Consider the following 57,671-nt stretch of genomic DNA (forward strand, 5'->3'; position numbering starts at 1 on the left):
CTGAGGATCAGAAAGCTTGTTTGAATCGATGTATTTCATCCGCAGATTATGCACGAATGCTAAGAAATCCGGAGTGCAAATATTAACCAAAAAGAAGATCGTTTTTTGATTTATGAAAGAGATCTAAATCATAATCTTATATAAATTTATCCTAGAATTCAGTACACTAGAGCAGTCTTTATCTGAATGTTCACTCAATTTGCTTACCTTGTCAGAATTTTCAAAATCATTCTTTAGTGGCAATAAACAAAGGCTCTTCCCTAAGCCTCCATCTTATTAAACTTTCTTTGCTTGCATCACCTTAAACAGTACAAACAGCAATAAAATCCATACGGGCTGCATCAGCACCGACAACATAAAACCCTGATTCCACATGATGTACAAAATCATCAGCATGAACACTAAGACAAAGTAGTTGGTGAACGGCGCAAATAAAGCAGGAAATTTAGTTTGAATAGCCTGCTGCTGCATCGCTTTTCTAAACTTCAAATGAATCAAGCTGATCAGCATCCAATTCAGCACTGCAGCACTCACCACGATATAAATCAAATAACTCAATGCTTTTTCAGGCAAGAAATAATTCAGGAGCACACAGCCAAAAATCAGCAAAGCTGAAAATAAAACCGCAGCAATCGGTGTCCCGTGCTTATTCACCTGTTTAAAGGCTTTTGGCGCATTGCCCTGTTCTGCCAAACCAAGCAGCATGCGGCTATTGGCATACATGCCGCTATTACAGACCGAAACGGAGGCTGTCAAAATAATAAAATTCAGCAAATGCGCCGCCCAATCAATCCCCATCTGATTAAAAATCATCACAAAAGGACTGCGATCTAAACCACCAAGTTTCAACTGGTTCCACGGCACCAGCGACAGCAATACAGCCAAAGAACAGATATAAAATAAGAACACGCGGATTACGGTCTGATTCACCGCTTTCGGGATATTTTGATCAGGATTTTCAGTTTCAGCCGCCGCCATGCTGATTAATTCAATGCCGCCAAAAGCAAACATCATAAAGGCTAGCATGTAGAATAAGCCTTCAAAACCGTGCGGGAAGAAGCCGCCATGTACCCATAAATTACTAATCGAAGCGGTAGAGTCTGCGCCTGCTGTAAGTAGCAGATATATACCAAAAATAATCATGGCAACAATCGCCACAACTTTAATCATCGACAGCCAAAATTCAGATTCTGCATACAGTTTGACATTGGCTAAATTGGCTAGCGTAATCACAGCAAAAAACACCAAAACTGAAACCCAAGCAGGCACATGCGGCCACCAGTAATTGATATATTTGCCTATCGCGGTCAGCTCGGTCATCACTACTAAAATATACAGAATCCAGTAGTTCCAGCCCGTTAAAAAGCCCGCAAACTTGCCCCAATACTTAAAAGCAAAATGACTGAATGAACCTGTGACTGGCTCTTGTACAATCATCTCGCCCAACTGGCGCATAATCAGAAAAGCAATCAAACCACCAATCAAATAGCCCAGAATTATCGATGGTCCAGCCGACTCAATAATATGCGCAGAGCCTAAAAATAGCCCTGTCCCGATTGCGCCACCCATTGCAATCAGCTGAATATGACGGTTCTTTAATCGGCGCTGCAGTTGAGGCATTTCGCTGCTCACAACACGTTCTCATCTTATAAAAAAGTGGATTGTAGCCTGTGCAGCTCTTTGCAGCCAAATATTCGCAGATCATTTCTGTATGAATCATTATGGAATACAGCGCGTGAGCTGCATTTCTCCATAGCACTTGGTCAAATTGATAGGATTAACAATACGGGCCATAAGATTCCACTCGAACAGCCGGAAGCATAAGCCGCCAGTATACTAAAGTGGCTGAATACATTGCCTCTTTAAATATTAACGGCCCTCAATTGAGAGCTGTTATAGCATTCACCACCCTTGATGGATAATTAATAGCGAATGCAGTACGTCTAAACCTATTTATTCATGCTGCGGTGTCATGTAAATCTTTATTTTCGCTGTGGCACTTCAGCCCACCGAGCATAACTCTTCGTGCTTTTCAGCACAGTGCCCGCTTGTTTTGCAGCGAAGCCACTATAGTCCTGATAGACACTATCCGAATTTTCATCAAAACTCGCACCATCAAATAATGGGAAAGTTCCGGCTTTTTTCTGAATCACCACATCATCAATCATCCAGCCACGGAAACCGTTGTAAAGTTGATCGACTGTTCTGAATTGGAATTTCAGCTGAACATTGGCCTTGCCTGCATATTCATCTAATGAAATTGCTTCTTGCTGAACAGCAGCCGGTGCGAGGTTAAAGCCTAAATTACTGTATGGAATCGGCGCGCGCTCATATGCCGAGGATGGATCTGCCAGCGGGTTTAATCGAGCCAAAGTCTTGAAGCTATTGCCGCCGTCGGTAGAAACTAAAATATTCATCAAATCGAATCCCTGATTATTTGGATTGACCGACTCAATTTCCCACCATGTTTTAAAGCTTAAACTCAAAGGCGCCTGATATTGGCTTAGATTAATCACAGGTGAGATTAACTCACCCGTATTGTGGGTATTAGATGTTCCGCCATCAAATTCTAGAGCAGTTGATGAATCACTTAAAGCGCCAATAAAGTTGCCATTTACTTTGTCACCATACCAATATGCTGTATTGCCTTGCAGTGGCTCAGGTACCTTACCTTGACTTTGGTCATTTGGTGCTAAGCGCACACGCTGATTCACTTGATTATTACGAATATTGTGACCTTTGTTTAGCAACTGCCAATCGACATTAGCCACACTTGGTTGCGACCTTGTCCATGCATTGCGAGTAGCAGAGTCCGCTTCAAAAGTTTCACGCCATATGGCATCTGCAGATGTCGTTTCAGGCAGCACTTCAAATTGATAGCCCGATGCAGAAGAAGCAATGACCGTAACTTTTTTCGTAATAGTATTAATTCCTGCACCGCTAATGGTGAGCGTGGCATTTTTCAATGCTTCAAGCAGCGCATTTGATACGTTGAATGAAAGCGTGAAATAGCCATTGGCATCGGTAATTGCACTGACAAATGCACCATTGGTCGCAGCACCGCCAGATAATGCGACTTGCGCATTCGCTAAAGGCTTTCCTTTATAAATGACCTGACCAGACAACGTACCGACTACTGCATCATTGACAGGTGCATCGCTTAAGGTCTGACAGTCTTGGTCTAAACAGTTGAGTATCACATTCAGCACAATGCTCTTATTGGTATTTTTAGGATGGATCAAGAATGCTGAAACTGCAGACTGTCCATTTTTAGTGACCAAAACATAATATGTGCCTGCAGCCAATTTAGGCAGCTTAACGATGCCTTGAGCATTAGCAAGGTAACTTTGACCTTTAAAATGAGTCGCTGTCGGTAAACTGTTGATCGGTGGAAATAACTGTTCAGAATCATCTGCTGTGATTTCATTTATTGTCGCTTTCAAACTACCTGCTTGTACCTTCTGCCACTCTTCATCACTTAAAATCTGAATCGACGCAGCATTTAATGCAAGATTATTTACATCCAACAGCGTCAGCTCTTCTACACTTTTTTGTACCATGGCATCGGCAACTGGCTCTGACGGTACGCTTCCTGTCTCATCACGATCACTACCACCACATGCCGTTAAACCCAAGACACCCGTGACCATTATTATTTTTGCAAATGCTATATTTTTCATCTGTTCTGCCCTCTAATTTTCCATTTTTAAAATTGTTATCTCTACATTGAACTCTGCCAGCCCAAACATACTGGTCAATATTCAAGCAAAATAATAACCAATTTTCATTAAATGCGCAAATTTCGCATTTTTATGTGATTTTTATCATTCATCCAATTGCCATTGTTTTGCTGTTAAGGGATGCCCATTCCTTCAAAAATGGAATACTAATAAATATCTAATACTGATAAAAACTTTAAAAAATAAAAAATTTACGATATAAATAAAAAAGGTTATAGATAAATTCAAACTTATCCATAACCGAACAATTTAAATTCCATTATGACAATGCAAAGCTTTTTTTAATACATATCAATACGGTTAAATAAAACAACTGCTTAAAACTTTACACATTCTAAAGAAGCTAATCTGTTTACAGTCGCTGGTCCAACAGCACTTACCATAGATATTGCGCATATATTTGCGCGCCCATACGTTTTGCTTGGTTGGTATTGAATGAATCTGCTATGTATTTAAAACCAAAGTTTTCATGTTTGACGGAAAGGCCAAACGAATTGGTTTGGGGTTCAAAATGGATTCCCCACATTAGCCCTGTATTCCAATATGCATTGAGCTGCCAAAGACTTATATACTCATTTGAGATTGAACTGAGTCCTAAACTCCAAGCCTGCTCTGAGTCATAATTTAAATCCGAATAAATTTTAAATGGCAGCTTTTGCGCATAGGTCTTATCTTTATCAAACTCTCCCTGAATATCAAACCGTGGACGCTTATCTTGATCATAGCTGATGTTATATCGTGTGTATGGAGCATCTTGCCAATATAAATATGCCAATGCATCCTGAATATTAATTTTTAAATTCCAATTTTTTGCAATAGCACCTCTTAAAGTCGCATCTAGGGCATAGCCATACCCGCTATGCGCCTGCTCATTCCAGCCCATTTTATCTTCTTTCAAAGCAGGATGATCATAACTGTAATCTATGCTCCCATTCAGCCATTTGACGCGGTCCATAAGCTCTTGCTGATCTGTCGTTACCCCTAGCGCATTAATATGACCATCAATATAATGACGCCCAATTAACGCGGTTATACCCGTTTCTAAATTCCAATTCGAACTAATGGGCCATGTATAGGCAGCCCGAGACCCAACAGTATCAATATGCTGTGCTTCAAGCCTCAAGTCATACGTTGAGTTTGCATCGATAGGCAGTTCATTTTGTATTTGATAATAAAGCTTTGCTGTATCCTCACTGAAATTGAGCGCATAGTCATATCGCCAGATCCAGCTAAAATCCCAATTACCCTGCTTTACGCCCAATTGCATTAAACCATGAGCAAATGCATTTTTTCCTGATTTAAACTTAGAATCATCCCAATCATCTGTAAATGCATGAATCGCTAACGGTTCACTATAAACATCTGCTTGCACTTGATAATAGATAGCCTCTTGTGCATAGCTATAAAACGGGAGCGATAATCCCAATAATACTAATTTTTTTTTCAACATAGAAAAAAGGGGGAACATCGTTACCCCCTCTCCTTAATTCATTATTATGGTGCAATCATTAGCACAGTGTTATCGGTAAATTTCGCAGAATAAATGCTATTCGATACTCTATTGATCGTACCGTAGCTAACAGTACCGACTTTAATATCAGCAGAACTGAATTGATCTAAATCTGGAATTTCTACAAATGCACCATTCGCATGAGATACTCTTGACCAGATAATTGGAGATTGCGCGATCAGATTGTCAGTTTTTACATCTATATTTAATGTATTTTGATCAACTGTAACTTTAAGATTTGCTATCCCTTTTTGGTAATCATTCCTTTTAGCGTTAAGCAGTAAACTGAATGGCTTCACAGCAGCCCCCCCACCTTTTACGTTACCAGAGAGATTAACTGTCAAATCTGCATTAATAAATGCAGCCGCAGATTCGCCTTGGGTAATATCAAAGGTTTTAGTCAGATCATTTTTTAGCTTAATATTTGCATCTAAGCCTAAGTTTTCTGCTCCGCTTAAAGCTTCACCTTTCAAAATAATTTCATATGGAATAATTTGATTAAATGTTTCAGTACCATTTTTGAATTTAACTCGAGCAGCTTTGCTTGAAAGTTCAGTTAAATTCAGCTTCGCGTTCTGAGTTGTTAACAAAACATTTAAAAATTTAAATTGTGCCGTAACCGGAGCATTTTCACTTTCTGAGTCTTCCAGCTTGATAGCTGTATCATAAACAACTTGAGCGGTACTGTTGCTATTAAACCCTAAGCTTGATTCTAATCCATCCGCATTTTTAGCTGTGATTTTACCGCCTGAAACTATTTTAAAATCATGCTGTTTTGCAGATGCTGTGAATGGCGCATCCAACTTTAAATTGCTTACAGTAATCAAAACCGCATCGCTAAAAACATCTTTTCCAGTAAAAGTACTGCTATCCCAAATATAGTCCATCCAATATTTAGCCGATACACTTCCATTAACAGAAACTGAAGTCGGTGTTACGCTGATTTTAAGACCATTTTTGCTCAAAATATAATCTGGATAATATATCCCCCCATAGGTCGCATCATCCTCTAAAAGTGCCTCTAATTCTGCAGCGGTATAGTCTTTTGTGGAACCTTGAGCGTCTTTCTGCGCCAATGAAGCTAAAGTAATGATGAGATCAGAAGCATTACTAATATCATTTCCTGCATTACTTACAGCATCAAATGCAGGCTCATACTGAGACTGCAAACCTTTAAAACTGTCAAAATAGGCAATAATATTGTTCGTAGTTTTGATTAATACTTTAGCTTTCTCTAAATCTGTTGCTGGATTTGATGGGTTAGCTGTTTCCCCATTTGAACCGCCATTATCTGAAGTCCCACCGCTACTAGAAGACCCGCCGCCACCACCGCCACATGCAGTTAAAATTACAGAACAGCTTATTGCTAATAAGGTTTTTTTTAAAATCATTATGTTTTTCCCTCTTAAAAATACAAATAAAAAAGCCTTTAAAAATTAAAGGCTTTTAAAAAAAGATTCAAGAACAAAAAGTAACATTAATCCTCTGGATATTCAAAACGGTAGCCGACGCCATACACAGCTTGAATCCACTCATGACGGTTGCCAGTTTCCGCTGCATCTGAAATCTTACGACGCAGGTTTTTGATATGACTATCAATCACACGGTCAGCCACTTCAAAACTGTCTGGGTTAATATGATCAAGCAATTGCGCACGTGAATACACCTGCCCTACATGCTCTAAAAACAACTCAAGTAAACGAAACTCAGTTGGCGTTAAGCTCAACGCTTTTTGTTGATACCAAATACGTTGCTGTGCTTTGTCCATACGGAATAAATCATTCACCTCTGGCTCTGCTTTACGTTCTAAACGACGTAATACCGCTTGCACACGTGCCACCAACTCTTTCGGACTAAACGGTTTGCAGACATAATCGTCAGCACCCATATTGAGCCCCAATACACGGTCAATTTCTTCAGTGCGTGCAGTCACCATAATAATTGGCAGATCAGACTGCTCACGGACTTTACGGCAAATGGTTAAGCCATCCATACGTGGCACCATCAGGTCCAAAATCATTAGACTCGGCTTACGCTGCGTGAAGCTCTCATAGGCTTCTTGACCATCATGAAACATGCTGACTTCAAAGCCTGCAGCCTCTAGATAATCACGCACTAGCTGTGCAAGTTCCACTTCATCTTCAACCAACATGATATGTTTCATGCATGCTTCCTTTTAATATTTCATCTGTTTGGGAAATGTCAATTTGCAACGCAAACCGCCCAATGGAGAATGATCAAAACTCAATTCTCCGCCCAATGCTCTAGCTATTTTTACGGATAACGCCAATCCTAATCCTGTACCACCAGTTGCACGCGTACGTGAATCATCCACACGATAGAAACGCTCACCTAAACGTGCCAACTGTTCATCAGTTAAACCAAATGGGCTGTCATCAACATACACGGTCCACTGGGTTTCATCCTGCTCAGTATGAACATGCACTTCACCACCAGCTTCCGTATAACGAATACTGTTACCCAATAAGTTGACCATAATCTGTTTAAAACGGTCTATATCTAATTGTAATGAAGTGCCATCGCCCGTTGCTGTAATTTTCAAATCGGCTTGTTCAAACTTCGGTTTAAAGCTTTCAACCTCCTGCACAACGACATCCCACGGATTAATCGTAGTGAGATAACAATTTAATTGCTGTGCATCAGCTTGCGCCAAATCAGCCAAATCTTTGGTCAATTTTTTCAGACTACTGACTTGATTCAACATCGAAGTAAAATGCTCTGGCGTTGGCTTACGAATACCGTCCTGCATCGCCTCAATTTGAGCCTGCAACACCGCCAATGGGGTTTTTAATTCATGTGAAGTATCGGCCACCCATTGACGACGTGACGTTTCATGCTGATCGAGAATCACAGCCAACTGGTTCAATTCATTCGATAAATCACCAAGCTCATCATTACGGTTCACCGCGACTTGATGTTGATAATTGCCCTTTGTTAACTCACGTGTTCCCATTAACAAACGCTGAATCGGTTTTTTAAAGTAGGTCGCCAATAACAGTGCAGCAATTAAACTTGCAATAAATGTCAGCACATAAACCAATAACAAATAACGTTTTTGCTTACTAAAGAAGTTAATACTGATCGCATCATCTTGCTCGAGTACAGGTTTGAGCCCCAAATACCCCACGATTTGATTATTTACCATAATCGGACGATAAGAAATCTGTTCATCTGTCGGCTCACCCACCACAAATTGGCGCTGTGCATCATATAAAGATAAACGTGAACTCAAGCCCAAGCGGTCAGGCATTTGAATAAACTGTTTTTTACCACCATTGTTGGTATTGTTTTGAGAGGATTGACCGGCATCTTTATCTTTTTCATCCGCATTCGACTCTTTGGGGCGGAACACATTTTGATTCGCGCTTAAAGGAAATTTTAAACCTTCAAAGGGTTGAAACTCAGACGGTAAGTTTTGTTCAAGCCATTTTAGCTCTTCAGTTTTTTGTTCTGCCGTTTGCTGTGGCGTTGCCAACATCGATGCTGCATTCAAACTATGATCTTGAAAATAGCGCTGCTGCAATGCAATGTCATATTGACGACGTAACCACCACCGAGAGAGACGATCATAGTCATCTGGTGCTGCCTGCCCTTCAATTTGCAGAATCTGTGCCTGAATCGCATTGCCCCAATCATGATAGACCGTATACACATCGGCTAAATTTTCAATGACATGGTCAAGCTTTTGCATCTCGACATCGGCCACATATTTGGTGAAATTACGCTGCATATTCCAATGCAAAACGCCAAGACTTACCGTTGTGATGACGAGCGTCGTCAACAGCACAGTCAGAAACAAGCGTAGGGCAATCGGGATACGACGTATTTTCAAAAGAGAACTCTCATTTTTCTTCTATATTCATTATTGTAGCGAACACGCAACTAAAAAACTCTCCATTGTTTCTACATCTTTATTATTTAATCTTTAACCATCGGAAAAATATCTAATCTGGTGGGGGTAAAGACTATGAAACAAATGACTAAAATGGCTTTAATCGGTGCAAGCGTATTGAGCATGGGTGCACTCACTGCCTGTCAATCGACAACCGCACCAAAAGATAACGATCATGGCCGCATGATGAAACAACATCATGGTGATCAAGATCGTCGTATGTCACCTGAGCAACGTGAACATTTTAAACAAATGCGTGCCGAGCAACGTCAAGTGTTTGCTGATATGCAAAAAGCCTGCGATGGTAAGGCTACAGGTTCAACAGTTCAAGTAAAAGCTGGCGATAAAAATATTGATGGTACATGTACCATGGTGTTCAAAGCAGACCGTCAAGACATGAAAAAAGCACGTGGTGAACACAAACCAATGCGCGGTGAACATCATCCAATGCGTGGCGACATACGTGGTCAGATGCAACGCGGTGAGCCACTGACTGATGCAAAACGTGCAGAACTGACTAAACAGTTTGATCAACGTTTAGCAGAACGCCAAGCGAAGCAACAAGCGATTATGAAAGCATGTCAAGGCAAGACTGATGGCAGTGCGGTTGCCATTAAAGTTGGCGAACAGCAAATCAATGGTAAATGTGAAGTGCGTTTCCAACCTAAAGCCCCTGTTGCCCCAACGCCAGCACCAGTGAAATAATCCAAACTTAGATCGCGATATCATTGCATAAAAAAGGCACTCCCATGAGTGCCTTTTTTATTGGACATATCTTTTTACGCTTTTTGACTATTTGTGTCATTCATTTTCACCTAAAAGCGTTTACACTCAATGCACTTAGCTTTTTCAAGGGATATTTCTTTGACTTTACAGTCACCAACAAATCACCCTGAAATGCTTGTACCCAATAAGAAGATGTTGCACGATTAGAACCATTCCAATACGTGTCATTGAAGACACGTTCAAATGTTTATTTAGGATTACTAACGCTGGTAGAAACCAGTATTGAGGAAAACGATATGCCACAATACAAAGCGCCCTTACGTGATATGCAATTTGTTCTGCATGAACTATTAAAAGCAGAAGATCACTATGCACAACTGCCTGCATTTTCAGACACCGTAAGCCGTGAGTTGGTTGACCAATATCTAGAAGCTGCTGCTGACTTCTGTGAAAATGAACTTTCTCCTCTTAACCAAGTCGGCGACCGTGAAGGTTGTACTTGGAATGATGGCGTTGTCACAACACCAACTGGTTTTAAAGAAGCGTATCAAAAATATATCGAACTTGGTTTCCCGTCTTTGTCTGCTGAAGAACAATATGGCGGTCAAGGTCTACCTGTTTCACTAGGTAACATCATTTCAGAAATGGTGGGTACGTCGAACTGGGCTTGGGGTATGTATCCTGGTCTATCTCATGGTGCTGTACGTACTTTAGAACACCACGGTTCACAAGAACAAAAAGACGCTTACCTGCCTAAACTTGTTTCAGGTGAATGGACAGGTACCATGTGCTTAACAGAATCTCATGCAGGCTCTGACTTAGGTATTATCCGTTCTAAAGCTGAACCACAAGCAGACGGTAGCTATGCAATTTCTGGCGAGAAAATCTTTATCTCTGCTGGTGAACACGACATGGCTGAAAACATCATCCATATCGTCCTTGCTCGTCTACCAGGCGCACCAAAAGGCACGAAAGGTATTTCATTATTCATCGTACCTAAATTCAATGTAAATGCTGATGGCTCAATTGGTGAGCGCAATGCTGTACGTTGTGGTTCGATTGAACACAAAATGGGGATCCATGGTAACGCGACTTGTGTCATCAACTTTGATAACGCAAAAGGCTTCTTGATTGGCCCTGAAAACCGCGGTCTAAACTGCATGTTCACATTCATGAACACTGCACGTATCGGTACTGCTGTACAAGGTCTTTCAGCTTCTGAAGGCGCTTTCCAAGGTGCACTTGCTTACGCAAAAGACCGTTTGGCAATGCGTTCACTTTCAGGCCCTAAAGCACCTGAAAAAGAAGCAGATCCAATTATCGTGCACCCTGCAGTGCGCAACATGCTGCTTACGCAAAAATCATTTGCTGAAGCTGGTCGTGCTCTGGTTTACTTATTGTCTTTCCATGCCGATATCGTGGAACAAGGTGCAACTGAAGAAGAACGTAAGTTCTCTGACAATATCTTGTCATTATTAACTCCAATTGCTAAAGCATTCTTGACTGAAACAGGTTCTGAATCTGCAAAACACGGTGTTCAAGTATTTGGTGGCCACGGCTTCATTTCAGAACACGGTATGGAGCAAATCGTACGTGATACACGTATCTCTTGCTTGTACGAAGGTACGACTGAAATTCAAGCAATTGACTTGTTAGGCCGTAAAGTATTGGGTACTCAAGGTGCAATGTTGAAAGACTTCACCAAGATCATCCATAAATTTGTTGAAGCCAACAAAGACAACGCTGCCATGAAAGAATTTGTTGAGCCGCTTGCTGCGCTAAACAAAGAATGGGGCGACCTGACTATGCAGATTGGTATGAAAGCAATGCAAAACCCAGAAGAAGTGGGTGCTGCTGCGGTCGATTACTTGTACTTCTCTGGTTATGTAACGCTTGCTTACCTATGGGCCCGCATGGCGCTAGTTGCGCAAGAAACTTTAGCTGCAGGAACAACAGATGTTGATTTCTACAATGCGAAAGTAACGACTGCCCGTTTCTACTTCAAGAAAATCTTACCGCGCGTCCGCTCTCATGTAGAAGTGATCGCAGGTGGCCTAGATCCTCTTATGGCATTGGATGCAGAACACTTTGCATTCTAATGTGAATATCTAAAACATATTCAAAAAATTGTACTCTTGAGTGCAGAAATAGAGAAAGGACGGTCATAGCATTGGCAGTCCTTTTTCTTTATAAATAGTCCCATAATTTTACTTTGGTCAATTTTCTCCACGCTTTGTGCCGATACAAATTGCCCCAAGTCCACAGATTCAAACAATAAACAGGTGAACGAACATGCCAATTTATAATGCGCCGCTTGCAGATATGAAATTCATCTTAAATGATGTTTTTAAAGCAGAACAATTCTGGCAAAACAACGAAAATCTTGCTCACGTTGATGCTGCAACTGCAGAAGCCATTCTTGAAGAAATGGCAAAATTTGCGCAAAACGTCACTCATCCTTTAAACCGCACAGGTGATGAAGAGGGCGCAACCTATAGCAATGGCAATGTCACGACTCCTGCTGGTTTCAAAGAAGCATTTAAACAATATGCAGAAGGCGGTTGGATTGGTCTAGGCGCAGATGAAGAATGGGGCGGTCAAGGCATGCCAAAAATGCTGACTGTTCTGTCTGACGAAATGCTGTTTGCAACCAACCCATCATTCATGCTCTACCCGCTTCTTTCTGTAGGTGCAGGCATGGCGTTAAACAGCTATGCATCACAAGAGCAAAAAGAAACTTATTTGCCAAAAATGTACACAGGTGAATGGTCAGGCACGATGTGCTTAACTGAGCCGCATGCAGGTACAGACTTAGGCATTATTAAAACTAAAGCTGAACGTAATGAAGACGGTACTTATAACATTACAGGTACGAAAATTTTCATCACTGGCGGTGACCACGACCTTTCTGAAAATATCATCCACTTAGTTTTAGCGAAAACGCCTGATGCGCCTGCGGGCTCACGCGGAATTTCACTCTTCATCGTACCTAAATTCTTGGTGAATGCAGATGGTTCATTGGGAGAGCGTAATGCTGTAGGCCCTGGTTCTATTGAACATAAAATGGGGATCAAAGCGTCTGCCACATGTGTGATGAACTTTGATGGCGCGAAAGGCTACCTGGTTGGTAAAGAAAATGAAGGCCTTGCAGCGATGTTCGTGATGATGAACTACGAACGTCTGTCTATGGGTATTCAAGGCCTAGGTGCTTCTGAATTTGCTTATCAAAATGCAGCGCAATATGCGACTGATCGTTTACAAGGTCGCAGCGCTTCTGGCGTGCAATCCCCTACAAAACCTGCAGACAGCATCTTAGTTCATGGTGATGTACGTCGTATGTTGCTGAACGCACGTGCCAACAATGAAGCGTCTCGTGCATTTGCGGTTTATGTTGGTCAACAACTGGACATTACCAAGTTCTCTACTGACCCAGAAGCAGTCAAAGCAGCCAATAACCGTGTTGCGCTATTAACACCGATTGCGAAAGCGTATTTAACTGATACAGCTTTCCAAGCAACACTCGATGCGCAAATGGTCTTCGGTGGTCATGGCTTTATTCGTGAATGGGGTATGGAACAATGTATCCGTGACCTCCGTATTGCACAGATTTACGAAGGGACCAACGGTGTTCAATCGCAAGACTTAATTGGTCGAAAAACCATTAAGTGCAATGGTGAATTCATTGCTGAATATATCCAAGAAATCCGTGATTTTGCCAATAACTTAGATGCCAGCTTGAACTACATCAAAGATGCAACCTTAGATGCAGCAGCTGAAGTTGAAGCTGTGACTCAATATGTACTTGAAGCTGCTCGTGAAAACATTGAGTTCCCGAACTCAGCAGCAGTTGATTACCTACATGCTGTAGGCCTGCTCAGCTTTGCCTATATGTTTGCCCGCATTGCAGATGCAGCAAAAGACAAAGATGGCGAGTTCTACCAAAACAAACTTGCACTGACTCTTTACTTCACGCAGCGTATTTTGCCTGAATTGGCTTTACGCATTGCCAAAGTGAAAGCAGGTTCTGAAGTGATCATGAACTTCTCTGAAGATTACTTTACCAACCAAGCTTAATTAGCCGTACAAAATCAAAAATGCCCGATTTATCGGGCATTTTTTTATTCATCTACTACTCTTATTACATAACCACTGAGTACAACTTTTTTCAAAAAATCATAAGCATATTTACTTATTCGCAATCACCTAATTCCATTCGATATGTAAAACAAGGATGGAGCTGATCGTCTAGCATTGGAAATGTAGCCCAATGCGTTGTATCTTTATCTTGTTTAAACCCTGCCTTCATTAAGACATTTTGTGATGCTAGATGTTCCTCAGCACAAAAAGATGAAACAACCTTCGTGACCTGATTCTGCTTTAAATACTTAATTCCCCCAATTAAAGCCTCAGTCATATAACCACAACCATGAAAATTCACCCCTAACCCAAAATGTATTTCTCCATGGTTGTCTTGATTGAAGAAATACAGTAAGCCCATCGCTAAATGCGTATTCTTATCACTAATCACCCATGCAAAATCAGGATTGTGTATCGACCAATAATGATCTGCCCACTTTTCTAAAACACTCTTAGTCTGTTGAATCGTTTTATGTGGCAACCGCTGCAGATAACGAGTTGCTTCTATATTCGAAAAATATGTATCAAATAATGAAATTTCATCTCCTAACTGATACTTTCTCAGGCATAAACGTTCAGTTTCAATCCTATTGGGCATGATTATTTAGCCTGTTATTTCATGGGATAAAATTTTTTGATCGACTCCGCCATTTCAGCATTCGACCTTTCCAAAGCTTTTTCCACATTCATCGCATCTATAGCGCTGCGATTTTGACTGACTTTAAATTTCCCGATCATCGACTGAATATCGATTTCAATTGCTACAATTTTTTCCAGTTGTTCCGCAATAAAATCATGAGGCGCATCGCCCATTTTCCATGGCATGGGTTGCGTCGCTTCATGAGTACGAGTTAAACAAGCCAAAATTCCACGTAAATATTTTTCATCTGCAATTTTACGTATCTTGCCTTTAACATGGACTACACGATAATTCCATGTCGGCACGACACGGTGATGTTCTTGTTTTCCTTCGTACCAATTTGGCGAAATATATGCTTCGTCGGCATGAAAAATCACATAGGCTTGCGCTGACTGATTTAGCAATTCAAACATTGGATTGGCCTTAGCAATATGACCGCGTAATACACCTAATTCGCCTGACTCAGCGTCATATTCTAGTGGTAAATGATTCACTTCCAACTCACCATTGGGTGCAGTCAGTATTACTGTCGCCAAAGCATACTTACGCATAAGATCAATCAGATCAGGGAGTTCATCATGTTTAAAATGCGTTGGTTGATACATCGTCGCTTCATTCTTATAGGACAAAATTTAAGCTCAAACTTAACATTAAAAACTTTATTAAACCTAAAAAATATTTTTGTCATATGCGCTTCATGTGCATGAAATTTGCTTGGTATTTAATGACTAGTTCATCATTGAATATTCACGCAATTTACACAGGAGGAAGATATATGAAACACCGTGATCCCAAAGTAGAAAAAGTTGAAGCCCTCCTTGACCGTTTTGGCAATATTGCTGTAGAAGGTTTTCATTATCTTGCACTGTTTGTCATCGGCTGTATGATTTTATGGTCTGCGGGTCATACCATTTTTGAAATTATTACAGTTAAACAATTCGCCACGATTGACGATATTTTATTATTGTTTATTTACCTTGAGCTCGGTGCCATGGTTGGTATTTATTTTAAAACCAACCACATGCCGGTACGCTTCCTGATTTATATTGCTATTACTGCCCTGACCCGTTTACTAATTTCGGACATTCAACATGACCATAAAGCGGATATGGGATTGGTCATTACTACAGGTTCGATCCTCATTCTTGCTGCGGCCATTTTGATTGTACGCTATGCCTCTTGGACCTACCCTTCTGTTATTCGAGATAAGCATTCCGAGAAGCCACTGCCTGAAGGAAAAACCCCACGTCCGCAAGATGATGAGTTAGCTTAGTCTTATTAAAGCCCCTCTTTTTTAAGGAGGGGTTTGGGGAGATTAAATTACCGATTCGGCACTAATACATAGCGACCATTTTCAAAGATCCAATACATGCCACTTGGGGGGGCCGGCAAGCCAATCCGTTTCCAATCACTGATAAAAGTATAGGTCGAACTGGAAATACTGGCACTGGCAGGATCGCCAATGACCCAACTATAGCTCTGCGAATTTTGAGTAATGGTGGTCGGCGCATTGTATTGAATGCTAATACCACTCTGAGGATACTGTGGATAAGGTCGATTTGGATATTGCGGATAAACTGGCGGACGACTTGGATACTGAGGATAATTCGGCGCATGCTGCGGATAGCCAGGCCGATTCATCGACGGTGGGCGGTGTTGTGGTTTTGACGTATCCACACCTTGGTAGTTTGCCCATTTGTTTTCCGCAAAAGTACTGGCTGAAGCACTGATCAGCATCACACCTGCAATCGCATAGAATAATGTGGTTTTCACTTAAGCTCTCCTCGACGGTTTATACGCTCAGTATAAATTCCATTGTAGGAGAAAAAATGGATAAAAATCCATCAAATGCAATAATTTGTTAAATCATCCACCCGATTCTGATCAGCAGATCATGCACTCGATTTTCGACGGAATATGCTAAGATGCCTTTTATTTCGTAGTGGATCAAATGCTGTGTCTGAATTAAGTTTTGACCGACTTCATCAATTTTTTTCTAAAGTTCCAAGTATTCAAGAACAACTGATTGACTCGTACGGAACCGATGGTAAAACTGCTTGGTGGTTTAAATTTCAAATTAATGTAGATCACCCTTTAGCATGGCAAACTGTTCAAGAATTGGGCCATGTATTGAACTATATTTCTAAAAATGAACGCTTACCGACTCAATTTTTACCTGTTTCTCCGCCACCATATATGAATGGCGAAGCAAGACAATTCTTGTCTTGGGTGATTCAATGTAACCATGCCGATTTTCCACCAGATGTCATCTGTGACTGGTTAGAAGCTCGTTTGCCACAACCGGTAGATGATGCAGATAAATGGAAAATCAAAACCGATATTAAAGAATTGGATCAAATGACGGATAAAGATTTAGATCAAATCGTTCCGCCGAATCCTGTACCGAAGAATTAATAATTGCTAAATACACCTCTCCCTAACCCTCTCCTGAAATGAGAGGGAATTCCTTCCCCCTTTGGGGGAAGGTTAGGATGAGGGGAAAATTAAAAAGTAGATATTCCGCTCCATTCCATAAAGCGATACAACACATATTTCAACTTAGATTCATCGGCATACGTATCGTAATCCACACTCATCTGCTTACCATCACGGTTTGACCAAGCCGTATTAAAATACTGATTTGCCTCTTTAAAGACTTGAGCGTCTTTCAAACCGATCACTCTTAAATCCGTTTCTAAATTATAATTTTTCAGGTTACGCGCTGTGAAATTGGCAGAACCTAAAATCATATCTGCCTGATAGGCTGTTCGTTTTAAAATCATCTTGCTATGGCACTGCTCACCTTGGGTATTACACCAACGCACATCAATACCAGCATCATGCAATTCAGAAGCAACAGGACGGTTTGGAATACCATTTTTGGTACGACCAAAAGCATCTTTATTCGGATCGAGTAATACCCGAACTTTCACGCCACGTTCATGCGCAGCAATGAGTGCTTTGATAATTTTACGTTCTGACAAGTAGAACATGGCAATATCAATTTCAGTTCCAGCTTTCTTCGCGCTATCAATTAAGTCGAATGTGGCATCATAAATTGCTTTTTCAGTTAGCACTTGAACCTGTGGCTGAGTTTTCGCCGCTTCAACATCCTTAATCACCACAAATGGAATATTGGCTTTGGACATCATTCCAACGGCTTGCTCGGTCTTTAACAGATCAATCGCGGTCATGCCTTTGACGGTTAAGGCCACATTAGAATGTCGTGAGCTACCATCATGCGGATTCATAGAGGTGACCAAACCTTTCCAACCGTCAACGGTATCGACCACCAAGGTTTTACGATGATTGGCTTTAAAGTTGAAAAGATCCATATAACTGCGGATCGTCACCTTTTCGGTTCCCAATGGGTTCGGTAACCAGCCTTTTTCAGGATTATTGCCAATATCTTGACAGCAGATATACCAAAAGCCAGACCATGCTGGATTGGAAGCACGAAGCGGTACCAAATTGGTTTCCATCAACTCAATGCCCCCTTGCCGTAATTGACGATAATGTTCAGGTTGAATGCCGCCATATACCGAATTGACCGGGTCAGTAATCACAAAAATTTCCACTTGAGGAGATAGACGACGCTTCAAAATCAGCGCATCGGTCAGCTCCTGTGTTAATTGTTCGTGTTTTAATTGAGAGTCGCCAACTTGCGGATTAAAGAGAAACATATCCAACACAATGGTCGACTGTGCTTCTTCGATCATTTTTAGCATTTCTTTAAAAATGCGATGTTCCTGTTGCTGCTTTCCTTGCGCATCAATATAGGTTTCATCCACTAAAAAGTTCACTTCAGCATGGCGAAGTTTCCCCGTGTAGTTCAGCCCTTCAGGGAGTGGTTTTAGCGTGTGATAGGTTGCCGATGCCAAATAACCTAAAACCAATAAACCAATGACCACACCCACATAGCGACGGCGTGACCAATTGAGCTTGTGATGTATTCGTTGAATGATGCGCATAAGAAAAAACCTAGTCTAATGCGCTCAGACTAGGTTTTATTCATTGATTTTTCAAGAGGATTTCTGTGACTTCACCTAGACTTCCTTAGAAAAGTCTGTGCAAATTCAATTAGAAACCAAATTCAAGACCAACTGTAAAATTACGACCGACTTGTGGAATATTGGCAAGGAATGACGTGTGAGAGTAAACATCTTCATCCAATAAATTATTGGCTTTGAAATAAACCCGATAATCATTTTGATCTTTCAACTGGCCACTATAGGCCACGCCCAAGTTCACCATGTTGTAGCCATCTGTTTCACGCTCAAATGCAGTGATTTTGTCTTGTTTGAATACATGTGAATATTCTGCAAGACCTGACCAACCATCGGCAAAGTCAACATCGACCTTGGTTCCTAAGCGCCCGGCAGGCACACGTGGCGCATTTTCACCATCAATTTTGCCGCGAACATAATCACCAAAGACACTGAGTTTATACATATCATTAATGGCATAACCCACTTGAGCTTCCGCGCCATAGAACTTGGCTTTGTCTTGGGTGTAATCAACTAAGCGGAAGTTTTCAAAATTATCTTTAGTTGCAGCATAAATGTAGTTGTCATACCAGTTGTGGTACACATGAACGTGATAATCCAACTGATCTTTTTCATAATGGAAACCTAATTCAAGGTTATTGGATTTTTCAACATCTAGATTTTCATTCCCACGTTCATAGGTATTGGTCGCAAAATGCTTGCCATCTGCATACAGCTCTTGCGCCAATGGCAACCGCTCTTGATGAGAACCCACCAAGGACAATTTATAATTGGGTGCAAACGCCCAGTTCACAGCACCTGAGTAGGAAATACCATAATCGTCATAATTTTTTTGTGCAGAATCGATCTGAATTTTCTGCTGATCGACACGGGCGCCCAGCTCGACATGAAAATCACCAAATTGTTTATGTTCTAAACCAAATACACTCCATTTTTGGGTTTTATTTGGGTTCATCAATGACTCTTCGCCACTGATATTGAGCTTTTGCTGATTGTATTGTGCGCCTATCACCCCTTCCCAATCCGCAATCGGGTTATGGACCAATTCTAAACGGCCATCATAACCTTTACTTTTAAAAGTGGTTGCTGCGGTGTTACCTTCAATTTCATCATGTTTATAGTCCGTATAACTCGCATGCGCACGTAGTTTTTGGAAGCCCGCAAACGGATTCGCAAGTTCAGTACGGAAATCATAGCGTTCTGACTTTAAGTCGACCCATGGGCCTGCGGCATCATGATCGTGATCATGTTCGTCATGCGCTGAATGATCATGCTCATCGGTATGCCCATGGTTGTCATGACCATCACAATGTAAATGGTCATCATGTGGATGACAGCTTTCATATTCATGACTATGCCCCGGCAAGCCATATTGGTCTTGACGGTTGCTATAAGACAGTCCAGCAAAACCTCGATCATGAATCCATGACGCGCCCACACTGACATTTTGCCCTTCTGCAAAAGTGTTGCCAACGCGGCGTTCTTTTTCTAATTCACCATCATGATCATGGAAATAATTGGGTGCAATATAATCATTGGCTTTGCGTTTCGAACCTTCTACACGGATGGCAAATTGCTCACCTAAAGCAGCCGTCACACCGGCACTCGCCAATTTTTCATCACTGCCTGAGTTATAACGAACCCCAACTTGCCCTTCATAACCTTTATCAGGAATAGAGGTAGGAATCTTTTGATCCGTCACATTAACCAAACCGCCGACTGTGCCTGCCGCGTATAACAGTGTTGATGGCCCACGGATCACTTCAATTTGTTTTGCCAAAATCGGATCTACCGTAACCGCATGGTCAGGAGATAAAGTCGAAACATCTGCAGTTTCTGAGGCGTGTTCTAAGACTTTGACACGAGGGCCATCTTGACCACGCAGCACAGGACGACTTGAACCTGCACCAAACTGATTTGAATATACACCCGGCTGTCCGGCTAACGCATCACCAATTGTGACGCCACCTTGTGCAAGAGCTTTATGTTGAATGACATTATCGGCAACAGCAAAATCTGCCGCACTTTGGTTTAAAGGATGGACCTGAACATTAATCGCTTCGAGCTTTTGTACCTGTTGTTCTGGGTCATCGGCATAAAGGTTGGGTGCAATCACTGCAAAAATCGAAACAGTTATTAAATTCTTATGAAAAGACATGTTGGAGAGACTCAAATCAGGCTATTTTTGAATAATGTTATAATATAACATTTCATTCGTTTTGCAATAAAAAACATTCTAATTTGCCCAAATCATATACACTCACCTATACCACATTGTATTTATTCATATATTTATTTTAATTCAATGCCTTTTACCATATCCCATGCTGTACTCGCACCGCCTATTTCCAAATTAAGCGGAAATCGCCTGCCTATTGCAGCACTCGCAATTGGTAGCATGGTGCCAGATTTATTCCGTTTATTTACTAATGCTGACTATGCAGGTTCACATCAATGGTCGGGGTTAATTTTTCCAAACTTAATCCTTGGTTTGCTGTTTTGTGTGCTGTGGTATGTGCTCTATCGCCCGATGTTATTTGCTTTTTTTGGTTTAAATAAGCCGCTGCATCTACAGAGTCTTAATCAATGTTGTGGGTTTATCCTCAGCCTCATCCTCGCACTCATCATTGGAACTTCGACGCATATTGTTTGGGATGGCTTGACCCATGTTGACTTTCGCACCTTTGCTTTTAAGGATCTGTTAAGTCTGCCGATTCAATTTTTCGGTCATTCATATCCCCTACATCGTGTGTTGCAAATTGGATTATCTGGCTTGGCCCTCCCCGTTTTGGCATGGATGATTTATCGTCATCATCTTCACTATCGAAGTATAGTAAGCGTCCCCGCATCCATCAAAGTCTATGTATATGGTTTAGCGGCCCTGTCTTTAGCTGCGGGCATCGCAAGTTATTTTTATTTTGCTGACAGTATTTATTCAGATGCCTTTGTACACGACCTGTATGCCTATGTCGGCAAGGCTATTAATTATTTTTTCCGTGCATTTTTAGCCACGTTTAGCCTCGGTAGTCTGATATTTCTGATCTTAAGCAAGAGCACCAATATTTTTTCAACGTCATCGGCTTAAGCCCATCATTGACCGAAAATTTGCTGTAAATTTGGCTGTTTTAGCAATAAGTCCTTGTGACAAAACAGCCAAAAAGAGGCATAATCCCCTATTCGAATAAAAGCGGTACGCTGTTTACGTATTCGCTGACCTTAACCCATATAGTTGGATTTCTAACGCTATGATGCGAACTCATTACTGCGGCTCACTTACTGAAGCCCAAATCGACCAAACCGTTACATTATGCGGTTGGGTTCACCGTCGCCGTGACCACGGTGGTGTAATCTTCCTTGACATGCGCGACCGTGACGGCCTTGTTCAAGTGGTGATTGACCCTGATACTCCTGAAGCTTTCGCGACTGCTGATAAATCACGTTCAGAATTCGTATTAAAAATTACAGGCCGTGTACGTCGTCGTTACGCAGGTACTGAAAACGCGAATATCGTGAGTGGTCAAATCGAAGTTTTAGGCAAAGAAATTGAAGTTCTTGCTGCGTCTGAAACTCCGCCATTCCCATTGAATGATGAAAATACCAATATTTCTGAAGAAGTACGTTTGAAATATCGTTTCCTCGATATTCGTCGTCCAGAAATGTTAGATCGTTTACGTTTCCGTTCTAAATTAACAAACCTTATTCGTAACTACTTCGAAGAAAATGGTTTCCTAGACGTGGAAACACCGATTTTGACTCGTGCGACTCCTGAAGGTGCGCGTGACTATTTAGTACCAAGTCGTGTTTCTAACGGTAGCTTCTATGCACTTCCACAATCTCCACAATTGTTCAAACAGTTGTTAATGGTTGGCGGTATCGATCGTTACTACCAAATTGCTAAATGTTTCCGTGATGAAGACTTACGTGCTGACCGTCAGCCTGAATTCACACAAATCGACGTTGAAACATCGTTCATGAGTGACGATGACATTATGGATTTGATGGAACGTTTAACGGTTAAGATGTTCAAAGAACTTCTAAACGTTCAGTTCGACAAGTTCCCACGTATGACGTATGCAGATGCAATGCGTGACTATGCATCTGATAAACCTGACTTACGTATTCCTTTGAAACTTGTTGATGTTGCAGACATGATGCAAGACGTTGAGTTCAAAGTATTCGCAGGTCCTGCAAAAGATCCTAAAGGCCGTATTGTTGCGCTTCGCGTACCAGGTGCTGGCGCGCTTCCACGTAGCCAAATTGACGAATACACTAAATTCGTTGGCATTTATGGCGCGAAAGGCTTGGCTTACATCAAAGTCAACGAACTTGAAAAAGGTATTGAAGGTCTTCAATCTCCAATCGTTAAATTCATCGAGCCAATCGTACTTGATCTATTGAAACGTGTTGGCGCTGAAAATGGCGATATCGTATTCTTCGGTGCAGATAAAGCGAAAATCGTAAACGATGCGATGGGTGCTTTACGTATTAAAGTCGGTCACGACATGAAACTTGCAACTTGCGAGTGGGCGCCACTTTGGGTTGTTGACTTCCCAATGTTCGAAGAAACTGATGACGGTAAATGGACGTCTGTTCATCACCCATTCACGCTGCCAAAATCAAGCGTTGAAGAAGTGAAGAACAACCCAGGTGCTGCACTTTCTGTTGCTTACGATATGGTATTGAACGGTACTGAAATCGGTGGTGGTTCATTACGTATCTTCAATCTAGAAATGCAAAAAGCGATCTTTGAAGCGCTTGGTATTTCTGAAGAAGAAGCAGAAGAGAAATTCAGCTTCTTGCTTAACGCCTTGAAATTCGGTGCGCCTCCTCACGGTGGTTTAGCATTCGGTCTTGACCGTTTAGTGATGTTGATGACTGGTGCATCTTCTATCCGTGACGTGATTGCATTCCCGAAAACTAAGACTGCGGAATGTCCTTTAACCCAAGCGCCTGCGCCAGTTGAAGCGAACCAATTACGTGACTTAGGTATTCGCTTACGTGAAAAACCAAAAGCTGAAGAATCTAAATAATCTTACATTTTAAGATTTAGATTTTAAGTTTCAAAAAACCCTGCGCTATGCAGGGTTTTTTTATTTCAACCTATAAAAAGTGGTAGAAAACCTACAAAACATAAATTAAAGATTTGATTGACTTTGCTAATATCAAAACGCTTCAAGTACGTTATGATGTTGCACTACATCCTTTGAGCAATGGACAGCTCAATTTTCCACTTCCGATTATTTTGTTTTTAGATTCAGATCTTTTTGTACTTTTCATTGAATAAGTCCGGTCTCTTGGCAAAATTTATTTTATTCCATGCTGTCAATTTTGAGACCTTGTGATCCATGTACTTTATATTCAAAATCATCGCGCTATTGCCACTTTGGCTGTTACAAAACTTGGCTTTGATGATCGCGTTTATTCTTGACCTGTTTAACTCATCAATCAAACGTATCACTAGCATCAATATTCAACTGGCCTACCCAGACTTGTCCGAGACAGCGCAGAGACAGCTCATCAATCAAAGTATCCGCAGCCAATGCCTGACCTATATTGAATTTATTAAATGTTGGGGGATGCCGCCAAGTTATAGCCTGAGCTTATTGAAAAACATTTATGGTGAAAATATCCTCACGGAAGCACTTGCGAATAAAAAAGGTGTGATCGTTGTGATTCCGCATTTTGGCTGCTGGGAATTACTCAATGCATGGCTGAACCTGTATACAGAACCGATGATTATGTATAAACCGAATAAAAATAAAGGGATCAATCGTTATCTGTTAGAAGCACGAGAAAAGTTTAACGCAACACTCGTTCCTACAGATGAAACAGGGATCCGTGCCATTTTTAAACATTTGAAACAAGGTGGCCTAACAGTCATTTTACCAGACCATTTACCTAAGCCTTCTGGTGGCATTTATTCCCATTTTTTTGGGCAAAATACCCTAACTGTGACTTTGGTGTCGAAACTCGCTGCAAAAACACAATGTAATGTGATTGGTTTGAGCTGTATCCGCAACGATGATCTATCTAGTTTTGATTTACATTGCACAAATCTCTCAGATGACATTTTGTCTAGAGATTTACAGCTCTCTGTAGATACACTCAATATTGCGATGCAAGATATAATCAATCAAGCACCTGAACAATATATCTGGTCTTATAAGCGCTTTAGACATTGTTTAGGGAACATCAACGTCTATCGTCAATAAAATTATTGGCACTACCGTCAAAACCTTACATCTCATTGTTGAGCAAGATTGCATAGATTCACCTTATTCAATTGAGATCGATTATCGACAGTGGCATAATAGCCTCAATTTCCACTTTAAGTGATTCTCCTATGGCTATGCGTCCTGAAGTCCGTCGTCGTGCAATCGTGTTGATTGTTTTTTCTGTCGTACAATGGTTGTTCATGCGCTACATTTTAGCCAATGAATTATTCAACTTAACCACCTATAACCGAATCGTTTTATTCTGTGTCAGCAGCCTTGCAGGTGCATTATTAATCTTTGTCGGTTTGATTTATATGGTGTTGAAAGGTAATGCGGATAAAAACTAATAAATAAAAGTAAGCACATGATATGAAAAAAATTTTATTTATAGTAGATGATTTAGGTAAAGGTGGTGCTGAAAAAATTACTCTCGCGCTTGCGCATACTCTAGCAAAAAGCAAGCATTTAGTAACTCTTGCTGTTTTAAACTCGAGTAGAAATACACTAATAGTTGACCCATCTATCGAATATATTGACTTAAATATTGATACAAAATTTGCATTTGGTAAGCTTTGGAAGTTTAAAGAACTTTCGACAAAAGAGCTGCAAAATTTTTCATCATTAATAAATAAGAGAAATTTTGATTTAATAATTATTGGTTTTCATAATGGATATTACCTAGGCAAATACTTAACCCAAAAAGAAAACATCTGGTATTGGATTCATGGAGATCTTTTAGAGATTAGAAGATTTAACAATCCTTTAAAACAAATCAAAGAGTATTTTCGTTTTTTTAGAAATAAAAGAAAGTTTTCTAAATTATTTAAGAATAAAAACCTAATTACAGTAAACCGTGACTTAGAATATAAAGCAAAGATTCATACACAACCAAATTCAACTATCACTATTGCAAATGGTGTAGAATTACCTAATGATCTTATAGGTCGATCTAAATTTACTAAAAAGAAATGGGATGTAATTTTTGTTGGGCGCTTAGTTCAAATTAAGCAAGTAGACCATGCCATTAAAGCATTTGCTATGAGTAATCTCACGGGAAGAATGGCCATTGTTGGAGATGGGCCTGAATGCCAGAAACTCAAAGACCTAGCAAAACAACTTAATATTTCCGATAGAATAGATTTTCTTGGATGGGTAGATGAACCACATCAACTAATGTTACAAAGCAAGAGTCTTGTTATGTGCTCTTTATACGAAGGTAGTCCAGTAACATTAGCCGAAGCAATTGCTCTTGGTATTCCTGTTATTAGTTATGACTCTTCAGCTGGTATTACAGATTTATTTACTCTTGATACTGCAAAATTTGGATTAGTTCCTAAACAAAATATTCAAGCTTTAAGTGATGCATTGGAAAAATGTGTAGCAGACCCTTATATATATAATAATGAATGTATAGAAAAAGTATGCATACAGAATATGGAAATACAAATTTTAAATTTAGTTTCCAAAGAAAATAAATGACCTTCATTTAAAGTTAAGATTAATGTGTCTATTAATTTCAGATAGCTAACTTTAATTCTGATTCAATAGTGCCAAAACAACACAACCAAACATTAAATTCTATTAAAAAATTAGATCAAAATATATGACAAATTAAAAATAAATATATATGATTAGTTATTAAATTTAAAAGAGTACACTTTTATGCTTATTAATTCCAATGAAAAAAAATTAAATAGTAATACTCAAATTTCAAAATCAGACAAATTCAATCTATTAATCATTGACGATACATTCCCCTCTCCTAAAAGTGGATTTAGATATATAGAGTTCACCACATACTTACAGGAATTTAAAAAATCTGTAATAATAACTTCTGGAAAAAATATTGAGTCACTTGATAAAAAATCAGCAGCTATTATTGTACAAGAATATAAGGAAAAATTTCCAAATCTTAGTCATAAAGTAATACTTGAAAGCAAAAAAATACATATTAAGAGCACTGATCTGGTCTATCTCACTTTTTTAAATAACACATTCGCAATTTTACCTAAAATTGAGTCCGCTAAAGCTCCATTTGTATTTACTCTTTATCCAGGTGGAGGATTTTTACTAAACGATCCTATATGTGACCATAAGCTCAAACGAATCTTTAGTTCCCCTTGTTTTAAAAAAGTAATAGTAACCCAGCAAGTAACTTATGATTATATTTTAAATAAAGGAATGTGTTCTAAAGAAAAAATTCAAATGATCTTTGGAGTTGTAATGCCTGAGATATCCAAAACAGATTTATTTACTAAAAAACATTATTGGGGATTTGATAAGAATCGCATGGATATCTGTTTTATGGCGCACAGATATACTCCGTATGGAAAAGATAAAGGATATGATATTTTTATAGATGTTGCCACTATACTGCATCAACGATATAAGAATATCTACTTTCATGTTATAGGGTCTTTTGATTCTAAAATTATTAATGTTGATACATTAGGTGACCATATCAAATTTCATGGTTCATTAGATCCAGAAGATTTTGACAATTTATTCAAAACTATTGATATAATTTTATCCCCCAATATTAGTGGTCAAATTTCTCCAGGATCATTTGATGGCTTCCCCACTGCTAGTTGTATTGAAGCTGCTTTACGCGGTAGTGCTATCTTTGCTCACGATGAATTTAACTCCGCAGAAAACTATTTTACTAACGAGAAAGATATTGTATTAATTAAATATGACACCAATGATATTATTGATAAAATTATTTTTTATTATAACCACCCCGCTGCCCTAAAAGAAATAGGAAAAAATGGCGCACACCGCGTCAAAGAACTGTACAGCTTAGAAACGCAAATGGATCCACGAGTTAACTTATTACACAAATTAGCGTACACTGAAGAACCATTAAAAAATATATTTTTTAAAATTTTTAAACTAAATATTCAATGGAAATTACATTCAATTCTAAATATCTTTAAAAAGCACATATAAAACTAATGCCTGTTGGTATTTTGGTGTATAAAAATAGTAAACTCAATTATTAAATCAAAATCACTACCATCGGTGCTTCCTACAATGCTGAATGAACAATTCTAGTCTAATTTAATCGAATTTATTATTTCAGATAAAGCAGCTCATGATAGTAAAGTTACTCATATTTTAGACAAGCAATTGGATTTAGATGAAACAGATAAAAACTATGATTCCTGAGCATTAAGTGTAAAAAAGGATTAAATCCAACAAACCAAAGAAATCAAATACGAAATCTATCAATAATCATATGACCTAGTTTTTATATACAATCAGATATTTAGCTGATAATATAGTTTCCGTTTAAAGTCATTTAGCTGAGTTCTTCACGGATTAATAAACTAAAGTAAAATTTTAAAATCACAGTTGCCTTTATAAAAATTCAGCATACACTAACTAACAACAGTCATCTATAACATAAACTTCATTTTAAACAATAAAAATTTAAAGCTATAAACCTCATAAAGTTTACCTTATAAGTCTCCATTAAAAAGTAAACATGTATTCTTTTCCGAATAGGTTTGATACTTTCTCAACCCATTGCTCTATTTTGTCAGCTGCCATGACTTGAAAATCTCGCCAATAATATTTCATCTGCTTCCATACCATCTCGATTCGATTTAACTCAGGGCTGTAAGCTGGAATAAAATACAGATTCGTCGAAAAGTTAGTTTTAAGTAGCTCTCTGTAATCAGCCATCTTTTTACTTCTATGAATCGAGGCATTATCAACAATAAGAACCAATGGAAGGTTATACGTCTGTTTTACTTGTTGAGCTATTCCAGTTAAATAGGCATAAAACCAAGTGCTTGTAACTGACTCTTGTAAACAACTTGTCACCAGTTTCCCCGTTGAAAGCAAACACCCCATGACATTAACTCGTTTTAGTCTTATCGCATCAACCGCATGAACATCACCTATCTTTGTCCACGCATAGCGGTTATCAGGAGTAGCTGAAAACCCTGTTTCATCAACATAACCTAATATAATTTCACCACGTGCCGCTTGCTCTCGTAATTTTTCAATCTGCTGTGTTGCTTGTTCAAATGCAATCGGATCTCTTTTTTTTCAAGCTATGACGGGTACGCTTGAAGACCATACCTGAATCACGTAAAAACTTACGAATGGTTTCAACAGACACGGACACTTCGTATTCTTCATGTAGTTTGACTCGGATTTGTTCTGCATTGAGTGGACTTGTATTGACCCAATCTAGGATTTTCGCCTGATAGTCTGAGATCAATGTATTGGGCCGACCTGAGCGATGACCTTCTTTAATCGATTCAAACTCATACAATTCCCAACGTCGGCGTTGTAGCCTTATGGTTTCTGGGATACGTTCTTGTAGAGTGGCAACTTCCGCAACACTTTTACCTTCAGAAAGCCAGAGAATAGTTTGGGCACGTTGTCTTTCACGCCAATGTTTTGCATGCTTGGCCAGAAAAATGAGTCGTTCTCGCTGTTCTAAACTAAGTGGTACAGAAACAATTCGAGGCATGTGTGAACATCTGTTAACTAAAAAAACTTTTTCGCATGATTAGTTATTTTTGTCAACTTACTTTAGACATCCTAGTTATCATCAATAACACTGAATCAATACACAAATAGTTTAAAAATCACCGTAATTTCCAAATAATAATTTTTGGTAAAAAAACAAGTAAGTAAAAAAATATTTGACGCATAGTAAATATTTTTAGCGAAACTGATTTCTTAATCAACAAACAATAAATATTATAATCACTTCCAGTTTTATAAAAATATCTTGCATAACGAAAAGTATATTTCGCATACACTGCATTCAACCTTTTTCTCTCCTCACAACTCAACTCTTCAGAGAGCTTTTTATCATATGCCCTCATTATACCCAGAGGCAAAATTGGGTTTATTTTTTTACCAATATTACTAATCCCAACATCTACACGATATGCACCCAACTCTTCATCCAAGTGATAAATAAACCCTTTTCTAGCCTGCTCAATATGAATTTCAATATCTAATGCTTTAGGATGCAAACTATCAAAATAATCAAATATAAAATCATTGCGAAACATTTTTGATGAATGTGCAAAAAAAGGTAAATTTAGATATAAATAATCTAAATTAAATTTGCCTTTTTGATGAGTCCATTCTCGCACCTTATTTCCTTTGGCATCTATATACCGCATATCATGAGTACAGATAACACTATCTGGGTTGGATTCCATAACATCAAATTGACGTTGCAATTTACCTGGTAGAGCTAAATCATCTCCATCAAGGTGATATATATATTTGCCTTTAGCCTTTTTATATACAGATTTAATATTTTCTATTGGGCCTATATTTACTTTATGAAATATAGGAACAACAATATTAGGATATTTTATTAAAAATCCTTCTATTATTTTTCTAGTTGAATCAGTAGAGCAATCATCCCCAACAATCACTTCATACTGAAAATTTGTATTTTGATTTAGAATACTTTGTAAAGTCTGCTCTAGAAATTTTTCTTGATTATAGGTAACAATACAGACTGAAACCAATATATTCATACTAAATCGATCTCTCTTTTTTTAGTTCTATTTCCAGCATAAGTAAATCTCTTTTTCTATCTTTAATTTTTTTTGCTGGTGTACCCATATAAACACCAAACTCTTTACAATTTTTATTTACTAAACTTAATGCACCAACAGCAACACCTGTTTCTAAAGTAACACCAGGCAAAATCACACATCCAGATCCAACAATTACATGCTTTCCGATTATAACATCTGAACTTGTCACATTTGTATATTTACTAGGCACTGTAGGATTCGTCATAAACTGACCACTGTAATCATCATTACTACTATAAATAGCTACTTTTGATGAAATATTACAGAAATCCTTTAACACTATTTTACCTGCTCCTATGAGTGAGCTATATACTGCAATATGAATATGGCTTCCTATCTCAATTCCACCTATACCAGCTGATAGTACACAAAAGTCATCAATTCTTACATTATTACCAATTATTATGTTATTACAATTATAATAAGATGCCTTATCCGAAAGTAAGCAATTTTCACCTACGTGATGAAAGCCCATGGCTTTAATTTGCTCTTCTGTTAAAAAAGCCATCTTAATTGTCCTTAATTAAATCAATAATTTTCTGTACTGAATCTAGGCTAAGATTTGGATATAGCGGCAAGCAAAGCACTCCCCCTGATAAGAGTTTCGCTTCAGGGGTGTCTGATTGATACTCCTTATAAATAGCCAAATCAGTCATTATCGGATAAAAATATTTTCTTGCAAAAATCCCATTAAGCTTTAGTTTTTCAAACAATTCATCACGTCTAAGCGGATACGGCTTAGAAATAACGATTGGGAAATAAGAGTAATTATCTTTTTCTAAACTTGGACGTTTAATACAGTGAATTCCAGATATACCTGTAAGTCCATGACGATACATGTCATCTATTTTTTGACGTGCTAATAGTGTGCGATCAATAGATTTCAATTGTAGCAAACCTAGTGCAGCATGCACTTCACTCAATTTACCATTTAAAGAAATATCATCTATTATACTTTCATTCACAATACCAAAATTCTTTAAACGATCAATACGTTGCTTCATTTCAGCACTATGGCAAACAATAGCCCCCCCCTCAAAAGTATTAAATACTTTTGTAGCATGAAAGCTCATTACACTTAAATCACCATAATTGAGTAAGCTTTTTCCATGATGTTTTACACCAAAGGCATGTGCCGCATCATAGATTAATTTTAAATTATGCTTAGTAGCAATATTTTGTAGTACTTCCACATCACAAGGGATGCCATAACAATGTACTGGTAAAATCGCGACCGTCTTATCAGTTATGGCTTGCTCAACTTTTACTGGGTCAATATTAGATGTTTGCGGATCAATATCAACAAAGACTGGAGTGAGTTTATTCCAAACTATCGAATGAGCTGTAGCAACAAAAGTATATGGTGTCGTAATCACCTCACCTTGTTCAAATCCAAGTGCCTGTAGCGCTGTTACCAATGCAATCGTTCCATTATTAAATAATGAAATATAATCAACGCCCAAATACTCACAAAGCTCTTTTTCCAACTGCTGATGTAATGGTCCACAGTTGGTTAAAATTTTATTTTTCCAAATTTGTTCTAAATAAGGAATAAATTCTGCAAGCTCAGGTAAAACAGGTTGAGTGACATAAATTGACTCTTGACTCATATCTCATTCACCAAAGAAATTAGATATTGCCCATAATCATTTTTACTCATGCTTTGACCAATTTCTAAAACTTGTTCTTTGCTCAGCCAACCATTATTCAAGGCAATTTCTTCCAAACACGCCACTTTATAACCCTGACGTTTTTCAATGGTTTCTACAAACTGTGCTGCCTCCAGTAAACTTGAATGTGTACCTGTATCTAACCATGCAAAACCACGTCCGAGCAATTCCACATTTAGATCACCGCGCTCTAAATACATCTGATTAACTGTGGTAATTTCTAATTCTCCACGTTCAGAAGGCTTCACTTGTTTCGCAATTTGAATCACATCATTGTCATAAAAATATAGACCTGTGACCGCAAAGTGGGATTTAGGTTGTTTAGGTTTTTCTTCTAAAGAAATTGCTCGTTTCTGCTCATCAAATTCAACCACACCAAAACGCTCAGGGTCTTTCACCTGATAGCCAAATACCGTTGCACCTTTTTGACGTGCAACGGCTTGACGTAGCATTGGGGTAAAACCTTGACCATAAAAAATGTTGTCGCCAAGCACTAAACAAACATTACTATTTCCAATAAAGCTTTCACCAATAATAAAGGCTTGTGCTAAACCATCTGGACTAGGTTGGACGGCATATTCAAGCTGAATACCAAATTGAGCACCATCACCCAATAAACGCTTAAAACCATCAATATCTTCAGGGGTACTAATAATGAGTACGTCACGAATACCCGCAAGCATCAGCACCGAAAGCGGGTAATACACCATGGGTTTATCATAAATAGGCAATAACTGCTTAGATACCCCTTTGGTAATTGGATATAAACGTGTACCTGAACCGCCCGCTAAAATAATACCTTTTGTTGTATTTGACATTATGAATTTACACCTAATCTTTCGCGTTGGTAACTGCCATCTTGCACTCGATGACACCAGTCCAAATTATTTAAATACCATTGCACCGTTTTACTGATTCCAGTTTCAAATGTTTCCGTTGGTGACCAGCCCAATTCATTTTGAATTTTTGTGGCATCAATTGCATAACGTAAATCATGCCCAGGGCGGTCTTTTACAAATGTAATCAGTGATTCATAGGTTTGACCATTTGCCTGTGGTTTTAACTCATCCAAAATCTTACAAATAGTTTTGACCACTTCTATATTCTGTTTTTCATTATGACCACCAATATTATAGGTTTCACCCACTACACCCTCAGTCACCACTTTATATAAAGCGCGTGCATGATCTTCTACAAACAACCAATCCCGAATTTGTTGACCATTACCATATACAGGCAAAGGTTTAGCATCCAGTGCATTTAAGATCACCAATGGAATTAATTTTTCTGGAAAATGGTAAGGCCCATAATTATTTGAGCAATTGGTCACAATGACAGGTAAACCATAAGTTCTGTACCAAGCACGTACCAGATGATCCGAACTGGCTTTAGAGGCAGAATATGGAGAGCTTGGTGCGTATGAAGTTGTTTCTGTAAACAAATCTGTCGTGCCTTCTAAGTCACCATAAACCTCATCAGTTGAAATATGATGAAAGCGAAAGTTTTGTTGAGCTTCAGCGTCAAGCCCCATCCAATATTTTCGAGCGGCTTCTAATAAAGTATAAGTTCCCACAATATTGGTTTGAATAAATGCTGCTGGGCCATCAATTGAGCGGTCTACATGCGACTCTGCAGCCAAATGCATAATTGCATTAGGTTGAAATGCATCTATTGCAGCTGTAATTTGTTCTGTATCACAAATATCGATTTGTTTGAACTCATAGTTCGGATATTGATCGATTTCTTTTAACGATTCTAAATTACCTGCATAAGTCAACTTATCGATATTTAGAACGTGGTTGTTGGTATTTTGAATAATATGGCGGATGACAGCTGAACCAATAAATCCTGCACCGCCTGTAACTAAAATTTTCATAACCAACCCAAATAAACCATAATGACATTATTAAATATATGCAGAATCAAGAAAATCGATCAGCTTATCCGCAACTTTGCAAAATTGATATTCATTTTCAGCATCTTGGTGTCCAACCTGTGCCATTCTACTAATTTGCTCAGGGGATTCAATCAGAATAATTAGATTATTAACCAAATCTTGAATATCTCCGCATTTTGCCATTAAACCATTTTCACCTTGCCGAATAATTTGTTGGACACTAATATGATCACTCGCAACAACAGGTTTCCCCCAAGCAAAAGAATCTAATATAGCCAAGGGTTGGGTATCATTCATTGTAGGAACGAGTGCAATATCAATATCTTTATAAAACTTTCTTTTTTGTTCCCCACTAATCCAGCCTAAAAACTCTACTTCACCCTCCAAATTCAAATCTTTAACTTGCTGAAATAAAAACTCTTTCTGTTCACCATCCCCTGCAATCAACAACTTGACCCTGTATCCTTTTTGCTTTAATTGCTCCACCGCAGAAATTGCTATGTGTGTACCCTTATATTCAACCAAGCGCGTCATAATCCCTAAGACCACAGGTTCCCCAAGTTTTTTAGCAAAAGAAGGTTCATCATCTGGCAAATGTATTAAATTTGGAATAACCGCTTGTGGTTTTTTTCTCAAATCCACACCCTTCTTTTTTGCAGCATCAGCAACACACTGAGCTACATAAGGAGTAATATGAATAAATCCATCTGCGCGTAATGTCCTTTTCACATTATGACTATGATTCATCGCAATAACAGGGCATTTGATTTGTGAAAAAAACATCGCATTTTTAAATAAGTAAACAGCACGTCCACTATGAGCAATCACAACATCAGGCCGATAAGAGCGTAACCATAAAGCGAGTTTTACTGCTGCAATCAGATCATAAAACCCTGAACTATTGAGTACAAACTTTGGATAACTCTCAGATTTTAACTTTTTATTTTCATCACCATATACCAAAAAACCTTCATGCCCCTTGCTTTCTAATGCATCAAAAGTGTTCAGCATTGCTTGCCAACGCCCACCTGAAGCATCCCCATAAACTGTGTGAACTATTTTTAATTTTTTCAAGAAAAGCCTTTTTCAAATTGCGCTAACTACTGATTAGAAAACATTTTATTATTATTAACCTAAATAGGCCACCACCTAATTTAAAATAACACTCTGAATCTTGCCTTACTTCAAGGTTGCTCTGACAACAGAATAGATTTTTGCTACTATACAAAGTTGATATGTCAAACTTTCAAATCTTATGAAAAGCAAACCTAGCCTTGCTGTTCTTATTATTCATGACCAACGTGCTGGGCATTTAAACCCTAGCTTAGGAGTTTACGACAATCTAGAAACCGCTTATTCAACAACTTTATATAAAATAGTTACACCCACCTTAAAAAAGTGGCAAATCAGCCTCTTAAAAAAAATTAGTTGGTATCCGCGTTTATTCGACTTATTTGCTGCTTTATTTTTTAAAAATTTTATTTTAAATCATGATATTAACTGCATTATTTGCTCTGGAATGCCCAACCTAATCTATGGCATTTTTGTAAGCCGTAGTTTAAAAGTTCCTCTATTTTATGCAGGTGACTTACGTAAGGTAAACAGCAAACTAGTCAGCTGCACAATTACTGCACTCCCACAAAACACGCTGTCAGATCAAGTTGTACTAACAACACCACCTGTTAAAAAAGAGTTTTTTAACATGCAACATGATCAACTCGATCAAACAACAGCTTTACTCGTTTTAGGTGGGGCTACAGATGAACACCCTTTTACTTATACAGATTTTGAAAAAATCATTAATAACTTCATTCTATTTTGTAGAAACAATCAACTTAAAGGCTTAATTACCAACTCACGCCGCACACCAAATCTAAGTACATTTTTGAATAAAACCGATATTCCTAAAAATATCCAATTACATTTTATCCATACTGAAAAAGCTTTGTCTCTCATTCAGCTTATTCAACAAGCCACTTATATTTTTGTCACAGAAGATAGCACTTCTATGCTTGCTGAAACTATCCAAAGTGGACGTTTTGTCAGTTCCATATATAGCCCCAAGTCTATTTTAGAACCTTTAAATAAGAAATATATTGAAGCTCAACTCATGCAGCGACAAAAGCTTGAAGAAATCTTTCAGTATCCAAGTATTAGAAATACCCAAGATTTAAACTCATCAACCCCAATTACCCAAGCTTTTAAACGTAATTTAGGATATTAAAATGATTTCAGTCATCCTCACTCATTACAATAAAGGCCTATTACTCAATAGAACCATTGAATCACTACAACCTCAAAATGAAAATTTACACGAAATTATTGTGGTAGATGACTGTTCTACAGACCCAGAATGGTGCAAAAACAGTAAATATCTACTAGATACTTACCCTAAAATTAAAATCATTCAAAATACAGATAATAAAGGCCCAGCTGTTCGTTTAAATCAAGGTGCATTTTCTGCAACAGGTGATTATCTATTTTTTATGGATGCTGATGATGTTTTAGCACCTAATCGTCTCAATATGTTTTTAGAAGAAATGCAAAAGCAAAATGCCGATTTATGTTATGCAGAAAAAGTAAAAATTCACGATCTGAATGAAATTCAGAAGCATACTCTTGCAACATGGCAATTTAGCACCACACCTTTAAATTACGTACTTGAAAATAATATTATGCAGATGTGCGTTATGTGTACACGTGACTTATTTAAAAAATCTAAAGGTTGCAATGAAAATATATTTATTCAAGATGAATCACTAGCTTTAAACTTAGCTAAATATTCAAAAAAAATAATTTCTAGTGGCTTACATAGTGTTTTTGTTATTTTAGATGAAGCCGAAACAAAATCTATCCGTGGAGAAAACCGTCTATCTCGCCATCTAGAGCAACAACACCATGATATGTTCTTCACAATTGATGATTTTATCCAAGATTACCCAGATATTACTGAACAAAATAAAAAACTACTGATCAAAAAAGCGATTTCAACCTATTGGAAAAGTATACGCCATACACCACAGAAAAATTTTACAGACTTTCTTATTTATTTAGCTGCGCGCATTGATCCAATTCAAACGTGGGACAAACACCACATGAAACTCACTAGCTATTTCAATCAATTAAATCATGTAAGGAAAATTAATAACAGGGAGAGCAATTAAGCTCTTTTCCCTAATTTCATCCGCAACTTCACCGCAAACATTGAGTCCTTACCACTCACTTTAATCCGTTGTAATTGCATAAAGTCGGGACTTAGGCCATCAATACCCTCTTTGGTGGTCACAGCATTGCTATAACCTGCCTGCTCTGCTAAACACACATCGCGCTCAGAATAAATACCGAAAGGATAGGCAAAACTACTCACAGACATACCAATTAATTGCTCTAATTGTTTTTTCGATTCTCTAAGTTCAAACAAGCATGCTGCATCATCCAATTTATCCAAATTGGCATGTGTCAAAGTATGCGAACCAATTTCAACAAGACCACTATGTGCCAGATACTGAACTTGCTCATCATTCAGTTTAGGTTCTCGGGCTAACTCACCGCTATTGTGATGGGCTTTTTTATAGGTTGACCAATCACGGTTATGGCGATCAACCACTACATAAATCGTCGCCTTGGCTTGGTATTTTTCTAAAATTGGATAAGCATTTTCCAAGTTATCAAAATAGCCGTCATCAAAGGTAATTGCTACCGTTTTTTTAGGATGCTGCCCCCAATTTTGTTGCAACTCATGCATTGTGACAAAATGAAAACCCTCAGCTTTCATCCAAGCCACTTGCTTCTCAAACTCTTCAGGTTTAACCCGCAACTTATTAAATTTTGCACCATCGATATGCTCAGACACCATGTGATACATTAAAATACGCGGTCTTTTCCAATCTACAGCGGGCTTCCACCATGCATATTTAAAACTAAATGCAATCATCAAAACCAACAGAAAAATGAATATATAAATCACGGTTAAGACCAGTTATTTTGTCAGAAGATATGTTGCCACACGATCCGCTTCTTTAAAAGCGCTAGGTTCAGCCAATTGCAAAATTGAACTTGATAAAGAAACCAGGCCCTTTTGCAAAATCAAATCTATTGAACCTGTAATCCGATCTTCCTTTAACCGATCCACTTCAATCACCCCGACTTTACAACCCGCGGTGAGAGCCTCGTAAATCATTGAAACACTATCTTCAGTTACCCAAACCGCTTCGGCTTTTTGCATTTCTTCGAAAATCCAACCTTGCGGAGTGACTTCAACTGGGAAAATCTGTACTTTTTCAATACTCTTTAACTGTTTTAATTCTGCTAAAAACGCTTTTGGTGTGCGCCGTGAAGTGGTCAAAATGATTTGTGAATTTGGATTTTGCTCGACTATTTGTTCAATTCGTTGGAGTACTTTAGCCGCATTCCACTGATGGCGTTTCGAAGAGCCACCCAAAGCGATCAGGATTCGACCATGCTGATGTCGCTCCTCATTCACAATAGGATTTAACGCACCCTGTGTGGTCAGTACTTTATTTGATGCCTGAATACCATCGTGCTGTGGAATCACCGCATAATCAAACCATGCAAACGGCAAGCTGGGCTTCATTAAAATAATGGTTTTGGCTTTGTTATACACTTTGCCTAACAGCCATACTCGAAAATGCGTATGGCTGCCGACGCCAAAAATATAGGTTGGCACGTGTTCTACGGCATGAACTTGATGGCTAAACAGTGCAGAAATAAGTGTCGCTATAGGCAAATCATCAATTGAAATTTCTTGAAATGTGAATGCTTCCTGAGATTGGCGCTGCATGGCCTTAAATAAACCTAGAGCCTGTGAGCGATGTCCTGCTTTACCATCACTGACATAAACAATATGCATAGTCTCGTTCCAAAAAATTCAATATCTTCAAGCCAATAAAAAAGGCGAAACTTAGTTTCGCCTTTTCATCTTAACCGATCAGCTTATTTTACGTAAGTTAACCAGTGCGCATATTTAGGGTCTTTACCCTGAACCGCATTAAAGAATGCAGTTTGGATTTGCTCAGTGATTGGACCACGACAACCTTCACCAATTTGACGGTCATCATATTCACGGATTGGCGTCACTTCAGCAGCAGTACCTGTGAAGAATGCTTCATCAGCAATATAGAATTCGTCACGTGTAATACGACGTTCAACCACTTCAAAACCAAGGTCTTTCGCAATCGTAATAATGGTTTGACGGGTAATACCATCAAGTGCACCACCCGCGATGTCAGGAGTATGAATCACACCATCACGAACTAAGAATACATTTTCGCCTGAACCTTGACATACATAACCTTGTGGATCGAGTAACATTGCTTCGTCATAGCCAGCATGTGCCACTTCTTGGTGTGCAAGAATGGACAAAGTATAGTTACCAGATGCTTTTGCTTTACACATGGTCACGTTTGGATGATGGTGCGTAAATGAAGACGTTTTAACACGGATACCCTTCGCCATCGCTTCATCACCAAGGTAAGCACCCCAGCTCCATGCAGCAACAACGGCATGAATGGTATTGTCAGTTGCTGCAATACCTAATTTTTCTGAACCAATAAAAATAATTGGACGTAGGTAGCAAGAAGCCAATTTGTTTTCACGAACCACATCAATTTGAGCTTGTTCTAATGCTGCATGATCAAATGGGACTTTCATTTGATAAATTTTTGCAGAATTTAATAAACGCTTAGTGTGTTCTTTTAAACGGAAAATAGCCGTTCCATTCGGAGTTTCATAAGCACGGACGCCTTCAAACACACCCATGCTGTAATGCAATGTATGTGTTAATACGTGAGTTTTCGCCTCACGCCAGTCAACCAATTGTCCATCTTGCCAAATAAAACCATCACGATCAGCCAAGTTCATGGCACACACTCCAAATTTTTATACACAGTCATTTTTATCCAATGCAAACGTTGCAGTTGGATCAATTAATCTTTGCCATAGCTTGCAAACGACCACTCGGGTATCGTGCCAATCGTCAGCTGAAACTTGCATGGATTGATTCGCAAGTGCTAAACGGTGGCTCTCGGCTCGTTCACGGAGATAAGCTTGAATCAATGCTGTCGCATCGGCGCTGGATAAGCAATCCGTTCTTGCGGCATCCTCAAGGATTCGTACGTTGTCAGAGTAATGGGCGAGATCGGGATTCGACCCACTCCATGCTAATACTGCATACTGTGCCATAAATTCGATGTCAACGATACCACCTGCATCTTGTTTTAAATGAAAAATTCCATCTTTTTGCTGCTCTTTAGAAGAACCTAGATGGTCTTTCATTTTTTGGCGCATTTTGAGCACTTCTGCACGAACATTGTTCTCATCTCGTGGCTGAGTCAAAATATTGCAGCGCAAGTTTTCAATTTCAATCCGTAAACTGTGCTCACCTGCAATCGTTCTGGCACGTACTAAAGCTTGATGCTCCCAGACCCAAGCATTTTTATGTTGATATTGCTCAAAGGCTTTTAAGCTGGTCACCAATAACCCCGCTTCTCCCGAAGGTCGTAAACGTGTATCCACCTCATACACTCGACCATCTAGGGTTTGCGTAGTCATTAAGGACATAAATTTTTGTGCCACCCGCATAGCAAATTCAAAGCCACTAATTGGTTTCTGTCCATCCGTATCGGCTTGTTCGTCCATATAGTGAATAAACACCAAATCCAAGTCCGAACCATAACCCAGCTCGATGCCACCCACCTTGCCATAGCCAATCACCGCAAAAGCCATGTGATCAATCGAACAACGCTGCCCTTCTGCATCAATTGGATAGCCATGTTTTTTGGCAACAATTTGATATGCCAAATGCAAGGTTGCATTCACCGACACTTCAGCAATATCGGTCAATGCATCCGACACTTTCATCAACGGACTTTCTGCCAAAACATCACTAGCAGCTACTGCTAAGACATTGGATTTTTTAAATAATCGAAGAACACGCATTTGGTCTTCGACTTGATCAATTTCAATTCGAAGCAGTTGTTGACGTAGAGAGTCTTCTAAATCTTTACGCTTTGGCAGCTCAAAATCCATCGACAAAAACTCGTCCAACAGCACGGGATAATGCGTCAATTCTTCGCAGATCCACGGACTCACTGTTGCCATTTTCACTAATCGTTGTAATGCCCCTTTGCTCTCAATCAGCATCACCAAATAGACCGTACGGCGCAGCACCGACTCCACCAAAGGCATGAGACGTAGTAAGGCCACCTGAGGTTTATCTGACTGTAATATCGCCTCAATGAGATGGGGCCAAAAGGTTTTTAAACGCTGTACTGCTTTGGCAGGTAATTTTTTCAGCGCATGTCCATACCAAAATTCGTGAATTAAATTTTTGGCATCATCATCTAGAACATCGTTCAACTGGGCTTCTAAATGACTAAAACTTTCCAATAACGGATCGGGTTCTTTTTCTTTAATAAGATGTTCAAATTGGTAAATGACTTTGGCACGCTTCTGATTGAGTACATTCAAAAAGTCAACCCAAGATGCAAAACCTAAAGTATCTAAAATACGTTGGCGTGGTTCAGGCTCATGTGGCAACGATTGGGTTTGCTGATCATTGAGCGCTTGTATCGCATGTTCAATGCGACGTAAAAATAAATATGCATCTTCTAGATCAGCAACTGCGGTTTTTTCTAATAATCCAACTTCACCTAAATGATGCAGACTCACTAAACATTGACGGTCTTGCAACTCGAGTTTTGAACCGCCATAGATGAGCTGAAAGACTTGAACAATAAACTCAACTTCACGAATTCCGCCTGCACCGAGTTTAATATCATCTTCGATATTACGACGTAGCACTTCACGTTCGATCATGGCTTTCATGTCACGCATAGCTTCGAAAGCGGTGTAATCGACATATTTGCGGAAGACGAAAGGTCGGGTCATTTCCAGTAACTCTGCGCCTTCTTTACCGCCCGTGACGATACGTGCCTTAATCCAAGCATAGCGCTCCCATTCACGTCCATGCTGGCTTAAATATTTTTCTAATGCCGCATGACTGATTGCCAAGGCAGAACCATCGCCCCATGGGCGAAGGCGCATATCTACACGGAAGACAAAACCATCTGCGGTAATATGGTCAAGCAAGTAAATTAATTTCTGGCCCCATAAAATACAGAACTGCTGCACATCAATACATTTTCGACCGTTGGTTTCACCCTGTTCATCAAAGGCAAAAATAAGATCAATATCACTTGAAAGATTAAGTTCCTGCGCACCCAGTTTTCCCATGGCAACCACAATCAGGTCTTGAACTTTCCCCTTATAGCTTAGCGGTTCGCCATATTTCGCGATCAACGGCTTTAGTGCAAAATCTTTTGCCGCACAGATGGATGCATCGGCAAAGTCTGAAAGCTCTCGAGTTAAGGTGACGACATCGGTGAGTTGATTGGCATCTTGCCAAATCCAACGAAACATCAGACGTGCGCGCAGCACACGAATTGCACGCATCCAGCTATTTTCATCTTGGATATCGGCAAGGCTGCTTACGACAAAATGTTGAATTTGTGCTGTACTGAGCGAGGTTTGAAACTGATCAATTGCATAGTCTTGTTCTAAACTGGCCTGATGGATTCCGAGCACCTGTTCAGCATATTGACTGGCACGTAATGTTTTCTGCAATTGCTCCGTATTCATTTCACAAACCCTAGCGTGATTTTTTTCTAGTTATAACAGTTGATAACGCTTAGGGAAAAGTATTTTTAGGCTTTTATACCAATAGACGCGCTTTAAAGCTCGCTTAAGGTCGCATCTTTCTGTGCATTGCAGCTCTCGGTACTTAGGGTTTGATGCAGACTTGTCGCCTTTGGCAGCCAGACTTTAAATTGTGTGCCTTCACCTTCTTTCGAGTTCACCACAATTTCACCCTGATTCAAGTCCACAAAGCGCTTACACAGCACTAAACCCAACCCCGTACCACGCTCTCCTGCCGTACCTTTAATACTGACAGTGAGTTTTTGCTGAAATAAATCTTCAATCTGAGCTTGGGTCATACCCAATCCCGTATCTTGAATGGTGAATAAAATCCGTTCACCATCTTGTTCGGCAGAAATCGTCACCACACCTCGTCCATCGGTATGAGTAAATTTCAATGCATTTGACACCAAATTTTGCATCACTGATGTGATCATATTGATATCTGCATTGACTTTAATGCCTTCAGGCACGGCATTGATCAGTCGGATATTTTTCTTCACGGCCAAGCTATTTAAGACATCACTCACAATTTTTGCAGACTGATGCAAATCAAAATTAATCGGGTGATAAACAAAGCGACCACCTTCTGCCATAGCCCAGTTCAATAAGCTTTCTAAGAGGTTATACGTCGACTGTGTGGTGTCATATAAATAGTCTGCAATATTTTGCACACTTGAATCATCTAAGGTACTGCGCTCCTGCGCCAAAACTTCAGAAAAGCCCAGTAGACCATGAAAAGGCGCTCGTAAATCATGAGCAATAATTTGGAAAAATTTAGTTTTACTAAAATTGAGTGCCGACTGCTGTTCATAGGCTTCTTTTAATTCGGCATTTTCAACGCGGAGTTGAATGATATTGACTAGACTTTGTACAAATTCTTCGACAATCTTTAATTGTTTAGCTTCAAATGCAGTGACTTGATCATCAAACAAAATTACTTTACCAATTGAATCCTGATTATATTTTAAATCGAATGCCACTAAACGCCGATGCCCTAAACCCAGTTCCTGCATATAGTCACAGTAAGCTTGGTAATTTTCAGCATCGTGATCTATACGGGACTGTTCAGCAAAAAACTGATCGAGGCGATCATCATCGGCTTCGGCCAAAAAGGCTTTAAATGTGTGCTCTGAGGCATACCAGATATAAGGCTCATTTTTGAACGTTAGGACAGCGTTATCGACTTGCACAATACCACGCGCGAACTTTAAAAATTCTGCAATGCGGTTGTCGTCCGTATAAACCCCCATCAATAAAGACAAACGACAGGAAGTTAATAATTCGGTTTGTGTACCAATATCCAGTAAACGTAAAGCCATCCCGTTGCTCTCCTCAGGGTTTATCTTAAAGATAAAAACCAACTGTTATGTTCAAGATTAATAGCAAAAATAGCCCAAACACTCAATAACAAAACCCAACAAAAAGACAAACATTATTTACGAATACGCTATTTAATCGAACTTTCATCCAATTAGAAAATAAAAATATCTATAAAGAACATAACATTAAAGGTAAAACAAAAATTAAAACAATAAAATTAGAAACTTAAATTAATTTAAATTTTATTGACTGTTTATTTTAAATCGCACTTTTCGCGTTTTATTCAAACTAAAAACATGACCAAAAGAAATATTCATTTACATAAGACCTAAAAAACTGGGTTTAATTTTCTTTAAATACATCACAAAAAATAGTGAGTTTTATGACTATTCTATGACCAGATTACTCATCAGGATGCTCGTTTCAGTCAGCTACACTAAATGAATCTATTATTAATCCTTTCTATTAGACTAATTTATTAGTTTTTATCAGTTGTGTGTGTCATTTGAGCATTAAACCATACTTGCTCGCTTTTACTTTATTAAACTGAGCTAAAGATTCGTTTCATGCTTCTAATGCACATGAACTCATTCACCCAAATGACTGAAGCTGAAAAAGTGCCATGCCTTATTCATCAGATATATAAGTTATCGCATAAACATTCCGCGACCTTTCAAAGTCAAACGGGGCATCAAACTCACGTCGTTCTTTAATAAAGTCCCCAATCCTGACTAATTTTCGAACTTCCGCACCAAATCTACACCTAAAAGTTAAGGCATTCGGTTTGACCTATCAAACGCTTTGCTTTACAACTAAAACTTGAACGAGCCATAAAGAACAGATCAGCCCCAAAAAAATGATATAAATTTAATAGTTCAATAGCTTTAAGCTATGAATAACAAGCTTTCAATATTCCCCTTCTCGGTTTTGCGCTAAAATTGGGCGTCAAACTGCACTTCTTTTGTATCATTTTTCTACGAAATGACCACATCACAGGATCTTGCGTTGACTGAAAAGCAATGAACCCCGATACTTTCATAGTTTTATTTAAGCAAATCGGTTCATAGAGGCGAGCCACAAGCTCGGACCTCAAAGACACAATCTAAAGCAAGGGGCTATATATGGCTGGTGGAAAGTCAACTATCATCTACACACTGACCGACGAGGCGCCATTATTGGCGACTTACTCTCTGCTGCCGATCATTGAAACCTTTACTAAACCTGCTGGCGTTGAAATCGTTAAACGCGATATCTCAGTTGCAGCACGTGTACTCGCTGAATTTTCAGACTACCTAAGCGAAGAACAAAAGGTGCCAAATAACTTGGCAGAGCTTGGACAATTAACCCAAGATCCAAGCACAAACATTATCAAACTTCCGAACATCAGTGCTTCAGTTGGCCAATTAACTGCTTGCATTAAAGAATTACAGTCTAAAGGTTTTGCAATTCCGAACTATCCAGAAAACCCAGCGACTGAGGAAGAAAAAGAAATCAAGGCACGTTATAGCAAATGCCTAGGTTCTGCTGTAAATCCTGTACTTCGTGAAGGTAACTCTGACCGTCGTGCGCCTACTGCAGTAAAAAATTACGCGAAGAAACATCCGCACTCTATGAGCGAATGGAAACAGTGGTCACAAACTCACGTTTCTCACATGGACGAAGGTGACTTCTACCACGGCGAAAAGTCTATGACTTTAGACCGCGCTCGCAATGTAAAAATGGAATTGATCACTAAGTCTGGTGAAACTATTGTTCTTAAGCCTAAAGTTGCGCTTCAAGACGGCGAAATCATCGACTCAATGTTCATGAGCAAAAAAGCACTTTGCGACTTCTATGAAAAAGAATTAGATGATTGTAAAGAAGCAGGCATTTTGTTCTCTCTACACGTAAAAGCGACCATGATGAAGGTGTCTCACCCAATCGTTTTCGGTCACTGTGTGAAGATTTACTACAAAGATGCATTCGAAAAACACGGCAAATTGTTTGATGAGTTAGGTATTAACATCAACAACGGTATGTCTGGTCTTTACGAAAAAATTGAAACTCTTCCGACTTCTCTTCGTGAAGAAATCATTGCTGACTTACATGCTTGCCAAGAACACCGTCCTGCACTTGCAATGGTTGATTCTGCAAAAGGCATCACTAACTTCCACTCACCTAATGACGTAATTGTAGATGCATCTATGCCCGCAATGATCCGTGGTGGCGGTAAAATGTGGGGTGCTGACGGCAAACAGTACGACTGTAAAGCTGTAATGCCTGAATCTACTTTCGCGCGTATCTACCAAGAAATGATCAATTTCTGTAAATGGAATGGTAACTTTGACCCACGCACTATGGGTACTGTACCTAACGTTGGTTTGATGGCGCAAAAAGCTGAAGAATACGGCTCACACGACAAAACTTTCGAAATCGCTGAAGCGGGTGTTGCAAACATCACCGACCTAGAAACTGGTGAAGTGTTGATGTCACAAAACGTGGAAGAAGGCGATATCTGGCGTATGTGCCAAGTGAAAGACGCTCCGATCCGTGACTGGGTGAAACTTGCTGTGACTCGTGCACGCAACTCAGGCATGCCTGCGATCTTCTGGCTTGACCCGTACCGTCCACACGAAAACGAACTCATCAAGAAAGTTCAAACTTACTTGAAAGAGCACGACACTACTGGTTTAGACATTCAAATCATGTCTCAAGTACGTGCTATGCGTTATACACTTGAACGTGTTGCTCGTGGCCTAGATACAATTTCTGTAACTGGTAACATCCTACGTGACTACCTAACAGACTTGTTCCCGATTATGGAATTGGGTACTTCTGCGAAAATGCTTTCTATCGTGCCTCTAATGGCTGGTGGCGGCATGTACGAAACTGGTGCGGGTGGTTCTGCGCCTAAACACGTACAACAACTTGTAGAAGAAAACCACTTACGTTGGGATTCTTTAGGTGAGTTCTTGGCGCTTGCTGTTTCTCTAGAAGAAATGGGCATCAAAGAAGACAACGCGAAAGCTAAACTTCTTGCAAATACGCTTGATGCTGCGACTGGTAAATTGCTTGACAATGACAAGTCTCCATCACGTCGTACTGGCGAACTTGACAACCGTGGCAGCCACTTCTACCTTGCTAAATACTGGGCTGAAGAACTTGCTGCGCAAGACGAAGATGCAGATCTTAAAGCGAAATTCGCTCCTCTTGCTCAAGCTCTTGCTGACAACGAAGAAAAAATCGTTGCAGAACTTGCTGAAGTTCAAGGTAAAGCTGCGGACATCGGTGGTTACTACGCTGTAGATACAGCGAAAGTAAATGCTGTAATGCGTCCAAGCGCAACTTTGAATGCTGCTCTTGATGCTGCTCAATAAGTTGATGCAAAACTAACTTAAGTTAGTGATGTAAAAAAACCAGCGCTTCGGCGCTGGTTTTTTTATACCCTCATTTATATAGTGTTATGACAACTCTTTCATTTAATACTTTGCTCTAAATTTTATGAATGTGATTTATCAAAGGTTAGGATTTTTCATTCAACTACAGCCCTAAAATAAGGAAAACCTAAAATGGCAAATTCATGGGGAATACCAAAGCACATAGAAGATGTGGTCTCGGAGCGAGACCTGTGCTGTGTATATTGCGGCAAAAAGTTTGGCACTGAAAGAGCCAACAAGAAGTCTTGGGAACACATTATCAACGATATAAGAATTACAACCTTAACCAATATTGCATTGTGCTGTGTTGGCTGCAATGCATCTAAAGGCAATAAAGACTTAGCAACTTGGTTCCACTCTGAGAATGCTCGAAAAAGAGGTGTCAACACTGAGACAATTGCAGATGTCATCAAAGTAGCTTTAGATAGTTAATAAATCTTTTAAATACTACAAGCCCTATAAGACACCCGATCAATCACATTTGATTATTGTATTGATCTAATAATTTAAGCTTAGCATCTGATTCCACCATGAGTACCCAAACAAAATTCAGGTACTCATTTTACGAAGTGACCACCTGAAACGTGGCTAGTGAAATCATTGGAAATTTTCTAGGAATTTTATATAATTCATTACTTTTAGACATAAAAAACCCCAAGTCTTAATAAGCTTGGGGTTTTTTAGAATTTTGGTCCCGAGGGTCGGACTCGAACCGACACATCATCTCTGATAGTGGATTTTGAATCCACCGCGTCTACCAATTTCACCACCTCGGGAAGGTGTTGAAACGTATAATAAACTGTTTCAAAAACTTGTCAACGCATGATGTTCTCATTTGATTAAAAATAAACCGTATAAGAATTTTTAGATGGATAATCCATCAATTTCAGCGTTAAAACCCAAAAAAGCTTATACTAAGCCAAATTTCATTATCCCCTTTTCAGATTTCTTAACATGCAACTTTCTGACTTTAACTTCAATCTCCCCGACGAACTCATTGCCCGCTATCCGCTTGAAACACGTAGTGCATCACGCCTGCTCCATCTCGACCTCAATGGCGAATATCACGACCATCATTTCACTGACATTTTAGACTTACTCAATGAAGGTGACTTATTGGTACTGAACGATACCAAAGTGATGAAAGCCCGCTTGAAAGGCAAACGCGCTACAGGCGGTGCAGTTGAAGTCTTGGTTGAACGTATTCTTGATCCAAAAACCGCACATTGCCACATTAAAGCCAGCAATACGCCTAAAGAAGGTGCGGAATTATTTATTGGTCCAGACGAAGTTAAAGTGACCGTTCAAGGCCGTCATGAAAACTTATTTGTTGTGGAATTTTCACAGCCTATTTTACAAGTTTTAGATTTATACGGCGCATTACCGATTCCGCCTTACTTTAACCGTGAAGCAGAAGCGATTGATACCGAACGTTACCAAACTGTTTTTAACGATCCGACCAAATTGGCTTCAGTTGCAGCACCAACAGCAAGCTTACATTTTGATGAAGCGCTACTCAAAAAATTGGCGGACAAAGGTGTAAATAAAACCTTTGTTACCTTGCATGTGGGTGCAGGTACATTCTTACCCGTACGTACCAATGACATTGAAAATCACATCATGCACAGTGAGTGGTGTGACGTATCAGAAGAATCTATGGCTTTAATCCGTGAGACAAAAGCACGTGGCAATAAAGTCATTGCTGTCGGTACTACAGCGACTCGTGCGACTGAAAGTGCCGCTCAAGCCAATGGCGGCGAACTCAAGGGCTGGACAGGTGATACGCAAATCTTTATCTACCCTGGTTATGAGTTCAAAGTGGTCGATCGTTTAATTACCAACTTCCATTTACCTGAGTCTACCCTGCTCATGTTAGTGTCAGCGTTGTCTAATCGAGACAATATTTTGAATGCCTATCACCATGCCGTCGACAGCCAATATCGCTTCTTTAGTTATGGCGATGCGATGTTAATTGATAACATTAACCACAAATAATCGAACGCTGAAATCATCCCTATGCCGATAGATTCTGTAAAGCACTCCATCCATATTCGTCGAAAAAAGAATGCTGTGGTTTTTCAGAATATCGCTCGGCTCTGGGATATAGGCCGAAACGCCAAAACACACCAAGAGCTCCTCGATGGACTGCATCCATGGAATGCTCCCATTACACTCAAATTTGAAAATTTACTGCCGCTGGCTTTAGCCGCACTGGGTATCGGATTCATGCTGTTTATTGTAATTCAGCCCGATCATGGCTGGGCACAGCTCTGCTTTGCTGCGGGATTGGTCATGGTGTTCTGGGCCTATATCAGCTATGAAAAAGATGACCCGCTCGAAGATGTTATTGCGTTTTTGGAAACCGAATGCATCGCAAAAAAATACCAACTGGCTTTTAACCGACAGCCTCAATACATTTCAATGCCGCTGAATAATCTACAATTTATTGGCAATCTTAAACGTATGTTCCCCGTATTTAAGCAAGGCAGCCTTTCGAATGATATTCAGACCTTCGCGAGCACCGTTTGGGAAGATGAAAATCAGCAACAGCATCAAGTCATGGTCTTTCATTATCACTATGTGAATGAACTGAAAGTACGTGACAAAGACGGTGATGAAGTCACGGTTAAAGAAATTCATAAAGACCTGTGGGGCGCATTTGTTTTTGATATTGGCATCCATGGACTTGCCGTATCTGCAACAGGCAAAAACTTTGGCTATCCCTATAGTTTTCCTTGGCACAGCAGCGACATTCAAACCAATCAAAAATTAAAGTTTTATGGCGAGAACCAAATGGAAATCGCTAAATTGCTCAGCCCAGGCTTTGTCCTCCGACTAGCGGATTTTTTTCAAAACCGTGAAGGTGATCTGCTATTTCATCCGAGCCACCGCATAATGTGCTATCTTGGCTCTACAGATTTATTTAAAGTCAGTAGTAAAGCAAAACGAATTCAAGATGTTTCGGCATTGCGTGGACATCTCAGAACCTTTAAATTAAATGCTTTAGAAAATTTGAAAAACGATTTAACGCAGTTTTTAAAATAGATTTCATACAATAATGTTTTAACTTACGACCTTTTATCTTGAGGATAAAATTTTATGGGGCTTTTGATCTTTGTTTTAATCATCATTGCATTGGTGATTGGTGCAATCATGATTCGCAACAATATTGTTCGACATCACAATGCAACCATTCGTGCATGGTCAGATGTAGCTAGCTATGAACGTCAAAAAATCAAAATTTTAGATGGATTACAGCCTTTGGTTGAGCAATATTCCAATTTTGAACAAGGGACTTTGGCAAAAGTCACTGAACTCCGTCAAAACATTATGAATTTGAACGTAAACAGTACCGATGTCAGCCAATTACAGCGTATTGAAGCCTTAAATCAAGATCTAATGCGCAGCCTGAATGTTGTGGTTGAAAACTATCCAGAGCTCAAAGCCAATGATATTTATCTGAAAATGATGAATGAAATTGAAGAACAAAACGAAAATGTCGGTGCGGCGATTACTATTTTTAACCGCAACGTTGAGTTGTTCAACAACCACATTCAAGTGTTTCCTAACAATATTATTAATACGCTATTGCTGAGTAAAAAAGCGGTTCGCCCTTTCCGCGATCAAGCTGCCAGCCAAAATTTTGATTATCGTCCGAACTTTTAAGTTCGGGCTTTAATGCACAAAAGTAAAAAAAAATAATGATGAGGTGATCAAGCACCTCCAAAACTAGAAAGAAAAATAAAATATGCAAAATCAAATTAATGCACTGAAAAATGTGCTGATTCAGGAGTTTTTCAAACTCTATGAGCAGCACCAAGACGACCATATTTACGCATGTACATTGGCGTTCAATCCCTATTTATCCATAGACTATATCGCAGTCTCTACGCAGCGTAGTATTTTTGCCGAAGATGAATATTCTGCTCAATATCTTGCAGCGCATGATCGATGGAATGTGTCGAAATGGCGCTATCGTAGCCTACTGGCTTTAAGTCAAGACTTGGCGCAGTTCAAACTGACATCTGTAAATGAAGTGGGCCATTTAAACCTTGATCCATCTTCTATAAAAATTACGATAAAGTCTGAATCGGCTAACCATCTTTCAATCTTGCTCAATGCCATACAACAAACAAAATTCGACTTGGTTCAGTCCTACGGCATAGAACTGGACAATATTCTGTTTTTTATCACGGTCCCGACACAGCCCGAAATAGAAATTTATTCAGCTCAGGTTTTAAATCCTCCAAGTACACAACTTGACGATTTTCTCAAATCCAAACAACCCCTCAAGCTCGACAGTTTACCCAAGCGTATGAAGCTGTCTCAGTATGATAAAGACCTGCTGATTGATTTGGCTCAAATCGTTGAAATACAACCTTATAACTATTTACATGTAGCCAATGAAGTCTATCTTTTAAGCTTAGAAAAAAGCTATGCAACCACGAATCCTTATATTCAAAAGCTTATTGACAGTATCGTGGCCATGACATCGGACCCGAAAGGTACATTTGCGATGGAAAAAGAAGAAATTTTGCAGCGAATTAACCAGTTCTATTTTAATGCCAAGAGTTCAGATGAAGCCTTGTCACAAGAAGCGATCTATAAATTTACAGACTTAACACCCGACAAAGCTAGCGTTTAACCGCAGAATCAAGGAAAATAGAGCACTTTTAGCACTCTTACCATCAGCGAACTGTTTTTTCGCCTTGATCTGGACCTTGTATGAAGTTTGAAAAATTGGCGCAATCGGGCCGTGCTCGTCGCGGCCGTTTAACCCTTGAACATGGTGTTGTTGAAACACCTATGTTCATGCCTGTCGGTACTTACGGTACTGTAAAAGGCATGCTCCCACGTGACATTAAAGAAATTAAATCCCAAGTTATTTTGGGCAATACCTTCCATTTATATCTTCGCCCAGGCCTAGATGTCATTCGTGAACATGGTGGTTTACACCAATTCATGAAATGGAATAACCCGATTTTGACAGATTCAGGCGGTTTCCAAGTCTTCAGTCTTGGCGCTATGCGCAAAATTAAAGAAGAGGGCGTGACTTTCCGCTCTCCGATTGATGGCTCTAAAGTCTTTTTATCTCCTGAAATTTCGATGGATATTCAGCACACACTGAATTCAGACATCGTGATGATTTTTGATGAATGTACGCCTTATCCTGCGACACATGAAGAAGCGCAAAAATCACTGCAGCTTTCATTGCGTTGGGCGAAACGTTGTAAGACTCAACATCATGACGTGCTGAAAAACCGTAATGCACTATTTGGTATTATCCAAGGCGGCATGTATGAAGATTTACGTGATGAATCTTTAAATGGTCTGAAAGAAATTGATTTTGATGGTTATGCCATTGGTGGCTTGTCTGTTGGCGAACCTAAAGAAGAAATGATCAAAGTATTAGATTATCTTCCAGAGAAAATGCCTGCGGATAAACCACGTTACTTGATGGGTGTCGGTAAACCAGAAGATATCGTAGAAGCAGTTCGTCGCGGTGTCGATATGTTTGACTGTGTGATGCCAACACGAAACGCACGTAATGGTCATTATTTTGTGACTGATGGTTTAGTGCGTATTCGCAATGCCAAATATCGTCATGATCAAAGTCCGCTTGACCCACATTGCGACTGCTATACCTGTACAAATTTCACCAAATCTTATCTCTTCCATCTTGAGAAATGCGGCGAAATGCTCGGTTCGATGCTCGGTACTATTCATAACTTACGTTATTACCTACGTCTGACTGAAGCGATGCGTGATGCTCTCGATCATGGCACTTTTGATGAGTTTGTTGAAGACTTTTATCGTCGTCGCGGCATGGAAGTGCCACCTTGTCCTCAAGATTAATTCTTTCAGCATTTGCGCTGAAGAAAAAGACAAGGTAAATTGCTGAACAAGTCCAATTTATTTATCAAAGTATTGATAACCAGTTTTTTTAGTTTAGGAAAATGAAATGAGCCTTTTTATTTCTACTGCTCACGCGGCAGGTGAAGCTGCACAGCAACCAAGCATGATGGCAAACCTGTTGATGATTGCGGTATTTGTCGCAATCTTCTACTTCTTGATCTGGCGCCCTCAATCAAAACGTGCAAAAGAACATCGTGCACTAATTGAAAGCCTAGGTGTTGGTAGTGAAGTTGTTTTTGCGGGCGGTTTAATGGGTAAAATCACAAAAATCGAAGGTGATTTTGCAGTTGTTGAACTGAACCGTGGCGTAGAAGTAAAAGTACAACGCGCAAGTGTGATTTCAGTTCTGCCTGAAGGCACTCTAAATAACCTTTAATCAAAAAATAAGTCGTGCACCCGCACGGCTTTTTTCATTTTAAGAAGAAAACGAATGCGTTACCCAGCATGGAAATATCTACTGATTCTAGTGGTACTAGTCATCAGTACATTATATGCCCTGCCAAGTTTGTATCCTGATGAACCTGCTGTTCAAATTTCAGGTGCCAAAGCCGGTACCCAGATTGACCAAAGCATCGTACAAAAAGCAGAGCAGATTTTAAAATCTGAAAATATTGCCAGCCATGACAATAGCTTCACCAATAATGCCGCTTTATTACGTGTTGATTCGAGCGAACAACAATTAAAAGCGAAAGAAGCACTGCGTCGTGGGCTCGGTGAAAATTATGTCGTCGCATTAAACCTTGCGCCTACTACCCCAGAATGGCTACAAAAAATTGGTGCTAAACCAATGAAGCTGGGTCTGGATTTACGTGGTGGTGTACATTTCCTACTTGAAGTGGATATGGACAAAGCCATTTCACAACGTATGGAAACGTCCGCGGCTGACTTACGTCGCCAACTTCGTAACAATAAATTAAAATTCAATAGCTTATCTTTGAACAACAACACCATTACGATGCAATTTGCAAATAATGATGACCGTTCTACAGCTATGGATTTCCTTCGTCGTAACGGCAATGAATATACTCAACAAGCGGTTGCAACAACTGAAGGTTCGACTCTTCGTCTAAGCTACACAGATACACGTAAACAAGAAATTCAGTCTTATGCTGTTAACCAAAACTTAACGACTTTACGTAACCGTATTAACGAGTTAGGTGTAGCGGAAGCATTGGTGCAAACCCAAGGTAGCAACCGTATTGTGGTTGAATTACCGGGTGTACAAGATACTGCTGAAGCAAAACGTGTACTTGGTCGTACTGCAAACCTTGAGTTCCGCTTAGTTTCTGATTTAAATGATCAATACATCGATCCATACACAGGTCAAGCCAAAGGCTCATTACCGCCGGGTACCGAAGCTTTTGCTTATGAATCTTTGGACAGTGGTCGTCAATTATTGCTTAACCGTAACCGTATCTTAACGGGTGAACGTGTACAAAACGCGTCATCAGGCTTTAGCCAAGATACAGGTGGTGCTGAAGTAAACATTACTTTGGACACTGCGGGCGGTAAGTTGATGTCTGAAGCTACTCGTAATGCTGTAGGCAAACGAATGGCAGTTTTGTTCATCGAGAACAAACAAAAAATTAGTTATGTTGCAGATCCTGCAACAGGTACACAAACTGAAGTGCGTACACCTTATACCGAATCTGTAGTCATCAATGCGGCAACTATTCAAGCTGTGTTGGGTTCTCAGTTCCGTATTACTGGTCTGGATTCACCTCAAGAAGCGTCTGAACTTGCTTTGATGTTACGTGCAGGTGCATTGGCAGCGCCAATGTACTTCGTTGAAGAACGTGTAATTGGTCCGAGTCTCGGTCAAGAAAACATTGACAAAGGCGTATTATCAACTCAAATCGGTTTCTTATTGGTTGCGATTTGGATGGTAGTCTTCTTCCGTGTGTTCGGCTTGATTGCCAACTTTGCACTCGTGGTTAACCTTGCCATGATTTTAACCATCATGTCTTGGATTGGCGCGTCCCTCACCCTTCCGGGTATTGCAGGTATCGTAATTACCATTGGTATGGCGGTCGATGCCAACGTACTGATCTGTGAGCGGATACGAGAGGAAATTAAATGGGGTGCCTCGCCGAAACAGGCGATTGTTGCGGGTTATGATCGTGCGTATAACACCATCTTTGACTCCAACTTAACCACATTCTTGGTTGCTTTCATTCTGTTCGCAATTGGTACAGGCCCAATTAAAGGCTTCGCGGTTACCCTAATGATTGGTATTGTCTGCTCAATGTTCACAGCAATTACTGTGACACGTGCAATCGTACAAATCATTTATGGTAAAAAACGTAACCTGAAGAAGTTGAGCATTTAGGAGATCGAAGATGACTGAAAATACTCAACCGAAACAATACGGCCGTCCGGACAACGAGCGCATTATTCCATTTATGAAGATTGCCAAACCGGCAGCCTTTATATCGATTATTTTAACGCTCGCAAGTATCTTTTTTATTTGCACCAAAGGTCTAAACCTCGGTTTGGACTTTACTGGCGGTGTGGCGGCAGAGTTGAACTATAGTCAACCAGTAAAATCTACCGATGTGAGCTCAGCGCTGACAAAAGCTGGTTTTAAAGACCCTGTGGTACAAACCTTAGGATCTGACCGCGACCTGATGGTTCGTATGCCAGTTCAAAAAGACATTGAAGCTGAAGACCTAACCAAAGCCATTACGACTGCCGCTCAATTGCCAGGCAATAAAGCAGAAGTACATAAAGTTGATGTAGTTGGCGGTCAAGTCGGTAATGAACTCTACGTGCGTTCTGCTGGCGCTGTAGGTCTTGCCCTACTGCTCATGCTGGTTTATGTCACTATTCGCTTTGAATTCAAACTTGCGATGGGTGCTGTACTGTCTTTATTCCACGATATCGTGGTGACCATTGGTATCTTTGCCATGATGCAGTGGCCGTTTGACTTAACAGTTTTGGCTGCACTACTCGCGATTATCGGTTTCTCGCTCAACGATAACATCGTTGTATCTGACCGTATTCGTGAAAACTTCCGTAAGATTCGTGGTGCTGAGCCTCTCGAAGTTGTCAACAGTGCATTAACTGAAACACTTCGCCGTACCATTCACACCTCTATGACACTATTACTGGTTGTTGTAGCGATGATGGTACTGGGCGGTGATGGTCTGAAATGGTTCTCTGTTGCAATGTTTGTTGGTGTATTTGTGGGTACATATTCATCAATCTACATTGGTACAGCCTTCGCGCTATGGCGTGGTCTAAACCGTCAAGACTTCATTGTACAAGTGAAGCCTGAATTTGAAGAAGAAGAGATTCCTTAAGCTTTTCAACTTATAGTTCAGATCAAAACCCATCTTCGGATGGGTTTTTTTATGCGACTACCTTAAATAAATGAGCTAGGCAAAATCGCAATAATAGGATGTAACTTTTTAATATCGGATTGCAGGAATTCTACCTGTCGTTTTTGGTCTAGACTTGCAAATTGCCATGTATCATCTGTTTGCTGTATCACGTTTAAAATTAAATTTAAGCCATTTCGCAAATATACACAGGCTAGATCCGATCTCTCTACCCCTCGCCGTTCATCACAGACCACAAGCCAACCCTCTTGTAATACTGGGGCATAATACGATGCTGTGATGCGAATCAAATACAGGTCTTGAGTGTTTTTAAATAATGCTGAATATTGAGATACATTATTTGAAATCGGTTTTAACGAAAATACCTGTGTCTCAACCACCTGCATTTCAAAAAGGACTAAGTTTGATCGCTCCTCAGTGCAATTATCTTGTTCTATAAACTGAACTTCATGATCCAAACTTCCCTTTATGAGTTCCAATTGTGTCTCTAATTCACGTGCAAATTTCTCTCCAATCTGCCGATGACTATTTAATAATTGGGAAATTAAAGGAACCGCTAAGCCAAAATGTTCACATACGGCTTTACCATTTTTAAAAGGACCTGTTGCCACCCAATGGTCAATGGCTTGTGTTAGATTCTGTCGACGCTTTTCAAAAAGCTCTGAAGGCTGCATAAACATTCAATTTTATAATTTCTCTCCCCCAATATAATAAAAAACCCGCACGCAGCGGGTTTTTTATACAATTTTATTTTTAGCTACCTTGTACCAAGCGACGTGCGCTGATAATGCCCGGTTGTTGCTCTAGACGTGCCAACAGTTTCGACAACTGCGCCAATCCCTTCACTTCAATCAATAACTTCATATTGGCAATACCATCACTTTCGGAAATCGTATTCACCTGACGAATGTTGATTTGGTCTG

General features: G+C 39.5%; 49 protein-coding genes and 1 tRNA gene (1 of these 50 running past the window's edge). 23 read left to right on the top strand and 27 right to left on the bottom strand.

Going from position 1 to position 57,671, the window contains the following annotated elements:
- Positions 1 to 276: 276 nt before the first annotated feature.
- The 6 genes from FTT88_RS06050 to baeS form a co-directional block, all read right to left on the bottom strand.
- Entirely contained in the window at positions 277 to 1,632 is a 1,356-nt protein-coding gene (locus FTT88_RS06050) for an amino acid permease (protein ID WP_180005487.1), read from the bottom strand.
- 350 nt (positions 1,633 to 1,982) lie between these two features.
- Positions 1,983 to 3,680 (bottom strand): DUF4198 domain-containing protein, encoded by a 1,698-nt coding sequence (locus tag FTT88_RS06055; protein ID WP_257222654.1) that lies wholly within the window; start codon positions 3,678 to 3,680, stop codon positions 1,983 to 1,985.
- 436 nt (positions 3,681 to 4,116) lie between these two features.
- Positions 4,117 to 5,208: a hypothetical protein gene (locus FTT88_RS06060; RefSeq protein WP_233945001.1), complete on the bottom strand. Its 1,092-nt coding sequence runs from the start codon at positions 5,206 to 5,208 to the stop codon at positions 4,117 to 4,119.
- 26 nt (positions 5,209 to 5,234) lie between these two features.
- Entirely contained in the window at positions 5,235 to 6,641 is a 1,407-nt protein-coding gene (locus tag FTT88_RS06065; protein WP_218946169.1) for a hypothetical protein, read from the bottom strand.
- An 86-nt stretch (positions 6,642 to 6,727) separates the two neighbouring features.
- Positions 6,728 to 7,414 carry a response regulator gene (locus FTT88_RS06070; RefSeq protein WP_111885370.1) on the bottom strand — a complete coding sequence of 229 codons (687 nt, stop codon included), beginning with the start codon at positions 7,412 to 7,414 and terminating at the stop codon, positions 6,728 to 6,730.
- 12 nt (positions 7,415 to 7,426) lie between these two features.
- Positions 7,427 to 9,103 (bottom strand): sensor histidine kinase efflux regulator BaeS, encoded by a 1,677-nt coding sequence (baeS, locus tag FTT88_RS06075; protein WP_180005488.1) that lies wholly within the window; start codon positions 9,101 to 9,103, stop codon positions 7,427 to 7,429.
- A gap of 135 nt (positions 9,104 to 9,238) precedes the next feature.
- On the opposite strand from baeS, the gene FTT88_RS06080 reads away from it, so the two are divergent.
- The 3 genes from FTT88_RS06080 to FTT88_RS06090 all read left to right on the top strand — a co-directional run bounded on the left by FTT88_RS06080 (position 9,239) and on the right by FTT88_RS06090 (position 13,963).
- Positions 9,239 to 9,868: a hypothetical protein gene (locus tag FTT88_RS06080; RefSeq protein ID WP_180005489.1), complete on the top strand. Its 630-nt coding sequence runs from the start codon at positions 9,239 to 9,241 to the stop codon at positions 9,866 to 9,868.
- Positions 9,869 to 10,185: 317 nt separating this feature from the next.
- Positions 10,186 to 11,988: an acyl-CoA dehydrogenase C-terminal domain-containing protein gene (locus FTT88_RS06085; RefSeq protein ID WP_180005490.1), complete on the top strand. Its 1,803-nt coding sequence runs from the start codon at positions 10,186 to 10,188 to the stop codon at positions 11,986 to 11,988.
- 193 nt (positions 11,989 to 12,181) lie between these two features.
- Positions 12,182 to 13,963 (top strand): acyl-CoA dehydrogenase C-terminal domain-containing protein, encoded by a 1,782-nt coding sequence (locus tag FTT88_RS06090; RefSeq protein ID WP_180005491.1) that lies wholly within the window; start codon positions 12,182 to 12,184, stop codon positions 13,961 to 13,963.
- A gap of 115 nt (positions 13,964 to 14,078) precedes the next feature.
- Here FTT88_RS06090 and FTT88_RS06095 read toward each other — a convergent pair whose 3' ends face one another.
- Both FTT88_RS06095 and FTT88_RS06100 read right to left on the bottom strand, forming a co-directional pair.
- Positions 14,079 to 14,624, bottom strand: coding sequence for a GNAT family N-acetyltransferase (locus FTT88_RS06095; RefSeq protein ID WP_180005492.1), 546 nt, complete (start codon positions 14,622 to 14,624; stop codon positions 14,079 to 14,081).
- Between the two features lie 14 nt (positions 14,625 to 14,638).
- Positions 14,639 to 15,271: an FMN-binding negative transcriptional regulator gene (locus FTT88_RS06100; RefSeq protein WP_180005498.1), complete on the bottom strand. Its 633-nt coding sequence runs from the start codon at positions 15,269 to 15,271 to the stop codon at positions 14,639 to 14,641.
- Positions 15,272 to 15,441: 170 nt separating this feature from the next.
- Between FTT88_RS06100 and FTT88_RS06105 the strand changes: the two genes are divergently transcribed.
- Positions 15,442 to 15,939 carry a phosphate-starvation-inducible protein PsiE gene (locus tag FTT88_RS06105; RefSeq protein ID WP_180005493.1) on the top strand — a complete coding sequence of 166 codons (498 nt, stop codon included), beginning with the start codon at positions 15,442 to 15,444 and terminating at the stop codon, positions 15,937 to 15,939.
- Between the two features lie 47 nt (positions 15,940 to 15,986).
- Here the strand turns inward: FTT88_RS06105 and FTT88_RS06110 are convergent, their stop codons facing one another.
- Positions 15,987 to 16,439 carry an RcnB family protein gene (locus tag FTT88_RS06110; protein ID WP_373683087.1) on the bottom strand — a complete coding sequence of 151 codons (453 nt, stop codon included), beginning with the start codon at positions 16,437 to 16,439 and terminating at the stop codon, positions 15,987 to 15,989.
- A gap of 183 nt (positions 16,440 to 16,622) precedes the next feature.
- Here FTT88_RS06110 and FTT88_RS06115 point away from each other — a divergent pair, with 183 nt between their 5' ends.
- Positions 16,623 to 17,081: a hypothetical protein gene (locus FTT88_RS06115; RefSeq protein ID WP_180005494.1), complete on the top strand. Its 459-nt coding sequence runs from the start codon at positions 16,623 to 16,625 to the stop codon at positions 17,079 to 17,081.
- An 89-nt stretch (positions 17,082 to 17,170) separates the two neighbouring features.
- Here FTT88_RS06115 and FTT88_RS06120 read toward each other — a convergent pair whose 3' ends face one another.
- Together FTT88_RS06120 and znuD are read right to left on the bottom strand one after the other, a co-directional pair.
- Complete coding sequence (locus FTT88_RS06120) at positions 17,171 to 18,637, bottom strand: phospholipase D family protein (RefSeq protein ID WP_180004575.1); 1,467 nt, start codon at positions 18,635 to 18,637, stop codon at positions 17,171 to 17,173.
- Between the two features lie 109 nt (positions 18,638 to 18,746).
- Complete coding sequence (gene znuD / locus FTT88_RS06125; RefSeq protein WP_180004576.1) at positions 18,747 to 20,831, bottom strand: zinc piracy TonB-dependent receptor ZnuD; 2,085 nt, start codon at positions 20,829 to 20,831, stop codon at positions 18,747 to 18,749.
- A gap of 147 nt (positions 20,832 to 20,978) precedes the next feature.
- Here znuD and FTT88_RS06130 point away from each other — a divergent pair, with 147 nt between their 5' ends.
- The 6 genes from FTT88_RS06130 to FTT88_RS06155 all read left to right on the top strand — a co-directional run bounded on the left by FTT88_RS06130 (position 20,979) and on the right by FTT88_RS06155 (position 27,837).
- Positions 20,979 to 21,758, top strand: coding sequence for a DUF4184 family protein (locus FTT88_RS06130; protein WP_180004577.1), 780 nt, complete (start codon positions 20,979 to 20,981; stop codon positions 21,756 to 21,758).
- A gap of 160 nt (positions 21,759 to 21,918) precedes the next feature.
- Positions 21,919 to 23,703 (top strand): aspartate--tRNA ligase, encoded by a 1,785-nt coding sequence (gene aspS / locus FTT88_RS06135; RefSeq protein WP_180004578.1) that lies wholly within the window; start codon positions 21,919 to 21,921, stop codon positions 23,701 to 23,703.
- 315 nt (positions 23,704 to 24,018) lie between these two features.
- A complete protein-coding gene (locus FTT88_RS06140; protein WP_180004579.1) occupies positions 24,019 to 24,885 on the top strand; it encodes a lysophospholipid acyltransferase family protein in 867 nt (288 codons plus the stop codon).
- A 131-nt stretch (positions 24,886 to 25,016) separates the two neighbouring features.
- The gene (locus FTT88_RS06145; RefSeq protein ID WP_180004580.1) at positions 25,017 to 25,235 is read left to right on the top strand and encodes a hypothetical protein; all 219 of its coding nucleotides are present in this window, start codon (positions 25,017 to 25,019) and stop codon (positions 25,233 to 25,235) included.
- Positions 25,236 to 25,257: 22 nt separating this feature from the next.
- Positions 25,258 to 26,367: a glycosyltransferase gene (locus tag FTT88_RS06150; protein WP_180004581.1), complete on the top strand. Its 1,110-nt coding sequence runs from the start codon at positions 25,258 to 25,260 to the stop codon at positions 26,365 to 26,367.
- Between the two features lie 183 nt (positions 26,368 to 26,550).
- A complete protein-coding gene (locus tag FTT88_RS06155; RefSeq protein WP_104852497.1) occupies positions 26,551 to 27,837 on the top strand; it encodes a glycosyltransferase family 4 protein in 1,287 nt (428 codons plus the stop codon).
- A gap of 525 nt (positions 27,838 to 28,362) precedes the next feature.
- On the opposite strand, the gene FTT88_RS06160 is transcribed toward FTT88_RS06155, so the two are convergent.
- The 8 genes from FTT88_RS06160 to FTT88_RS06195 form a co-directional block, all read right to left on the bottom strand.
- The gene (locus tag FTT88_RS06160) at positions 28,363 to 28,929 is read right to left on the bottom strand and encodes an IS630 family transposase (RefSeq protein WP_180173777.1); all 567 of its coding nucleotides are present in this window, start codon (positions 28,927 to 28,929) and stop codon (positions 28,363 to 28,365) included.
- Positions 28,919 to 29,374, bottom strand: a complete 456-nt coding sequence (locus FTT88_RS06165) for a helix-turn-helix domain-containing protein (protein ID WP_004973749.1) — start codon at positions 29,372 to 29,374, stop codon at positions 28,919 to 28,921. Before FTT88_RS06165 ends, FTT88_RS06160 begins: the two co-directional genes overlap by 11 nt.
- Positions 29,375 to 29,492: 118 nt before the next feature.
- Complete coding sequence (locus FTT88_RS06170; protein ID WP_180004582.1) at positions 29,493 to 30,407, bottom strand: glycosyltransferase family 2 protein; 915 nt, start codon at positions 30,405 to 30,407, stop codon at positions 29,493 to 29,495.
- 1 nt (position 30,408) lies between these two features.
- Positions 30,409 to 30,978, bottom strand: coding sequence for an acyltransferase (locus tag FTT88_RS06175; RefSeq protein WP_180004583.1), 570 nt, complete (start codon positions 30,976 to 30,978; stop codon positions 30,409 to 30,411).
- A 1-nt stretch (position 30,979) separates the two neighbouring features.
- The gene (locus FTT88_RS06180) at positions 30,980 to 32,080 is read right to left on the bottom strand and encodes a DegT/DnrJ/EryC1/StrS aminotransferase family protein (RefSeq protein WP_180004584.1); all 1,101 of its coding nucleotides are present in this window, start codon (positions 32,078 to 32,080) and stop codon (positions 30,980 to 30,982) included.
- Positions 32,077 to 32,958 carry a glucose-1-phosphate thymidylyltransferase RfbA gene (rfbA, locus tag FTT88_RS06185; protein ID WP_180004585.1) on the bottom strand — a complete coding sequence of 294 codons (882 nt, stop codon included), beginning with the start codon at positions 32,956 to 32,958 and terminating at the stop codon, positions 32,077 to 32,079. Before rfbA ends, FTT88_RS06180 begins: the two co-directional genes overlap by 4 nt.
- Complete coding sequence (gene rfbB / locus FTT88_RS06190; protein WP_180004586.1) at positions 32,958 to 34,016, bottom strand: dTDP-glucose 4,6-dehydratase; 1,059 nt, start codon at positions 34,014 to 34,016, stop codon at positions 32,958 to 32,960. The genes rfbA and rfbB overlap by 1 nt, the downstream gene beginning before the upstream one ends.
- Positions 34,017 to 34,046: 30 nt before the next feature.
- Complete coding sequence (locus tag FTT88_RS06195; protein WP_180004587.1) at positions 34,047 to 35,111, bottom strand: glycosyltransferase family 4 protein; 1,065 nt, start codon at positions 35,109 to 35,111, stop codon at positions 34,047 to 34,049.
- A 181-nt stretch (positions 35,112 to 35,292) separates the two neighbouring features.
- Here FTT88_RS06195 and FTT88_RS06200 point away from each other — a divergent pair, with 181 nt between their 5' ends.
- Positions 35,293 to 36,261 (top strand): ELM1/GtrOC1 family putative glycosyltransferase, encoded by a 969-nt coding sequence (locus FTT88_RS06200; protein ID WP_180004588.1) that lies wholly within the window; start codon positions 35,293 to 35,295, stop codon positions 36,259 to 36,261.
- A gap of 1 nt (position 36,262) precedes the next feature.
- Positions 36,263 to 37,201 carry a glycosyltransferase family 2 protein gene (locus FTT88_RS06205; RefSeq protein ID WP_180004589.1) on the top strand — a complete coding sequence of 313 codons (939 nt, stop codon included), beginning with the start codon at positions 36,263 to 36,265 and terminating at the stop codon, positions 37,199 to 37,201.
- Here FTT88_RS06205 and FTT88_RS06210 read toward each other — a convergent pair.
- The 5 genes from FTT88_RS06210 to FTT88_RS06230 all read right to left on the bottom strand — a co-directional run bounded on the left by FTT88_RS06210 (position 37,198) and on the right by FTT88_RS06230 (position 44,074).
- Positions 37,198 to 38,004, bottom strand: a complete 807-nt coding sequence (locus FTT88_RS06210) for a polysaccharide deacetylase family protein (RefSeq protein ID WP_180004590.1) — start codon at positions 38,002 to 38,004, stop codon at positions 37,198 to 37,200. The genes FTT88_RS06205 and FTT88_RS06210 overlap by 4 nt on opposite strands.
- A 12-nt stretch (positions 38,005 to 38,016) precedes the next feature.
- Positions 38,017 to 38,907, bottom strand: a complete 891-nt coding sequence (locus FTT88_RS06215) for a mitochondrial fission ELM1 family protein (protein WP_180004591.1) — start codon at positions 38,905 to 38,907, stop codon at positions 38,017 to 38,019.
- Positions 38,908 to 38,990: 83 nt separating this feature from the next.
- Positions 38,991 to 39,917 (bottom strand): branched-chain amino acid transaminase, encoded by a 927-nt coding sequence (locus FTT88_RS06220; RefSeq protein ID WP_078191262.1) that lies wholly within the window; start codon positions 39,915 to 39,917, stop codon positions 38,991 to 38,993.
- Between the two features lie 18 nt (positions 39,918 to 39,935).
- On the bottom strand, positions 39,936 to 42,695 hold the full coding sequence (gene glnE / locus FTT88_RS06225) for a bifunctional [glutamate--ammonia ligase]-adenylyl-L-tyrosine phosphorylase/[glutamate--ammonia-ligase] adenylyltransferase (RefSeq protein ID WP_180004592.1): 2,760 nt from the start codon (positions 42,693 to 42,695) through the stop codon (positions 39,936 to 39,938).
- A 92-nt stretch (positions 42,696 to 42,787) separates the two neighbouring features.
- Positions 42,788 to 44,074, bottom strand: a complete 1,287-nt coding sequence (locus tag FTT88_RS06230; RefSeq protein ID WP_180004593.1) for a sensor histidine kinase KdpD — start codon at positions 44,072 to 44,074, stop codon at positions 42,788 to 42,790.
- A gap of 1,122 nt (positions 44,075 to 45,196) precedes the next feature.
- Between FTT88_RS06230 and FTT88_RS06235 the strand changes: the two genes are divergently transcribed.
- Together FTT88_RS06235 and FTT88_RS06240 are read left to right on the top strand one after the other, a co-directional pair.
- The gene (locus FTT88_RS06235; protein ID WP_180004594.1) at positions 45,197 to 47,431 is read left to right on the top strand and encodes an NADP-dependent isocitrate dehydrogenase; all 2,235 of its coding nucleotides are present in this window, start codon (positions 45,197 to 45,199) and stop codon (positions 47,429 to 47,431) included.
- Positions 47,432 to 47,623: 192 nt separating this feature from the next.
- On the top strand, positions 47,624 to 47,923 hold the full coding sequence (locus FTT88_RS06240) for an HNH endonuclease (protein WP_180004595.1): 300 nt from the start codon (positions 47,624 to 47,626) through the stop codon (positions 47,921 to 47,923).
- Positions 47,924 to 48,180: 257 nt separating this feature from the next.
- Here FTT88_RS06240 and FTT88_RS06245 read toward each other — a convergent pair.
- Positions 48,181 to 48,267: transfer RNA gene (locus FTT88_RS06245), tRNA-Leu, on the bottom strand.
- Between the two features lie 178 nt (positions 48,268 to 48,445).
- Between FTT88_RS06245 and queA the strand changes: the two genes are divergently transcribed.
- The 8 genes from queA to secF all read left to right on the top strand — a co-directional run bounded on the left by queA (position 48,446) and on the right by secF (position 56,709).
- Positions 48,446 to 49,486, top strand: a complete 1,041-nt coding sequence (queA, locus tag FTT88_RS06250) for a tRNA preQ1(34) S-adenosylmethionine ribosyltransferase-isomerase QueA (protein ID WP_078191326.1) — start codon at positions 48,446 to 48,448, stop codon at positions 49,484 to 49,486.
- 21 nt (positions 49,487 to 49,507) lie between these two features.
- The gene (locus FTT88_RS06255) at positions 49,508 to 50,536 is read left to right on the top strand and encodes a hypothetical protein (protein WP_180004596.1); all 1,029 of its coding nucleotides are present in this window, start codon (positions 49,508 to 49,510) and stop codon (positions 50,534 to 50,536) included.
- 54 nt (positions 50,537 to 50,590) lie between these two features.
- Positions 50,591 to 51,157 (top strand): LemA family protein, encoded by a 567-nt coding sequence (locus tag FTT88_RS06260; RefSeq protein ID WP_078191268.1) that lies wholly within the window; start codon positions 50,591 to 50,593, stop codon positions 51,155 to 51,157.
- Between the two features lie 82 nt (positions 51,158 to 51,239).
- On the top strand, positions 51,240 to 52,136 hold the full coding sequence (locus FTT88_RS06265; protein ID WP_180004597.1) for a DUF4303 domain-containing protein: 897 nt from the start codon (positions 51,240 to 51,242) through the stop codon (positions 52,134 to 52,136).
- 80 nt (positions 52,137 to 52,216) lie between these two features.
- Positions 52,217 to 53,347 (top strand): tRNA guanosine(34) transglycosylase Tgt, encoded by a 1,131-nt coding sequence (gene tgt / locus FTT88_RS06270; protein WP_078194179.1) that lies wholly within the window; start codon positions 52,217 to 52,219, stop codon positions 53,345 to 53,347.
- Positions 53,348 to 53,453: 106 nt separating this feature from the next.
- The gene (gene yajC / locus FTT88_RS06275; protein WP_078191271.1) at positions 53,454 to 53,783 is read left to right on the top strand and encodes a preprotein translocase subunit YajC; all 330 of its coding nucleotides are present in this window, start codon (positions 53,454 to 53,456) and stop codon (positions 53,781 to 53,783) included.
- A 54-nt stretch (positions 53,784 to 53,837) separates the two neighbouring features.
- Entirely contained in the window at positions 53,838 to 55,736 is a 1,899-nt protein-coding gene (secD, locus tag FTT88_RS06280) for a protein translocase subunit SecD (protein WP_180105890.1), read from the top strand.
- A 10-nt stretch (positions 55,737 to 55,746) separates the two neighbouring features.
- Entirely contained in the window at positions 55,747 to 56,709 is a 963-nt protein-coding gene (gene secF, locus FTT88_RS06285) for a protein translocase subunit SecF (RefSeq protein WP_180004599.1), read from the top strand.
- Positions 56,710 to 56,771: 62 nt separating this feature from the next.
- On the opposite strand, the gene FTT88_RS06290 is transcribed toward secF, so the two are convergent.
- Together FTT88_RS06290 and FTT88_RS06295 are read right to left on the bottom strand one after the other, a co-directional pair.
- Entirely contained in the window at positions 56,772 to 57,422 is a 651-nt protein-coding gene (locus tag FTT88_RS06290) for a hypothetical protein (RefSeq protein ID WP_180004600.1), read from the bottom strand.
- 79 nt (positions 57,423 to 57,501) lie between these two features.
- Positions 57,502 to 57,671, bottom strand: the final stretch of a protein-coding gene (locus tag FTT88_RS06295) for a bifunctional (p)ppGpp synthetase/guanosine-3',5'-bis(diphosphate) 3'-pyrophosphohydrolase (protein ID WP_078194183.1). Its footprint extends 2,137 nt past the window's final position; only the last 170 of its 2,307 coding nucleotides appear in the window; its start codon lies beyond the right edge, outside the window; its stop codon occupies positions 57,502 to 57,504.

The sequence above is a fragment of the Acinetobacter sp. YH01024 genome, assembly GCF_013420195.1.
GTDB lineage: Bacteria > Pseudomonadota > Gammaproteobacteria > Pseudomonadales > Moraxellaceae > Acinetobacter > Acinetobacter amyesii.

Coding starts and splice junctions, on each gene's coding strand:
- znuD (WP_180004576.1), bottom strand. CDS start 20,831: ATGTCTTTTCATAAGAATTTAATAACTGTTTCGATTTTTGCAGTGATT.
- FTT88_RS06175 (WP_180004583.1), bottom strand. CDS start 30,978: ATGGCTTTTTTAACAGAAGAGCAAATTAAAGCCATGGGCTTTCATCAC.
- FTT88_RS06240 (WP_180004595.1), top strand. CDS start 47,624: ATGGCAAATTCATGGGGAATACCAAAGCACATAGAAGATGTGGTCTCG.
- FTT88_RS06215 (WP_180004591.1), bottom strand. CDS start 38,907: ATGCATATTGTTTATGTCAGTGATGGTAAAGCAGGACATCGCTCACAG.
- queA (WP_078191326.1), top strand. CDS start 48,446: ATGCAACTTTCTGACTTTAACTTCAATCTCCCCGACGAACTCATTGCC.
- rfbA (WP_180004585.1), bottom strand. CDS start 32,958: ATGTCAAATACAACAAAAGGTATTATTTTAGCGGGCGGTTCAGGTACA.
- FTT88_RS06060 (WP_233945001.1), bottom strand. CDS start 5,208: ATGTTCCCCCTTTTTTCTATGTTGAAAAAAAAATTAGTATTATTGGGA.
- FTT88_RS06155 (WP_104852497.1), top strand. CDS start 26,551: ATGCTTATTAATTCCAATGAAAAAAAATTAAATAGTAATACTCAAATT.
- rfbB (WP_180004586.1), bottom strand. CDS start 34,016: ATGAAAATTTTAGTTACAGGCGGTGCAGGATTTATTGGTTCAGCTGTC.
- FTT88_RS06055 (WP_257222654.1), bottom strand. CDS start 3,680: ATGAAAAATATAGCATTTGCAAAAATAATAATGGTCACGGGTGTCTTG.
- yajC (WP_078191271.1), top strand. CDS start 53,454: ATGAGCCTTTTTATTTCTACTGCTCACGCGGCAGGTGAAGCTGCACAG.
- FTT88_RS06290 (WP_180004600.1), bottom strand. CDS start 57,422: ATGCAGCCTTCAGAGCTTTTTGAAAAGCGTCGACAGAATCTAACACAA.
- FTT88_RS06170 (WP_180004582.1), bottom strand. CDS start 30,407: ATGAATATATTGGTTTCAGTCTGTATTGTTACCTATAATCAAGAAAAA.
- FTT88_RS06080 (WP_180005489.1), top strand. CDS start 9,239: ATGAAACAAATGACTAAAATGGCTTTAATCGGTGCAAGCGTATTGAGC.
- FTT88_RS06070 (WP_111885370.1), bottom strand. CDS start 7,414: ATGAAACATATCATGTTGGTTGAAGATGAAGTGGAACTTGCACAGCTA.
- tgt (WP_078194179.1), top strand. CDS start 52,217: ATGAAGTTTGAAAAATTGGCGCAATCGGGCCGTGCTCGTCGCGGCCGT.
- secD (WP_180105890.1), top strand. CDS start 53,838: ATGCGTTACCCAGCATGGAAATATCTACTGATTCTAGTGGTACTAGTC.
- glnE (WP_180004592.1), bottom strand. CDS start 42,695: ATGAATACGGAGCAATTGCAGAAAACATTACGTGCCAGTCAATATGCT.
- FTT88_RS06130 (WP_180004577.1), top strand. CDS start 20,979: ATGCCTTTTACCATATCCCATGCTGTACTCGCACCGCCTATTTCCAAA.
- secF (WP_180004599.1), top strand. CDS start 55,747: ATGACTGAAAATACTCAACCGAAACAATACGGCCGTCCGGACAACGAG.
- FTT88_RS06120 (WP_180004575.1), bottom strand. CDS start 18,637: ATGCGCATCATTCAACGAATACATCACAAGCTCAATTGGTCACGCCGT.
- FTT88_RS06140 (WP_180004579.1), top strand. CDS start 24,019: ATGTACTTTATATTCAAAATCATCGCGCTATTGCCACTTTGGCTGTTA.
- FTT88_RS06145 (WP_180004580.1), top strand. CDS start 25,017: ATGGCTATGCGTCCTGAAGTCCGTCGTCGTGCAATCGTGTTGATTGTT.
- FTT88_RS06220 (WP_078191262.1), bottom strand. CDS start 39,917: ATGAACTTGGCTGATCGTGATGGTTTTATTTGGCAAGATGGACAATTG.
- FTT88_RS06200 (WP_180004588.1), top strand. CDS start 35,293: ATGAAAAGCAAACCTAGCCTTGCTGTTCTTATTATTCATGACCAACGT.
- FTT88_RS06095 (WP_180005492.1), bottom strand. CDS start 14,624: ATGCCCAATAGGATTGAAACTGAACGTTTATGCCTGAGAAAGTATCAG.
- FTT88_RS06260 (WP_078191268.1), top strand. CDS start 50,591: ATGGGGCTTTTGATCTTTGTTTTAATCATCATTGCATTGGTGATTGGT.
- FTT88_RS06235 (WP_180004594.1), top strand. CDS start 45,197: ATGGCTGGTGGAAAGTCAACTATCATCTACACACTGACCGACGAGGCG.
- FTT88_RS06265 (WP_180004597.1), top strand. CDS start 51,240: ATGCAAAATCAAATTAATGCACTGAAAAATGTGCTGATTCAGGAGTTT.
- FTT88_RS06105 (WP_180005493.1), top strand. CDS start 15,442: ATGAAACACCGTGATCCCAAAGTAGAAAAAGTTGAAGCCCTCCTTGAC.
- FTT88_RS06085 (WP_180005490.1), top strand. CDS start 10,186: ATGCCACAATACAAAGCGCCCTTACGTGATATGCAATTTGTTCTGCAT.
- FTT88_RS06150 (WP_180004581.1), top strand. CDS start 25,258: ATGAAAAAAATTTTATTTATAGTAGATGATTTAGGTAAAGGTGGTGCT.
- FTT88_RS06255 (WP_180004596.1), top strand. CDS start 49,508: ATGCCGATAGATTCTGTAAAGCACTCCATCCATATTCGTCGAAAAAAG.
- FTT88_RS06205 (WP_180004589.1), top strand. CDS start 36,263: ATGATTTCAGTCATCCTCACTCATTACAATAAAGGCCTATTACTCAAT.
- FTT88_RS06100 (WP_180005498.1), bottom strand. CDS start 15,271: ATGTATCAACCAACGCATTTTAAACATGATGAACTCCCTGATCTGATT.
- FTT88_RS06230 (WP_180004593.1), bottom strand. CDS start 44,074: ATGGCTTTACGTTTACTGGATATTGGTACACAAACCGAATTATTAACT.
- aspS (WP_180004578.1), top strand. CDS start 21,919: ATGATGCGAACTCATTACTGCGGCTCACTTACTGAAGCCCAAATCGAC.
- FTT88_RS06065 (WP_218946169.1), bottom strand. CDS start 6,641: ATGATTTTAAAAAAAACCTTATTAGCAATAAGCTGTTCTGTAATTTTA.
- FTT88_RS06165 (WP_004973749.1), bottom strand. CDS start 29,374: ATGCCTCGAATTGTTTCTGTACCACTTAGTTTAGAACAGCGAGAACGA.
- FTT88_RS06090 (WP_180005491.1), top strand. CDS start 12,182: ATGCCAATTTATAATGCGCCGCTTGCAGATATGAAATTCATCTTAAAT.
- FTT88_RS06180 (WP_180004584.1), bottom strand. CDS start 32,080: ATGAGTCAAGAGTCAATTTATGTCACTCAACCTGTTTTACCTGAGCTT.